35 protein-coding genes and 1 pseudogene (1 of these 36 running past the window's edge) are annotated in these 57,671 nt (G+C 41.4%); 12 read left to right on the top strand and 24 right to left on the bottom strand.

Annotation, left to right across the window (positions count from 1 at the left end; all coding sequences use genetic code 11):
* Nucleotides 1-76 precede the first annotated feature (76 nt).
* A complete protein-coding gene (locus ACL9RF_RS08900; protein WP_422800261.1) occupies nt 77-1,576 on the bottom strand; it encodes a RagB/SusD family nutrient uptake outer membrane protein in 1,500 nt (499 codons plus the stop codon).
* A 27-nt stretch (nt 1,577-1,603) separates the two neighbouring features.
* On the bottom strand, nt 1,604-4,699 hold the full coding sequence (locus tag ACL9RF_RS08895; RefSeq protein ID WP_422800260.1) for a SusC/RagA family TonB-linked outer membrane protein: 3,096 nt from the start codon (nt 4,697-4,699) through the stop codon (nt 1,604-1,606).
* A 250-nt stretch (nt 4,700-4,949) separates the two neighbouring features.
* Between ACL9RF_RS08895 and ACL9RF_RS08890 the strand changes: the two genes are divergently transcribed.
* The 4 genes from ACL9RF_RS08890 (at nt 4,950) to ACL9RF_RS08875 (ending at nt 8,830) form a co-directional block, all read left to right on the top strand.
* Nucleotides 4,950-5,966: a LacI family DNA-binding transcriptional regulator gene (locus ACL9RF_RS08890; RefSeq protein ID WP_422800259.1), complete on the top strand. Its 1,017-nt coding sequence runs from the start codon at nt 4,950-4,952 to the stop codon at nt 5,964-5,966.
* 96 nt (nt 5,967-6,062) lie between these two features.
* A complete protein-coding gene (kduI, locus tag ACL9RF_RS08885; RefSeq protein ID WP_422800258.1) occupies nt 6,063-6,908 on the top strand; it encodes a 5-dehydro-4-deoxy-D-glucuronate isomerase in 846 nt (281 codons plus the stop codon).
* A 1-nt stretch (nt 6,909) separates the two neighbouring features.
* Nucleotides 6,910-8,034: a DUF4861 family protein gene (locus tag ACL9RF_RS08880; RefSeq protein ID WP_422800257.1), complete on the top strand. Its 1,125-nt coding sequence runs from the start codon at nt 6,910-6,912 to the stop codon at nt 8,032-8,034.
* Nucleotides 8,035-8,059: 25 nt separating this feature from the next.
* A complete protein-coding gene (locus ACL9RF_RS08875) occupies nt 8,060-8,830 on the top strand; it encodes an SDR family oxidoreductase (protein WP_422800256.1) in 771 nt (256 codons plus the stop codon).
* On the opposite strand, the gene ACL9RF_RS08870 is transcribed toward ACL9RF_RS08875, so the two are convergent.
* From ACL9RF_RS08870 to ACL9RF_RS08830, 9 genes are all read right to left on the bottom strand, one after another.
* Nucleotides 8,799-9,713 (bottom strand): sugar phosphate isomerase/epimerase family protein, encoded by a 915-nt coding sequence (locus ACL9RF_RS08870; RefSeq protein ID WP_422800255.1) that lies wholly within the window; start codon nt 9,711-9,713, stop codon nt 8,799-8,801. The genes ACL9RF_RS08875 and ACL9RF_RS08870 overlap by 32 nt on opposite strands.
* A gap of 2 nt (nt 9,714-9,715) precedes the next feature.
* Nucleotides 9,716-12,001 carry a PQQ-binding-like beta-propeller repeat protein gene (locus tag ACL9RF_RS08865; RefSeq protein WP_422800254.1) on the bottom strand — a complete coding sequence of 762 codons (2,286 nt, stop codon included), beginning with the start codon at nt 11,999-12,001 and terminating at the stop codon, nt 9,716-9,718.
* 14 nt (nt 12,002-12,015) lie between these two features.
* Entirely contained in the window at nt 12,016-12,945 is a 930-nt protein-coding gene (locus ACL9RF_RS08860; RefSeq protein WP_422800253.1) for a ThuA domain-containing protein, read from the bottom strand.
* Nucleotides 12,935-14,431, bottom strand: a complete 1,497-nt coding sequence (locus tag ACL9RF_RS08855) for a RagB/SusD family nutrient uptake outer membrane protein (RefSeq protein ID WP_422800252.1) — start codon at nt 14,429-14,431, stop codon at nt 12,935-12,937. The genes ACL9RF_RS08860 and ACL9RF_RS08855 overlap by 11 nt, the downstream gene beginning before the upstream one ends.
* Nucleotides 14,432-14,463: 32 nt before the next feature.
* Nucleotides 14,464-17,829: a TonB-dependent receptor gene (locus ACL9RF_RS08850; protein WP_422800251.1), complete on the bottom strand. Its 3,366-nt coding sequence runs from the start codon at nt 17,827-17,829 to the stop codon at nt 14,464-14,466.
* A gap of 89 nt (nt 17,830-17,918) precedes the next feature.
* A complete protein-coding gene (locus ACL9RF_RS08845; protein WP_422800250.1) occupies nt 17,919-19,133 on the bottom strand; it encodes a FecR family protein in 1,215 nt (404 codons plus the stop codon).
* 23 nt (nt 19,134-19,156) lie between these two features.
* Nucleotides 19,157-19,690: a sigma-70 family RNA polymerase sigma factor gene (locus tag ACL9RF_RS08840; protein WP_422800249.1), complete on the bottom strand. Its 534-nt coding sequence runs from the start codon at nt 19,688-19,690 to the stop codon at nt 19,157-19,159.
* Between the two features lie 855 nt (nt 19,691-20,545).
* A complete protein-coding gene (fabF, locus tag ACL9RF_RS08835) occupies nt 20,546-21,790 on the bottom strand; it encodes a beta-ketoacyl-ACP synthase II (RefSeq protein WP_422800248.1) in 1,245 nt (414 codons plus the stop codon).
* A 2-nt stretch (nt 21,791-21,792) separates the two neighbouring features.
* On the bottom strand, nt 21,793-22,353 hold the full coding sequence (locus tag ACL9RF_RS08830) for a TetR/AcrR family transcriptional regulator (RefSeq protein ID WP_422800247.1): 561 nt from the start codon (nt 22,351-22,353) through the stop codon (nt 21,793-21,795).
* A gap of 612 nt (nt 22,354-22,965) precedes the next feature.
* On the opposite strand from ACL9RF_RS08830, the gene ACL9RF_RS08825 reads away from it, so the two are divergent.
* Both ACL9RF_RS08825 and ACL9RF_RS08820 read left to right on the top strand, forming a co-directional pair.
* Nucleotides 22,966-24,708 carry a hypothetical protein gene (locus tag ACL9RF_RS08825; RefSeq protein ID WP_422800246.1) on the top strand — a complete coding sequence of 581 codons (1,743 nt, stop codon included), beginning with the start codon at nt 22,966-22,968 and terminating at the stop codon, nt 24,706-24,708.
* A gap of 495 nt (nt 24,709-25,203) precedes the next feature.
* Entirely contained in the window at nt 25,204-26,991 is a 1,788-nt protein-coding gene (locus ACL9RF_RS08820) for an FISUMP domain-containing protein (RefSeq protein WP_422800245.1), read from the top strand.
* Between the two features lie 171 nt (nt 26,992-27,162).
* Here the strand turns inward: ACL9RF_RS08820 and ACL9RF_RS08815 are convergent, their stop codons facing one another.
* The 5 genes from ACL9RF_RS08815 to ACL9RF_RS08795 form a co-directional block, all read right to left on the bottom strand.
* Nucleotides 27,163-28,476: a glycosyl hydrolase gene (locus ACL9RF_RS08815; RefSeq protein ID WP_422800244.1), complete on the bottom strand. Its 1,314-nt coding sequence runs from the start codon at nt 28,474-28,476 to the stop codon at nt 27,163-27,165.
* Between the two features lie 35 nt (nt 28,477-28,511).
* On the bottom strand, nt 28,512-29,429 hold the full coding sequence (locus tag ACL9RF_RS08810) for a glycoside hydrolase family 16 protein (protein ID WP_422800243.1): 918 nt from the start codon (nt 29,427-29,429) through the stop codon (nt 28,512-28,514).
* A gap of 98 nt (nt 29,430-29,527) precedes the next feature.
* Nucleotides 29,528-30,271, bottom strand: a complete 744-nt coding sequence (locus ACL9RF_RS08805) for a hypothetical protein (protein ID WP_422800242.1) — start codon at nt 30,269-30,271, stop codon at nt 29,528-29,530.
* A 44-nt stretch (nt 30,272-30,315) separates the two neighbouring features.
* Nucleotides 30,316-31,884, bottom strand: coding sequence for a RagB/SusD family nutrient uptake outer membrane protein (locus ACL9RF_RS08800; RefSeq protein ID WP_422800241.1), 1,569 nt, complete (start codon nt 31,882-31,884; stop codon nt 30,316-30,318).
* Between the two features lie 10 nt (nt 31,885-31,894).
* A complete protein-coding gene (locus ACL9RF_RS08795) occupies nt 31,895-35,014 on the bottom strand; it encodes a SusC/RagA family TonB-linked outer membrane protein (RefSeq protein ID WP_422800240.1) in 3,120 nt (1,039 codons plus the stop codon).
* A gap of 527 nt (nt 35,015-35,541) precedes the next feature.
* Between ACL9RF_RS08795 and ACL9RF_RS08790 the strand changes: the two genes are divergently transcribed.
* Entirely contained in the window at nt 35,542-38,466 is a 2,925-nt protein-coding gene (locus ACL9RF_RS08790) for a triple tyrosine motif-containing protein (protein WP_422800239.1), read from the top strand.
* A gap of 126 nt (nt 38,467-38,592) precedes the next feature.
* Here the strand turns inward: ACL9RF_RS08790 and ACL9RF_RS08785 are convergent, their stop codons facing one another.
* The 4 genes from ACL9RF_RS08785 to ACL9RF_RS08770 form a co-directional block, all read right to left on the bottom strand.
* Nucleotides 38,593-40,074, bottom strand: coding sequence for a RagB/SusD family nutrient uptake outer membrane protein (locus tag ACL9RF_RS08785; RefSeq protein WP_422800238.1), 1,482 nt, complete (start codon nt 40,072-40,074; stop codon nt 38,593-38,595).
* A gap of 19 nt (nt 40,075-40,093) precedes the next feature.
* Nucleotides 40,094-43,045 carry a SusC/RagA family TonB-linked outer membrane protein gene (locus tag ACL9RF_RS08780; RefSeq protein ID WP_422800237.1) on the bottom strand — a complete coding sequence of 984 codons (2,952 nt, stop codon included), beginning with the start codon at nt 43,043-43,045 and terminating at the stop codon, nt 40,094-40,096.
* Nucleotides 43,046-43,829: 784 nt separating this feature from the next.
* Complete coding sequence (locus tag ACL9RF_RS08775) at nt 43,830-43,955, bottom strand: sigma factor (protein WP_422800417.1); 126 nt, start codon at nt 43,953-43,955, stop codon at nt 43,830-43,832.
* A gap of 116 nt (nt 43,956-44,071) precedes the next feature.
* On the bottom strand, nt 44,072-44,344 hold the full coding sequence (locus ACL9RF_RS08770; RefSeq protein WP_422800236.1) for a hypothetical protein: 273 nt from the start codon (nt 44,342-44,344) through the stop codon (nt 44,072-44,074).
* A gap of 294 nt (nt 44,345-44,638) precedes the next feature.
* Between ACL9RF_RS08770 and ACL9RF_RS08765 the strand changes: the two genes are divergently transcribed.
* The 5 genes from ACL9RF_RS08765 to ACL9RF_RS08745 all read left to right on the top strand — a co-directional run bounded on the left by ACL9RF_RS08765 (nt 44,639) and on the right by ACL9RF_RS08745 (nt 53,381).
* Nucleotides 44,639-44,851, top strand: coding sequence for a hypothetical protein (locus ACL9RF_RS08765; protein ID WP_422800235.1), 213 nt, complete (start codon nt 44,639-44,641; stop codon nt 44,849-44,851).
* Nucleotides 44,852-44,920: 69 nt separating this feature from the next.
* Complete coding sequence (locus tag ACL9RF_RS08760) at nt 44,921-47,599, top strand: M14 family metallopeptidase (RefSeq protein ID WP_422800234.1); 2,679 nt, start codon at nt 44,921-44,923, stop codon at nt 47,597-47,599.
* A 39-nt stretch (nt 47,600-47,638) separates the two neighbouring features.
* On the top strand, nt 47,639-48,637 hold the full coding sequence (locus ACL9RF_RS08755; protein WP_422800233.1) for a DUF4369 domain-containing protein: 999 nt from the start codon (nt 47,639-47,641) through the stop codon (nt 48,635-48,637).
* 52 nt (nt 48,638-48,689) lie between these two features.
* Nucleotides 48,690-51,851 carry a SusC/RagA family TonB-linked outer membrane protein gene (locus tag ACL9RF_RS08750; RefSeq protein WP_422800232.1) on the top strand — a complete coding sequence of 1,054 codons (3,162 nt, stop codon included), beginning with the start codon at nt 48,690-48,692 and terminating at the stop codon, nt 51,849-51,851.
* A gap of 21 nt (nt 51,852-51,872) precedes the next feature.
* On the top strand, nt 51,873-53,381 hold the full coding sequence (locus ACL9RF_RS08745; RefSeq protein ID WP_422800231.1) for a RagB/SusD family nutrient uptake outer membrane protein: 1,509 nt from the start codon (nt 51,873-51,875) through the stop codon (nt 53,379-53,381).
* Nucleotides 53,382-53,471: 90 nt separating this feature from the next.
* Here the strand turns inward: ACL9RF_RS08745 and ACL9RF_RS08740 are convergent, their stop codons facing one another.
* From ACL9RF_RS08740 to ACL9RF_RS08725, 4 genes and pseudogenes are all read right to left on the bottom strand, one after another.
* Nucleotides 53,472-53,963, bottom strand: a complete 492-nt coding sequence (locus ACL9RF_RS08740) for a hypothetical protein (protein WP_422800416.1) — start codon at nt 53,961-53,963, stop codon at nt 53,472-53,474.
* Nucleotides 53,952-54,386: pseudogene (locus tag ACL9RF_RS08735) on the bottom strand (exo-beta-N-acetylmuramidase NamZ domain-containing protein); the annotation flags it as partial. The gene ACL9RF_RS08740 and the pseudogene ACL9RF_RS08735, both read right to left, overlap by 12 nt.
* Nucleotides 54,387-55,234: 848 nt before the next feature.
* Nucleotides 55,235-56,773 (bottom strand): hypothetical protein, encoded by a 1,539-nt coding sequence (locus ACL9RF_RS08730; RefSeq protein ID WP_422800230.1) that lies wholly within the window; start codon nt 56,771-56,773, stop codon nt 55,235-55,237.
* A 24-nt stretch (nt 56,774-56,797) separates the two neighbouring features.
* A protein-coding gene (locus ACL9RF_RS08725) for a SusC/RagA family TonB-linked outer membrane protein (RefSeq protein WP_422800229.1) crosses the window boundary here: on the bottom strand, nt 56,798-57,671 show its 3' end. It continues 2,171 nt past the right edge of the window; only the last 874 of its 3,045 coding nucleotides appear in the window; its start codon lies off the right edge, out of view; the stop codon is at nt 56,798-56,800.

Genomic DNA, 57,671 nt, shown 5'->3' with positions numbered 1-57,671 from the left:
TCCTAAATGGAAAGCGCAGAAAAAAAAAGAGTAAACCACCCACTTTTGCGTAGTTTACTCCTTTATTTGCTATTTGTTAATACCCAGGGTTTTGATCAGCTTCTGTAATCATATCGTTCTGTTTAATTTCAGAATCTGGTATAGGATAACGGTTATGAAACTCCTTCAGCATTCCCGAGGCCTTAGCCCATGGGTTACGCTGGGAGACATATTTCACCAGGTTGCCTGTACGTATAAGGTCCATTCTTCGCCAGCCTTCAAAGCCCAGTTCCCGCATACGTTCGTCCATAATATAATCCCTCAACTGACTTTGGCTGTACCCCGCAAGGCTGTATGCTGCAGGGATATTATTTTTAAAAGCCCTTTTACGTACCGTACTATTTAGCAACTGTATGGCTTCATTAGTCTTGCCAAGCTCATTTAAACACTCCACTTTGGCGAGAATAATATCCGAAAGGCGCAAGTAGTAAATCAGTCCTCCAGAGTTCCAGAAGTTTTGTTTTCCTTGCGTTCTGCCATCTTCAAATTTACGGGTATGCGGCTCCAATTCATCCTGCTGCCCGGTCCAGGTAATCTTCGGTATGCGCCCGTCGGGTAGCGTAAAATCGTAACGTATACTCGCCAGCTTACGCGAATCACCAGGTTCCCAAACACCACCATTGGCAATATCATTATGGTAATAAGCCGTCGGCAAAATAAGGTCATAGCCACCGAAGGAGCAGTTTCCATCCAAGTCGGCCACCGCCCTGGAGCCCGCATGATGTTGCGCCATATTATTATCCGGATAGATATTTACAAATTGAAAGGCGTAAATCGATTCCGAAGAATTTTGATTCAAGGAGGTATTAAACAAATCTGCATAGTTGTCTAACAAGGCGTACTTCGGTATTACCTGATCAAAGTAACTGATAGCTTTTTCATAATTACGTATTTCTGTTGCCTGCGGTGCATACAGGTACACCTTTCCCAATAACGCTAAAGCCGCGCCTTTTGTAGGTATCTTTTTATCGCTTTCCTGGTCTTGTAAATGCATGCTCGCATATTCCAGATCTTGAATCACAAACTGGAAAACATCCTTTTCAGGTTGTCTGGATTCGCGCATATTATCCATATCGATAATTGGTATAGGGCCCCATAACATGGCCAGTTCAAAAGTTAAGGTTGCCCGAATAAAGCGAGCCTGTGCTTGCAAGGCCGGAGTTTTGGCATACTTTACTGCTTTAGCAGCAGCGGTAATAACAGGCCACCTTTTGCTCCATTGTTCCGACAAGGAAGTGTTTGCCGCGTTAAAGCCACTGTTGTAGCTATCCAATGCACCCTGAACGCTACTTTCCAGCACCTGCAGGCTACCCTGTTTCGCCTCATCACTACCTAAGGAAAACATAAAGCCCCCGCGATCCTGTTTGGTATTTCTCCATTGCGTATAAAGGCCAGATATCAACAATTTAATATTATTATCATCGCCATAAACCTGTTCCTCAGTCAACATTGTTTTAGGCATTTCTTCCAACGAACAACTATGTACAAGAACCAGCAAGCATAGTCCGGTTAAAGATTTAAATATTTTAGGAATCATGTCAGTCAGATTTAAAAAATTAAAATTTTATAAGTTTACATTTAAGCCAAACACAAACGTTCTTGCCGTAGGGTACCAATCCCCATTTTCAGGGTCATATCCTTTGTACTTGGTCACATTGAATAAATTATTGCCCGATAGGTTAATACGTAAACCATTCAGACCAATTTGCTTTAAAGCCGCTTTTGGAATATCGTAAGCTAGCGATAAAGTCGCTAAACGCAGGAAGCTGGCATCCTGTAAACCCCAAGACGTGTCGCCGGCAGAGAAACGTGCCGCATTATCGTAGGTAGCACGCGGAATGTTGGAGCTTTGGTTTTCCGGGGTCCATCTTTTCAGCATATCCTTATGTGCAGGGCCATACCCTGTACCATTCATTAAGCCCTCATAAAAGCCACTGATAGCCTTAGCACCATAACTATACACCAATACAGCATTTAAACTAAGCGCTTTATAACTTACATTAGTAGAAAAACCACCGTAAAATTTAGGGTCTTTTTTACCAACGATTACACGGTCATTTTGGTCAATAATACCATGCCCCGGTTGTCCAGGTGCCTGTTGGTCTTTGGGAAGAATATCTCCAGGCTCCGGCGTTTTACCCGACCAGTTCATCCCTTTAACATAGTCCAAATCCGACACCTGCATAATTCTGTCGAATTCCCACATATAAATATTATTTATCGACTGTCCGATAAAAAAATTGCCTTCGCGTTGGATCTCTGTACGCGTATACCCACCCAAATTATAAATGGCATCTACATTACCGAATAATTTGGTCACCTTATTTTTGTCGAACGACAGGTTGGTTGCTAAACTCCATTTGAAGTCTTGCTTGTTCACAATTTTCCCTTCAATTGTAAATTCCATGCCTTTATTAGTCATCTCCCCAATATTTACAATTGCCGCTCCATAACCGGTAAGTGTGCTTAAGGTACGCCTCATCAGCAAGTCAGAATTTACAATATCAAAATACTCGGCTGTAAAAGACAATCTATTGCTCCATAGTGCAACATCCAAGCCTATATTAAGTTGTTTCTGTCTTTCCCAACTAATATTTGGTGTCCCTCTGACATTGGTTGAATTAAAGTTAACACTGCCATTTGTATAAGCAGGAGAATAAAGGCTATAGAAAGCAAAGTCGGGAATACGCTGATTACCCACCTGTCCATATCCAGCTCTAAGTTTCAACAAACTTAAAAAATCAGCATCCTTTAAAAACGCCTCATTTCTAAGGTTCCAAGCCAGCGCTAGGGAAGGAAACAAACCCCAACGGTGGCCCCTAGCAAATTTTGAAGATCCATCGTATCGTCCGGTTACGGTAGCGAAGTACCTATTATCATAATTGTAGTTTGCACGCGCGACATACGACATAATCGTTGCATTATAAAAGTCGGAGCCTAACACGAAGTTCGGTTTATCGTATGCAGCACCTAAGTTATAATATCCAAAATCGTCAATAGGAAAATCACGCGCTGCCACATTCGTATAATCCCTTTTCATCCTGCTATAATTTGTAGCAAGTAAACCATCAAAACTATGCTTGTTTAAGGTTGTTGCATACGTAATGGTATTATCCCACTGGAAGTTATTACTATGGTCAAAGTTATGGGTAGCCTTGCCTTTATACGACTCGCGTTTCGCCTGTTGGATGTCGCTAGGAATATATTCGTAATACTTTGACTGGGTAAGGTCTACAGAGAAAGTAGAGCGAAAATTTAAGCCAGGAATAGGGTTTATATTAATATAGTTAGAAGATAATAGTTTATTACGGAACCTATCCTTATCTATTTTCAGGGTGTTAAAAGGGTTTTCCATGTTTACATCCCAATTATTTCCCCAGGCCAGCCGTAGCGAGTCTGTAGATAAAGGCAGTAAAGGGTTAGCGTTTTGAGCGACACCAAATACCTTCCCGTCGGTATAGTTATCAACCGTCGAGACATAAGATGTATTCGTACCAACTTTTAACCAAGGTTTAATTTCACGCTCTGCATTTAAGCGACCAGAGTAACGTTTATAGTTTGATTTTTTTACCAATCCCTCTCTGTTATTGTAACCAAAGCTCATAAAAAAACTCCCCTTGTCACTACCACCAGAAAATGCTAAAGCATGATTTTGTTCTACTGCCGTTCGCGTTACGGCATCCAGCCAATTATACGATTCTCCATTTTTATAGCTTTCCCTTTCATAGTCGGCAAACCATAATTTTCCGGGGCCAAATAACTCTTTGTCAATAAAGTCCTGGCGCGTTGAACCAGGGTTTGCATCGTAAAATTTCTTACCCACAGAATTGGAATTCTCAAGTGCATCAATCCGCAATTCATAGCTATCCTTTGCACCTAAGGTAAGATCCGTATTGGTAAATTTATGTACCCCTACCCAAGCATCATAGCTAATTTTCCCCTCACCAGCACTTCCTTTTTTCGTTGTAATTAATACCACCCCTTGGGCGCCACGAGAGCCATACAAGGCGGTGGAGGAGGCATCTTTCAAAATATTTACCGAGGTAATATCACTAAGATTTAACATATTAAAATCTTCTTCCATCACAATTCCATCGACTACATAAATAGGATTACCCCCATATTGCATGGAGTTATTTCCCCGTATTTTTATCGTTGCGTCGCCGCCGGGTTGTGGGTTAGTTTTTATAAACACACCCGCAGCTTTACCCTGTAAAGCATCGTTGATATTGGTAACAGGTCTTTCATTTAGGGTCGCCTCATTAACATTAACGACAGCACCAGTTAAGTCGCTCTTCTTCAGGGATGCCCCGACAACAATAACCTCCTCCATGGTCTTATTCTCGGCTTTTAATACCAAGGTTAGCTCCGTTTGCCCTTGCAGGGTAATACGTTGCGATTGATAACCTATACTACTAACAAGTAGCGTTGCATTGGCCGGTCTATCCAGGTTAAATCGGCCTTTTTGGTCTGTTGATGTTGATTTCTTCGTGCCAGAAATAGTAATAGTCACATTGCTGATAGGTTTATGCAGGCTATCGGTTACTACGCCCTTTAAGGTTTGCTGGCCCCATGCATGGCCATGCAGTAGAATGAATAGCAGCGCATAAAAAAACGCCTGAAGAGGGCGTATTTTACGAAAAATACGATAACGTTTCATGATTAGATGGTTTAATTTTTGGTTAGTTTTTTGAAAGGATAAATATAAAGGCTATTAAGTCGCTGATGGATAGATTATATTATTTATTGAATGGACAAAAAGGGGATAAATAATACGGTGCAAATAGTATATCGTTAAAACATTGAGTTTATAACTATGAAATTATTATCTTTATAAGAGTATAAGCCTATAACTTAACGAACAATCGCAACTAATAACCACTTTATTTTTATATTTATATTCCGCTCCAATGACACTGAAAGAACTAGCCCAAAAACTGGGATTATCTGCTTCTACTGTATCTAAAGCTCTTAACGATAGCTACGAAATTAGCAACGATACCAAACAGCGTGTCCGTGATTTGGCAGATATGTATAAGTACAAACCCAATATTCTGGCCAAAAGTCTAAAAACTGGGCGTAGCAATACCATTGGTGTTATCATTCCCTATCTATCCAACCCCTTTCAATCGCAGATTTTAGAGGGAGCACATCAAGCGGCATACGACAGTAACTATAAGCTGATATTTATGCAGAGCCGCGAAAATATCGAGCTCGAGCAAGACTCGCTACAGGCTTTATGTATGCAAAACATTGATGGTATTATTATTTCACCCTGCGCCAACAGCTGTGTAAAATACCTCAAACAAATTTCCCTGCAGGTACCTCTTGTTTTGGTAGATCGTATAGATTATGATTTGGATACACATAAAATAGGTGTTGATAATGAGAAGGGAGCGTATTTAGCCACGCAGCATCTTATTGATATGGGGCGAAAGGATATATTACTTTTAAGTGTTCAAAATATCGGCGTCACGAATAAACGTATTGTCGGATACAAAAAAGCCTTATTGGCCAACTACCTGGATTTTAAAGAAGAGTATATTATATCCGTAGAGTATGAGCAAGCTAAGGACAATCTTATAACGAATCTGACCCATCTATTAGCCAAAAAGCTAAACGAATTTAACCATCCTATAGGGCTGTTGGGCACAACAGATACCCTAACCGTGGGCTCCTTAGGTATACTATCCAATTTGGGGGTGGCCGTGCCAGAGCAGGTTGCGGTGGTGGGTTTTGCGAATACTGAGGCTGCCGATTCGATGAATCCGGCATTATCTACAGTGGTACAGCCGGCGAAACAAATGGGTTATCAGGCGGTGGAGAAGCTTGTCGAGCTTATACACCATAGAAAACGTCTACATGCAGATTTTGATACCATTGTATTGGAATCAACGTTGGTACCTCGGAAATCCACTGTATCGTAAAAGGTATTGGCGTTTTCGAAATCGATTTCGTAGTTAAAACCGAGTTACTGTTGCTTTGTTTCCTATTTTAAGCATATTGTAACATAAATTATTACTATGGAATTAACTTTTGAAAGTAGGTATGCAATCGGACCGAATGAATGTAAGCACCTGGATACTGCCGGCCTTCGGGAAAATTTTCTGATTGATCAATTATTTTGGAAAAACCGCCTGCACTTTGTCTACAGCCATTACGATCGGTATATGGTTGGTGGAGCCATGCCTGTAGATGAGGAGGTTAAATTAGAAACGATAGCGCCTTTATTGAAAGAGCCTTATTTTTTAGCACGTCGCGAACTGGGAATTATTAATGTGGGTGGCGCAGGTCAGGTTATTGTGGATGGCGAGGCCTATACCTTAGACCATAAAGAAGCCCTTTATATTGGTAAGGGTGCGGTGGAGGTATTTTTTAAGAGTAATGACCCCTATAAACCTGCCAAATTTTACCTTAACTCTACGCCAGCACACCACCATTACCCGACAAAAAAAGTGACAAATGCTGAGGCACATAAAATTGAACTCGGCTCTTATGAGACAGCAAATCATCGGGTTATAAACCAAATGTTGCTACATACAGTCATTGAAACCTGTCAGTTGCAGATGGGGATGACAGCCCTACAGACGGGATCGGTATGGAATACTATGCCGGCGCATACACATGACCGTAGAATGGAGGTTTATTTTTATTTCGATGTGCCCGAAGGGCAGGCTGTATCCCACTTTATGGGGCCTGTAAATGAGACACGCCATATTTGGCTACAAAACGAACAGGCGGTTATTTCACCACCATGGTCTATACATGCAGGAGCAGGGACAAGCAATTATACTTTTATTTGGGGCATGGCGGGCGAGAATATGGATTATGATGATATGGATAAATGCAATATATCAGCACTACGTTAATATGAGAAGATTGTTTTTAACTTTTATGTTGGGCGTATGCCTGAGCGGTCAGGGATGGTCGCAGCAGCAGCGTCAGATTATTGTGTCTAATTCAGATACGTATGATCGAAAGGAAATAGTGGTTATACCCTACGAAAATTTTGTGCAGCACTTTCAGGTGGATTCCATTTTTACAGTGCGGGATACCAAGGGTCAGGTTATAGTGCATCAATTGGAAAAATTGGGGCAGCAGAAACCGCAGCATGTATTGCTACAGGTTGCTGTACCTGCAGGCCAGCAGCAGGTACTCCATGTCGCTCCTGAAGCAGCACCCGCAGTTGCATCAAAGACGTATGCACGTTATGTGCCCGAACGTTTAGACGACTTTGCCTGGGAGAATGATGTGGTAGCGTTTCGTTTGTATGGGAAAGCATTGGAAGGCCATAAAGATGATGCCCAAGGGATGGATTACTGGGCGAAGAGAACGGATCGTTTAATTATTGATCATTGGTACAAAACGAATGATTACCATAAAGATCATGGCGAGGGCCTAGATTATTATTCGGTAGGGCAAACGTTAGGTGCAGGCGATATGGCGCTGTTCTTGGATAAGGAGGTGCAGTATACTTGGCATTACCGCGGACATCAGGTTTTGGATAATGGTCCGCTGCGTACAACATTTAGGTTAGACTATGAACCTCAGGTCATAAAAGGCCAGAGGGTGGCATTTCAAAAAACTATTTCATTGGATGCGGGATCTAACTTCAATAAAATACAAATAGACTTGAACAATAAAGATCGGCAGCGCACGCCCATTGTGGTCGGTGTCGCAAAGCGGAAGGAAGATAATCCGGCCCTTACGGTAGCAGCCGATGGATCTACATTGGCCTATTGGGAGCCCGATATGGATGGGCACGGTCGTACGGGTGTCGCTTTAATTTTGCCATTTAAAGGGGCGAAGTATCATCCTGACCGTAAAGAACAGGCATTATTGGCTACGCATATAGACAATGGCACCCCATTTATTTATTACAATGGCGCTGCCTGGGATAGAGCCGGAAAAATAACCACTGCACAGCAATGGAACGACGCTGTAGAAGCTTTTAAACACCGCGTAAAAAGCCCACTTACTGTTCACCTTAAATAATAAAGAATAATAAAGAAAAAGTATCATGTCATTACATCAATCATTTGATCTTACCGGAAAAGTAGCCCTCGTTACGGGCTGTAAACGGGGTATTGGAAAAGCTATTGCCGAAGGGTTGGCGGAAGCTGGGGCAGATATTATTGGCGTGTCGGCAACATTGCCTGTGCAGGGTTCCGATGTAGCCGAAGCCGTAAACGCTTTGGGTAGGAACTTCTATGCCTACCAGTGTGACTTTTCGAAGCGCGACAATTTATATTCCTTTATTAAACAAGTAAGGGAGGAACATCCGCAAATCGATATACTTTTTAATAATGCCGGTAATATACTGCGGAAGCCTGCAGCAGAACATCCCGATGCTTATTGGGATGAGATTATTGAAATCAATCAAAATGCGCAGTTTATCCTTACCCGAGAAATTGGTAAGGATATGCTGGCGCGTGGGTATGGAAAAATTATATTTACGGCTTCCTTATTATCATTCCAAGGCGGTATAAACGTACCCGGCTATGCTGCATCCAAGGGTGCTATCGCATCGCTTACCAAAGCTTTTGCCAACGAGTGGGCATGCCAAGGTATTAATGTAAATGCTATAGCACCCGGATATATTGCTACCGACAATACCGAAGCCCTGCGCAAGGACACTAGCCGAGCAACGGCTATCCTCGACCGTATCCCTGCCGGACGCTGGGGCGAACCGCAGGACTTTAAAGGCCCTGCTGTATTTCTTGCCTCCGATGCTGCAGCCTATGTACAGGGTACCATACTTACCGTCGATGGGGGCTGGATGGGTAGATAGCTTGTAAGCTATCTGCAATCAACGTATCGGTAAGTTTTTCAAAGTCTATCAGTTGTTCATTAGGGCTCCATTGCTCCAGGCAGTAGATACCCTTGAAGCCCAAACTTTCGGCTAGCTCGATGCATCTTTTATAGTCATAACTTAGGCTCTGGAAGGTGCTATCGACATCCTTAATTTTGGCCGATATCATATACGCATAAGGTATTATTTTCGCTAACGATTCGTACATCCCCTCTACCGGATAATTGCCAAAGTCGGGTAGCGTATAATGATTTGGCCCCGATTTTTTTAAGATCTCTATATGTTTATCCGGATCCATTTCGATACCAAAATGGTTCTCTGACAGCAATATCAACTTTTTGGAACGGGCATAAGCACTAATTTCCTGCATAGACTTTATACTTTGGTCGATGTGCCCATTTGCACGACCCGGGTTAACGCGTACCGCCCTGGAGCCCAAAAATGCTGCTGCATCGACCCAGTTTTTTACCAATGATAAGCTGCTTTTTCGGCGTGTTTCATCTGTCGAAGCCAGGTCATAGTCTACATCTACCTGCACGTTAATTAACGTACTTCCCTGCTTTTTAATTTGAGCTTTTAGTTGGTTTAAGTAATTCGGCTGTAACGATTCAAAATGCTCGCTCCAGAATTCAATTTGGTTTATTCCGAAACGGTCTTTATAATATGTAGGAATTTCCAATAAGGTTAAAGGTCCGTTTACGGGCGTAATGGTTTTAGGTTTTGTTTGTATAAACCTATCCCGGAAAATTACAGTGCCGAGACCAATTCTATCCATTTTTCGAGGATTAAAACGTATCATACTGCTCGAAAATCCTACAGTAAGTAGTAAGCCGGAGGAAAGTAGAAATTGTTTTCTATTCATAATTAACTCTTTTTTAAGGAAAACACGATATAGGCTCCTTTTGTTGTTTTAGGTTTTGTCGTGTTTTGCGATGATTTATAACTTAGAGGCTGCGTAGTCGTGGCGTTGACAACAATATAATCTTTACCATTGCGGCTGTAAAAGGAAGGAAGAGCCTCTGAAGTTAAAGGGAGCTCATGTTTCCATATTTCCTTACCATCTGCGCTATTATAGGCATAAATAAATCCATCATTGGCCGTAGCAAATAATATCCCGGACGATGTGACTAACATGCCCTTACGCTGAGCACCATTGGGTACACCGGTGTTTTTAAAACCCTTCCGTGCCGCATTAGGATCTGTTCCTAAGGGTGTTTTCCATAAGATACTACCCTTATTCAAATCGTACGCTACGATATACGACCATGGAGGCGTTAATACATGAGGTAATTCCAAGCCATAGCCCGTAACATACCTATTTATGGGAGTATCGGTTATATGAGAGGGGTAATAAACGCTACGATTTCGGTTTACAAATTCGCGTCCTGGATGTTGGTCGAAGGCCGCATTTTCTGCCACCAGCAACGGGTTTTTGCTAGGAGCATTTTCCACCGTTTTAGCTGTAGCGCCAGCCTGTTCCAAGGTATTTAAGTAAGCGTACATGGTTTTCACAGCATTTTCATCGAGGTGTTGAAATGCAGGCATCTGTCCCTGGCCTGTTTCTACTAAACCCTTAAACTTCTGGAAGGACATTTTTTTTCCTATTTGAACCAAGGCGGGGCCAATTTGTCCGCTACCACCTGCAGCATGGCAAGATTTACAATACAAATTATAAACCGATAGTCCTTGTTTTAGGGTGGCATCCTGTTGTGCTGCTGCTGGGTTGGCCTGCCTGGGTATATGAGGTATAGCTTTTTGCAATTTATAGAAAGATGCAAAATCCTGCGACATCACATATACAATACCTTTTTCGGGATTGGAGGCCGTATTTCCAAAGCTTGCTCCGCCAACAGCACCCGGCGAGCTAATTGTTTCACGATCTAATTCCAGCGGTGTATAAAACCCATTTGCTGCTGCCGCTACGCGTAACAGTACCGAGTCATATTCAGATTTGCTCAGCAGGATATCCGAAATAGCATTTTCATCGACATACTGGCGGTTAAAGGGGGGTACAACAGTAGGAAAAGGCTGTGTAGGCGCCGCCTTCTCTCCAGGTACTTTGCTCGCTGGCACACTTCTCTCCTCTATAGGCCATAGCGGTTTTCCCGTTACGCGGTCGAAAACAAATAGAAAACCCTGTTTGGAGGCCTGTGCCACAGCATCGATTGTTTTGCCTTCATGTTTTACCTGAATAAGCTGGGGTGCTGCCGCAAGGTCATAATCCCATATATCGTGGTGCACGGTTTGGAAATGCCACCGGTAAGCCCCCGTCTCGGCATCCAATGCTAATAACGAGTTGCCGTATAGGTTATTGCCCGGGCGGTCGGCACCGTAATAATCGTAGGTAGGGGCGCCCAGCGGAAAATAGGCGATTCCTCTTTTCTCATCTACAGTAATCTCGCCCCAGACATTGACACCACCGGCATACTGGTAAGCCCCCTTAGGCCAGCTATCATACCCTTTTTCTCCTGGCTGTGGAATGGTATGGAAGGTCCATGCCAGTTTTCCGGTAACGACATTAAAAGCACGTAAATGTCCCGGAGTAGAAAAAAGGCCCTCCCCAGGTGAGGACCCCAAAAGGATAAGATTTTTATAAATCCTCCCCGGTGTTGAGGGCTGTGTTCGGCCCACTTTAGTGGTATCGATACCCAAGCCTATATTTAAGGATACAATCCCCTTATCGCCAAAATCTAAAATAGATTTTCCAGTAGTGGCATCGATAGCCTGTAGGGTATTGCGAATAGTAAAGAGTAGCCTTTTGTCTTTGCCATCCGCACTTTCCCAATAATTTAATCCCCTTCTGGTGATGCCATTAAGGTTGCCATGTATCCACAATTCCCTGCCGGTATCTACATGTAAAGCAACCAAAGAATTATTATGTGCCAACACATACATGATACTATCCACGACAATAGGGTTAAATTGGTAAGATGCATTGTCTGTAAGTTCGTAAGCCCATTCTACGGATAAGTTATGGATATTATCTAAGGTAAGCTCCTGTGTTTCGACATATTTGGACTGGTCAGGCATGCCACCATATTCCCACCATTGATTTTTCCTTCGGTAATCTTTATCCGAGGAATGGCATGCCACAAAAGCCATGGCTACTGCCAGCATAGCTTGCAGTAGCCAAATATTCCGTTTAAACATTAGTATGTTGCCGTTTATTCGTTTACAGAAAAATTAGCTGGCAATGGAGCCACGATTCCTTCTTTTGGAATATCCAAGCCTGCAATCCACGCAATACCATTTAGGAGATACTTTCTATAGTCCTCAATAGCCATATTCGAATGAAAATCAATGCCACCCATCATTAAACCCCGCCCCACATCACGCTGGTAAGCCCAAGATGCCACCTGCTGTGGCAGTACGGTCTTCTCGGCTTTGGCATAAAGCAAATCTGTACGCTGTGGATCACCAGCTAATACCATATACTTACAAAATATTTCATCTTTATACTCCCAAGGTTTTACCCCATTCAATATAGGGTGTTTTTGTGCTGTTGGAGACTGCGGTAGACTAACCTTCCAGTTGTCCGTTGGGTTGGTAGAGACCCCTTCCACCCATAAGCCACCGACCCATTTCACATAATAACCCCTTGCAGTCCAGTTTTCTACATGGCTAGCGAAATGGAATACAGCCACACCTAACCCTTGCTGGGTAAGGCTGTCCAGCTGCTGCAAAAACTTTAATGTTTCAGCATCATAGGTTTTACCATCCGTAGTGGGTGCTTGAGGAAATAAAGGGTGCGTTTCATTTGGACTACGGTCGGAGCTGCTTAAAATAATTAGGGCAGCGGCATCTTTATAGATATTAATGTCGCGTGGTGCTTTGCCAACATACACCTCGGTGGTAATACCTTTAAGATTTGTCGCATTTTCTAATCCATAGGCCAGCACACGTAAATCTTTCTCATATTCATGTCGGCCCGGACGCCCATGATCCTTTGGCCCTGATAGAAAGATGATTTTCTTTTTTTTAGGGGGTTGCTGGCTGTACGCATTTGAAAGACATAGGCTACAGAGTAGACCTACTACTAGGAGTGTTCTAACACGCCATAGCAAGGTTCTGATGTTGATTGTTTTAATATCCATTGTTTTGTTTTAAATTGGTGTTATTTCTAATTTCGGCAGTTGGAATGGGGAATAGCAGCTCTCTTTCGGTTAAGCGGGGACCATAGCTAAACGTATGTCCAACAAAGTTTTCGAATTTTTTAGTTTTCACATTAAAGGCTAAGCGTAGTCGAGCCATGTCGAACCATGTTTTGTTTTCAAAACTAAGTTCATACCATCTTTCTTGTAAAATCGCTATGCGTAATTCCTCTTTTGATAGCCCTTGAAGATCCGGCAGTTCGGCTCTTTTACGCAGCAGATTAACCGCATCATATATGTCAGTCGTAGGACCGAAAACTTCATTTCCTGCTTCGGCAAATGTTAACAATACATCGGCATAACGTAGGAGAGGCCAATTCATATGGCTTCGTGCAGTACGTTCTTGTGCCTCTACATCAAAGAGTTTATAAATGTAATAATTGCCTAAATCTTTGCTATTATTTCTATTAGACGCTAAGGTATACTCTTTGTAGTAAAATTGTTTTTCTGCTCTGCGGAGGTCATTTTTTGCATAAGATTCTACAAAATCACGGTTAGCAAAAATGGCTCCTGTTTGATCTGCGTACACAGAAATTCCACCATTATAGGGTATAATAGAAGTTTGCCAGCCTGCGGGTTGATGGTTGGCTGAAAACTGTACCATAAAAATATGCTCGTCTATGTTTTTTTTAGCTGGATTGTGTAGATCCATGTAGCTTGAGAAGAGTTTTGATTTTTTAGATTCTATGACTTCCTTAGATTTGTGGAATGCTTTCTCATAATATTCTTTCCCTCCCTGTAGCGGATATCCTGCCATGGTAAGGTAAACATTTGCTAATAATGTTTTTGTTGCAAGCAGGCTTACTCTTCCCGTAAGATCTGTTATGGGCAAGCCGGCGTTTTCTGCGAATAATAAGTCCTGTTCAATGCGGGTATAAATATCTTTTAACTCCGCTTGTTGTGGATACATTTCCGATGAATTCAGATCAATAGACTTTGTTAATAAAGGTACTTTCCCAAAAATGCGCACTAGGTTGAAGTAATAATATGCACGCAAAAAATGAACCTCTCCAAGGTATCGGGCTTTTAAAAGCTCATCCATTTCAATTTCGGGGATTTTCTGTATGGCGAGGTTTGCATTAGCAATACCCCGATAACTGCTTACCCAATAACTGTTGCCATAACTATTATCTGAATTATTAATAAGATCCTTTACGAAGATACTGTTCATTGCTTGGCCAAGTTCAGTGTCTGCCAATCCGGTAGCAAATTCCAGCATCATCCATGGGGCACCACCAAAGCCGCCGCCGGTAGTGGTTTTTAAGGCATCATATGTTGCATTGGTAATACCTAATGCATGTTCAGGTTTTGTAAAATAGTTTTCTACCGTAAAGTTTGATCTATCCGATTCATCTAAAAAATTCGTGCAGCTACCCAAGGAGAGTGTTAACAGGAGGCAAAAAAATAATCTATATAACGTGCTTAACATTGCTTGTTGTTTTAAGTAATAAAATGGGTTTATTAAAGAGTTATGTTTAAACCAAACATAAATACCCGTGGTCTAGGGTAATCATATGCTACTACTCCCTGTTGTAAAGGGTTTGCTGATGTTGATGATCCGGGATCGTATCCTGGATACTTCGTTAACAAAAACCAATTTTGAATGGAAGCATACATTTTTATGCGCTCGAGGTGTAGTTTTTTACTGATGTTATTCGGCACGTTATAGGCTAACAAAAGGTTACGTCCTCGAACAAAGGAGCCGTCCTTAATTCGTTGCGAGTCTTCATTGGTATTGTAGCCCGCTGCAATAGGCCTTAGTTGGGCAATATTACTGTTTTGGTTTTGGGGTGTCCAGGCCTCTAATACAGTTTTAAAACTATTGGCTATACCTTGACGATCTTGTAACGTCCCTTCATTACGATAATTTATATCCTTGCCGTATACGAATTCTAAATCTACAGTAAGACTGATATTTTTATATTGAAATTTGTTTAAGAACGTACCAAAACCATCCGGAATACCTTTTCCAATTATTACCCTATCCAAATCATTAATAGTACCATCTTTATTCACATCGGCATACTTAACATCGCCAGGTTTTTTGAAGTATTTTGCTGCTTCAGCTTGCTCATGCTCTCCCCATGTGCCCAGGTGTTTATATCCGAAAAAAGAGCCAACAGGTTTTCCTTCACGAATTATAGTAGATCCTTGAAAAATATCACTTCCACCTGTTAGGGCTAAAACTTTATTCTTGTTACGAGAAATATTAAATGTAGTAGACCATAAAAAATGTTCGTTTTTAATGTTGGTCGTTTCTATACCAAGCTCAATACCTTTATTCTCCATACTGCCAATATTTTTCGTTACTGTAGTATATCCACTGCTCCCCGGCACTGGAGCACTTAGTAACATATCGGTAGTTTTTTTGTGGTACACATCAAACTCTAATAACACGGTATTTTGAAATAGCCCTATTTCCAAGCCGGCATCCAACTGTGCCGTTTTTTCCCATTTAAGGTTAGGGTTTGCCAATCTATTGATCCCGGTTCCGGAGGCAAGCGCATCATTAAAAATTACGCTGTAATTCGCCATTCCCGCCAAGGGTTGATAAACAGGTATTTCAGAGTTCCCTGTAACGCCATAACTTGTTCTTACTTTAAGGTTGGTTAGTTTAGTATGGTTACGTAAAAAGTCTTCTTCAGAGATTTTCCATGCCAATGCTGCCGAGGGAAAGAATGCAAATTTATTGGCGGCTCCAAATTTTGATGAGCCATCGTAACGTCCGGTAAAGGTGGCTAAGTATTTATTCTTTAAGCCATAATTTAGACGTCCGAAGTAAGAATTCAAACCATATGCGCTCGTCGCAGAAGTAGGGAGCTGTGGGTTAGATCCTGCGCCAATATTATTATAAGAAAAATAATCGTCATTAAAGTTTCTGTTTTCAGCACGGATATTAAATTGGTCTATATGTTGCCACGCCAAGCCAGCCATTGCATTTATAGCGTGTATATTGGAAATGGTACGGTTATAGGTTAGGTAGTTTTCAAACTGCCATGAGTTGTAACGCGCATTATTAATCCAGGCAACACCGCCTTGATTTTTTGAAGTGATAAGGTTTTTACTGCTGTAATAGTTTGGGTTTTGGTTTATAATATTGCTACCTAACGTCGTACGTAGGTTTAGAAACTTAGAAAATTTAATGTTAGAAAAAACATTGCCTAAAAGCGTCTGTGTCTTTATCAGATATGTTCTGTCGGTAACCAACTGTACCGGATTTGGGAAGCCCTCCATCCCTTGATAGTGTTCATTACTTGCCCATGCACCGGATGGATATTTAACAGGAATTATAGGTACAGATTCCAGTACTGTTCGCATAGCCTGCCAACCATCAAATAACAGATCCACCTGATTTTCCTTTTGGTCATTATAACTTAACGTACCCCCAACATCCAACCAATTTTTTAATTTTCCATCGAATACAAATCTTGCAGCATACCTTTTTAAGGAAGAATTAAGTGCAATTCCTTGTTCGTCTCTATGATTAAGAAAAATGCCGTAACTCAAATCTGTATTTCCTTGTGTAAAACCAAGTTGGTGATTATGGCTTGGTGCCGTACGGAACAGTTCATTTTGCCAATCCGTGTCGTAAAGAGGATTTCCATTCGCATCAAACAACAAAGGGTTTGTTCGTTTTGTTTTCGGGTTGGTATATCGACCCGCATTCCATCCAATAGGATCGAATTTCTCGGCATTTCGATAAGCAATTTCTTCAATCTCAAGAAACTCCTTTGCGTTCAACATATCAAGTTTTTTGGGCAATACACCGATGCTGAGCTCCCCATTATAACTTATAGCACCCGCGCCAGATTTACCACGTTTTGTACTTACCAATATAACACCGTTAGCACCTCGTGCGCCATAAATTGCTGTTGCAGAGGCGTCCTTCAGTATTTCTATAGATTCAATGTCGTTGGGGTTAATATAATCAATAGGCGTACTTCCATTTTCTAAGGCTGCGGTATTTAATATTACGCCGTCGATAACATAAAGGGGGTCATTGGCAACACTAACAGACGTGTTTCCCCGAATAGAGATGCTTGCCCTACCACCAGGTCGCCCTGAATTAATTGCGACATTAACCCCTGATACTCGGCCGGAGAGGCCCTGATTTAATGAAGATGCCGATCTTTCCTGCAAAGCCTCGCCTTTAATAGAACCTACAGCACCTGTTAAGTCTGATTTTTTCTGCGTGCCATACCCCACAACTACGATTTCGTCTAAATCGTTCATGCTCTCCTGTAGCTGTATATTGATAACAGCAGGACCAAGAAAAGGGACCTCCTGCTTTTCAAAACCTAATGCCGAGAATATTAAAGTTCCATTATTAAGGTCCGTAGAAATATTAAAATTACCATCGGCATCGGTAATATTACTTTTTTCAGTTCCTTTTATGCTGACGGTCACTCCGGGCATAGGTCGTTGATCTGTATGTGTCACCTTCCCTGAAATCTTTTTTTGTTGTTGTTTCTGTGATGGATTATTTTGCATCACTTTTTTGATGATAATGACCTCATTTCTTTTTATTTCATACGTTAGGCCGCTTTGTTTATCCAGGATCTCTTCTAAAATAGTAGATAGCATTTTTTCTTTAGCATCTAAGGATATTAGTGCATTTTCATTTAATATTGCATTATCATAAAAAACTGTCAACCCTGTTTCTTGACGTATTTTTAGAAATACTTGTTTTAAGGAAATTGATTTTCCAACAATTGTAATTTTTTTTTCCGCAATAGATTGCCCATGCAGCAGGGGCACTGCAAACGATGTCAATGCCAAGCTAATGGAAAAGAGACTCAATAGGAGCCGTTTAATTTTTTTAACCATGAAAGTGTATTTTAGTGTTTATAATTGTAGATCAGTGTAAACACAAGTGCATACTACTTTTGGGTGAATTGTTTTTTAAGTTTTTCTATTTAATTTTTCAAACTCCTCAAGACTAAGGTGTTGTATTTTTGCTCTGCAACTACATTTACAGACTCTCGTAGGTCGCTGAGGAAATTCTGAAGGTTACCTTTTTTCATGAAGCCAGATATTCGTATTTCGGCAACAGTAGGATCGTCGTAAGATAACTGCAAACCATACCAACGCATTACCGCTTCTTCAAGATTCTTTATCGGTAGGCCATTAAAATAATATATCCCTTTTAACCAAGCGATTTCTTCATCCAGTAAAACCTTTTCGTGGAAATAGCCCTTACGATTATGGAAGCTTACCGCTTGTCCGGGCACTAAAACTGTTCTAAAGGTTTCGTTTTCCATCGCCACAGAACCCTCAATTAAGGTGGTTTTAAAGGAACTATTGCTATAGGCATTAACGTTAAATTGAGTCCCCAAGACTTTTATACGGTGTCCTTGTACCTCCACAATAAACGGATGTTCAACATCTTTATGGATATCAAAATACGCCTCACCAAATAAACGTACCTGTCTGGTTATTTTACCATAGTCGGGTGCAATTACCAATTTAGAGGATGCATTTAACCTTATTATACTACCGTCAGATAAAACAACTTTATATTCTTTTTGGGCAGGAACAATTATGCTCAATTCATCTTTTAGAGCATATGAATGTGGCAGTAAAGACAAACTATTATCCGTTAGTTCAAATGGGAGATCACTTAAATTTCCATCTTTTTTTGATTCTAGATTGCCAAGGTGATATATTTTTTCATTTCCGATTTTAATCTGAATGGAATTCTTTTCGGCGATTTCTTTTTTTAAAGATTCTTCGGTACTCCTGGACCAATTTTCTATGGATGTGGGCATTTCTTCTTGCGTTTGCACCAGTTGTTTTTGCATGGAGTGCCGGTACTGTATAAACCAGCAAGATAGGGCTAGGATTAGTGCAGCTAAGGCAGCTATACCATAGATCATCTTAATGGGGCGTTTTTTTTCTTTACGATTGGGTGATATGCGTTGTTGTATAAGCTTGAAGTCAACTACGGGATCAATACTGCGTATATATTTGTCCATGTTTAAGCTGTTGGCTTCCTCTTGAATTTGATGCCATATCTTTTGAGTTTGCTCATCAGCAGTAATCCTATCCCATATCTTCTGTTTTTCAGAATCCGACAGATTACTGTAATGGTACTCGAGGAAAAGTTGTTGTATTTCGTTTTTACTTAGCATAATTCCATAGATAAAATAATGAACTAATAATCTTTTTTAGCCGCAACCTTTAGTGCGAGTTGGCGTAAATTTTTTAAGGCCAGTTTCAAATGGGTTTTTAAGGAGTTTACACTTATACCCATTTTTGCTGCGGCAGTTTTGTAAGGCATTTTATTTAAGTATACATAGGTTAATGCTTCCTTACGTTGGTGGGTAAGCCCCTTTAATGCAATCTCCATGGCGACCATTACGTCTTCGAGGTCGCCACTATCTTCACTTTCCCTTAATATTTCGTTGGACTGATCTTCCGTATAATCTGAAATTTTGTTGAGGTAAACTTCTTTGCGTTTTAATTCATTTAAACACCTATTGCGAACGGATTTGAATAGATATGCTTTGCGATCGCCTTGCCAACTTAAAAAACTTCGGTTTTCCCATATTTCTACATAAAAACTTTGGACAAGTTCTTTGGCTTCTTCTTCATCCTTCAAATAGAAGTTGGCATTTGCACAAAGTATTACGTAATAATCTTTGAACAGAGACGTATACAAAGCGAACGCTGTTTTATCTAGGGCCATAGTTTGACAGAGCTAGGTTAAAGGTTTTAGTAATTGGTTATCACGAATTTAATGATTTTTTTTTAAAATAGGGTATCTCCTAATAACTTCGTATACAAGTCCATATTTTAAGCCGCATACAGGATATAGGTATAGTTTCTTTTTAGCGGCTTTTAACAAAAACTTAATTTTTTGTTTATAGGAAGCACAGGAATATTTAGCAATTTTAGGATATCAACTAGCAACATCGCCAATTATGACCAGGGTTAATGGTTCAGTTGGTTAAACCCAGTCATTAGGTTTAGGTTTAGGGTTAGGTTTAGGTTTAGGGTTAGGATTTAGGCTATTTTACCGGAGAAGAACCTGAAGAAACATACAGTTGAAATTTATAGGGTATCTGGATTGGATTGTTAACGCAAATATGCCAAGGACTACCGAATCTTACCTACTCTTTTTAGCATACTATACTTGATATTTCATTCAAACAAAATCGATCTCATTCCTTCCCTTATAATTCGCTTAATTATCTGCATAAAAAGTCTTTTATGCAGATTTCTTTTTTTCCAAGCGGCAACCGGTTATTTTTTGTATAGAAATTGGGGCTGCTATGCACTATGCTAATTTAATGCTGACGCTATGTTTTGTTCAGGCACATTTTTCAAGTGGGCGAGCCTAGCGTTACATTTTATAATGCTAACACGTTGTATCAGGCTTATATAGCCAAATATTTAATTACTAGTTGTGGCTGTAGTAGAGGAGGAGGGATATGGGCATAGATCAAAGCAATAGAAATTCTTTTTCTGGAAAATATTCCTGATAAGAATCGGTAAGATGTATAACCGAACCGATTCTTATTCATAGCAGGAGCGACCCCTGTTAATCCGTAAATTTTTTAAAAATAGAACAAGCAACATGTCCGCCAAACCCAAAAGTATTACTCATGGCATACTTTATTTTTTTAGATTTTGCAGTGCCAAGCACAAAATCGAATTTACCTTTAAATTCAGGGTCAATTTCGGTGGTATTTATTGTTGGGGGAACGATATCCTCCTGTACAGCCTTTATACAAGCTATAGCTTCAATTGCACCGGCAGCTCCCAATAAATGCCCGGTCATGGATTTTGTAGCACTTACGGAAAGTTGTGGATTTGAAGCAAACATCCTTTCCACAGCCTTTAACTCGCTCCGATCACCCATTGGCGTAGAGGTGGCATGTGCATTCACATAATCAATTTCCGACGGGCTAATTTCAGCCTCCTCTAAAGCAAGGCGCATACCAAGGTAAGCACCATCACCCTCAGGATGGGTACCTGTAAGGTGGTAAGCATCGGCTGCTAATCCGCCGCCTACAATTTCGGCTAATATGTTAGCCTTTCGTTGTATCGCACTATCGTAACTTTCCAGAATCAAAGCCCCAGCACCCTCGCCCAATACAAAACCATTACGGTTTACATCAAAAGGTTTGGAGGCGCTAAGGTAATTATCATTACTGGTCGACAGTGCCTTAGAAGCATTAAATCCGCCGATTGAGCTTTCGGTAATGGACGCCTCAGAGCCTCCGGCAATAATGATATCCGCTTTACCCCAACGGATGTAGTTAAAAGCGTCGATAATAGCTGTATTACTCGCCGAGCAAGCTGCGGATGTAGTATAGTTTACACCGCGTAAGCCATACTTTATAGAGATAACACCAGAAGCGATATTGCTAATGCGTTTAGAAATAAAAAAAGGATTGAACCGCGGGATACCATTGCCCGCATTAAACGCACCAATTTGTTCTTCAAATGTCGAAACACCGCCATCTCCAGAAGCCCATATTACCCCGATGCGGTCCCTGTTTAAGCTGTCGAAATCCAATTGTGCCTGTGTTACAGCTTCCTGTACACTAGCAATGGCATACTGGGTAAAGAGGTCATATTTGCGTAATTCTGCTTTCTCAAAATACGGTGAAGGCTCAAAGCCAGTTACCTCGCAAGCGAACTTTGTTTTAAAGTTTGTCGCATCAAATTTTGTTATAGGCTTGGCACCACTTTTCCCGCTAACCAAAGCCGACCAAAAATCATTTACGGTATTTCCTAGAGGCGTAATTGCCCCAATACCTGTTATCACTACTCTTTTCATGTCTAATTTTCTTTTAAAAGTTCCTCCCGAATAGCCTGTTGTATCCGTTTAAAGTCGTCTTCCTCCGTCAGTCGCGAGAGCTGTAAGCTCGCTACCATATTGGTAATGATAAGCATAGCCTTCGTTCTAGCATCGCCCGAGAATGCAAACTGTTGTGACGTCCTTCCTTCCTCCAAGAATGCACTAACCCAGGCTATCATTTTGTCGGAAAAGGCCTTTAAGCTATCCTTAATTTTTATATCCAATGTATTGTAATCAGTGGATAAGGAGCCTACAATACATATTTTATGCTCGTCCCTAAGCTTGCTGTAGATGGCTAAAAAACGATCCAATTTTTCTAGTGCTGTTTTGTCTTTATGTTCAGCTATTATGCGTAAGATCTCTGATGTGTGGTAATCCAATACAGCAAGACATACATCAATTTTCTGTGGAAAGTGATAATGTATAGAGGCTTTTTTAATTCCTACGGCTGTAGAAATATCAAAAAAGCTAAAGGCATTGTACCCTTTATCGCGGATTAAAGCGTCGGCAATTATAATGATTTGATCTTTTGTTGTTGACATAACGCCACAAATATAACCAACCTACCTATTAGTAGGTTGGTTTATTTTTTAAATCACATAATTTTTACACGGCCTTCTGCTCCTGCTGAATGTAATTAATACCTAATACAAAGGCTATCGGTATTCTTTCTGTTAGAAAACGACTAATCCATGATACGGAAATAAGAAGGTCTAGTCTTAGATATGAAAATTTTTAACCCCAAATACGAAGAAACAGGAAGCACCGTATGGTCCCGTACCTTTAGGTAGTTTATAAATACTGTGCTACTGCATTTCATGCAGAAGATTTCTGCACGATAAAACCCCATATGGAAACATAAAAAGCCCCAACTCTCCTTCCGATGTAGCTTATTTCTAAACAGAAATCGGCAGTTTAAATTGCAAACCGTTCTTTTAGTCAGTGTATTCTAATTTCCCTTTGAATTACATTTGCAATAGTAAAAACCAAAATAATTTGCGCTTACTTTTGACCTCGTAATTAACCTAATAGTACTCTTTAATGTATTTCTTTTCAGTACTGAAAAAGCACCTAATACAAGTATTTACAGTGTGGGTATTATTGCCCAGAGGTGTAAATTATATGAAATTATAAACAATATTAAGCTAAATGTTATGAAGATTCTTTTTTCTGCTCAATGCATAATTTTGGGCCTGCTAATATTCGCGTATGGATGTAAAAAAAATGCAGCACTCCAGCTAAACGAAAATCTACCGACAGAAGAGGAAAATCCCCCGGAAAAAGAAGTCCCCGCGGCGCATCCTATAAGGGTTTTTATGCACGTTGGCGGCGTTTCTTTTGAAGAAGATAAAGTGAATAATGAGGATGTTTTTTTTCCTACGCGCCAAGCTCATAATAAGCCGGACATACAAAACGAAGCTGTAAATTTGGATGGGATTTTCACGCTGCATACGCAGCTAAATCCAGTAGCTAATAATTTCCCCGTACGGAATGCTAGTTTTGCTGCTCATGCAGAAGAGTCAGCATTTACCAAAGCAGTTGTAAATACCGGAGATCTACACAAAAAAATTAAATATAAAGTTGTTGTTTTTGACGCATTTGGAAAATTTGTAACCCAAAAAGATTACGTCTATGCTACGGAAAATAAGGGAGGAGGGATAGGACTGAAATCTGCTACAAAATATACCTTTATTGCTTTCAGTGTTAATAGCCCCGACGAACTTCCCAGTTTAGACTTTTCCGACAGGACGATGGAAACCCTAGAAAATGCGCAGCTAAATAACCTTACAGGGACTGCTGACTTTTTATATTTTAAAAAGGAAATTATCCTGTCAAAAGATTCTATTCAAAAGTTAAAAATTAACTTTAAGCACAAATTCAGCCAGCTTACATTTATTATAAACACAGCGCGAACGGGGTATATGATTAAAGATGTCCCTTCCATGGTTGCTTCAAATTGTAATGTTGCATCGGTACAACTCGCCACGGGTAAACTTGTTGCCGGTTCTGCTCAAGCGGGCATAGATGTAAAATTTAATGGCTCCCAGGCATCGACACTAACCAGCCTTCCAATTTTTATAAATCCAGATAAGGAAGGGAAAAGTAATTTAAACATAACTAGAATTTCAATCGGTCCCTATTCTTTTCGTAACATATCCATATTTAAAAACCTGACGTTTAAGCCCGGTACCAAATATACGCTACAGGTAAATATTGATAATCCGGATGATGTTATTTTAAAATATAAAAATTATCCAGCTGTACAGATTAACGGCAAAATATGGATGCAGCATAATCTCGGCGCAGATTATAATGCAGATCCTGAAATACAGCGCTTAGCCGTTCATGGTGATTATTACCAGTGGGGAAGAAACGTACCCTTTTGTAATGGAGGCTCGATTGTCGACGATTCTAAATGGTTAATTAGCTACAATCGACAGCCAAATTGCTGGAATATCGGTACGGAAGAGAGACCCGAGAAATCCGCTAAGCATGATCCCTGTCCTGCAGGATACCGGGTTCCAACGGAAACTGAAGTGAAGCATTTAGTAGAAAATACCGTTATCTCCAATATAGGGAAATTTGAAGATAAAATAAAAAATTATAGTGCCGCCAAAGTATTGACGAGCAAAAGAAATAGTAAAGTTAAAATTTATTTCCCCGTTCAAGGCAATTTTAGCTATTACGCTGCCAACACAAATATAGAGCCTTTATATAGGGCCGACGGCGTTACGAAACGTGGTGAAATGACCTTTCTATGGACGAGCACCTCAACAAAAGAAAGACCCGTATCTGATTTTGAATTTGAAGAGAATAACGCCTACTGGAGCTCAGATAATACCTCGCGTGCACCGTTTAAATGCATGGGCTTTAATATTCGCTGTATCGCGGAGTAACTCCTTAAAAAGTTTCTTAGTAGGCCGGTTTGGTGTTTATTCATCTGCAAGGGTTTTGATTAGGCATATTCTGAATATTGACGATTAAGCCTACCGCAAAAGCTGGATGTTAGAGTGCTAATTATAGATAGAGCCGCCCTACGGTGCCCCTACTTTAGGATAGTTTTTGATAGCATTTTTTACATCGTTAGATGCGGGTTACTGTAAAAATTAGCGCTGTGGGTTATGCAACAGTTTTTACATCTCCTTAATAGGATAGTTCACTATTCAAAAGCGTAAATAATAAATTCCGTTCTTTTAGTCAGGCTGTTAACTTTTTCTTTGATGTAAATTAGCGCTACGAACCAGCGTGCGTATTTGTTTGACATTTTAAGCACAAGGCAAAGAGGTATCTTTTTTCCGTTTACCTGCGAAAAAATTAAAGGATACCTAAACTATATAGCTGCTGTCTTCAAGGCCTGTAAATTAAGTAAACTATATTAATCTAAATACATTATGCATACAACTAAACAAAAAACATTGATGTTACATATCTACAGTAAAAGTATATTTGTTATTGTGCTGATTGCGCTCCTTTTTGCTTGTAAAAAAAATGTAGAAGAGCAAGACATCGAAACTCCGCCTACGGAAGAAGAGAATCCGGAGCCTAATGATCCGGAGCCTAAAAAAATGGTGCTGGTATATACGAGTGTATCAGGAGATGTTTTTGATAAGTCTGAAAATAGTCATGATAAGGTAACAACGCTTACCCGCCAATCCAATGCAGGCTCTGGTATACAAAAAGAGAGGATAACCTTAAGTGACCAACTTTCTATAAATGCAGAGCTAGCTCCATTACATGCATCCGATCAAGCGATAAATGGGGAGGCTGTTTACGCTAATTTCAACAGCTTGGTACAGCCTACAAAAGCTACTATGATTAAAGGTAATGACAATCACGCAAATAATATTAAATATAAAGTTGCAGTATTTGACGAGTCTGGAAAATACTTACTCCAGCGCGACTATGTCAAAGGAAAAGAAAATGAAGGAGATTCCATATCCCTTGAATCCAATTCAAAATATACATTTATTGCCTTTAGCGTTAACAGGGCAGATGCTCTTCCAGCGTTGCAGTTTTCGGATTATAGCAACAAAACTATTGAAACCGCCCAGCTCGATGCTATTGAAGGGACAGCAACAGATGTCTTGTATTTCAGAAAGGATGTCGACTTAACTGAGGATGCTACTCAAAAGTTAACAATTAAGTTCAATCATATATTTAGTCAGATAATAGCGACCATAAATTCCGCTAAAACGGGATACCCTATTACGGCTATAAAATGTATGTTCAACTCCTATTGCAAAACGGCATTGGTACGCCTGGCAACTGGTGATATTGTTCGTAAACCTGCGGTAAGTGCTGTAGACGTCAACTTTCCATTAATAAATAAGAATGAAATAACGAGTGCTCCTTTAGTTATTAACACCGACAAAAATGGAAGTGCCGTTTTAAAACTGACCAATATTACGATTGGAGGTCTTCCTATAAACAATACAGTGGCATTTGAAAAGTTTAAAATTAAAAATGGAGTAAAATATCTATTGAAAATTGAACTAGACCCTAGTGATATGTTTCTTACACACCAAGGGTATCCTGCTGTGCGCATTAATGGCAAAATATGGATGCAACATAATTTAGGTGCCGATTCTAAGGTCGCTTTACCGCAGAGCCCACAAACGTCTGCGGTGCATGGCAGCTTTTATCAGTGGGGAAGAAATGTAGCCTTTAGTAACGGCAAGTCCGACCTCACCGAATCAAATTGGAGTGCTAACTTCAATCGTGCCTCCAATAGCTGGAATACTGGAACCGAAGAAAAACCATTAAAAAGTAGTGAAGACCCTTGTCCGAATGGATACCGGGTTCCAACAAAAACTGAACTTCAGCATCTACTTGATAATACCATAATAGCATCAAATACAGGAGAATTTTCCAATAGTACAGGAAACTATAGCGCATCCAAAGTACTGGTCAGTAAACGCAACATTAATGTTAAGGTATATTTCCCTATACAAGGAGATTACAGCTATTTTCCATATAGCGATGGCATAACGCCACGCAGTATGGCCACAAAAGTCACCAATAGAGGCAATCTTTCTTATTTATGGACAAGCTCATATTCCGATACAAACCCGATAAGCTCATTAGCACTATTAAAGGATAAAGTATCTTGGATTTCTAAGAATGACTCCCGCAAGGAATTTCGATGTAGGGGATTTAATATACGCTGTATAGCGCAATAATATAGCATAATAAGCTCGGCATTAAGGTTCCTACACCTTTGTATTTTTTTATGCCTAACAAATTACGTCATATTGGTTTTGAAGTGAAGGCAATCCGAACGCCAAAAATTTAAGTAACAAACAAGCTGAATCGTCACTATTCAGCTTGTCTGTTTATAAGAATGCTGGCCACTAACGAAATCTAAGCCAAGAGAGGCTTGTAAAACCCTTAGTAACTTTCAAACGTATCGTTTGTTGTCCCTTCTTCAATTTTATTTTTTTGCTTACTATATTCCAATTTTTTTCAGATCCCGTATCCGGAAGATCTATACTACCTGTAAGATCGCCATCACTATAAATCGCGATAGCCGCGTCGATATAAGTTGTGTAGCGTAAATCTAAGGTGTATTCGCCATCGTTTGGCATCTCCACCTGATACTCAAGCCACAAATCCTTGGTGAAATTAAAAACCTCCAATACACCGACATTATCGGATGTTGGACGTATATTGATACTATTTGTCCAACTGGCAGTATTGGCGGTTTCAGCCATATTTAAGCTGCTGTAATGCGCTGCAGGTATGCCTGCATTCAGTTTATGGTAAACCGATCGGTCTTGCGTAGACATATGCACATACACCTTACCGAGATCCGATAATGCATAAGGTTTATTTTTTGTAAGCAGTTGCATAAAAGGATAGTTCTCTATCGCCCCTGCGGTACGAGGAATAAACCAAGCGTAACGGAAAACATCAGGGCTACTTTCCATATAATTTACCACATCGACCATATATTTCATCTGCTGTGAAACATTTTTAATGCTCGGCTCCCAAGCACAGAATTCTGTCATCCAAATAGGCTTATTATACTTTTTAAACATTTGTACATAGCTTTTAAAAGCTGAAGGTACCGCCATATAACAATGGATAGCAATTCCATCAAATTCGTCCAAGGGTACTAAAGCAAAAAATTCATCCAACCATTTTATCGGATCTTCATAACCGTTTAATGTTCCATAGTTCATGGCAGGCGATATAATTTTCATATTTAACTCCTGCGCTAAAGCCCGCACTTCGGGCCATATAGATGCCGCCTCGGCAGGAGTCATATTCGCCTGATCGGTTAAGTTAGGCTCATTATATGCCAGTAAGTACGCGCAGTTTGGATGTTTCTGTTTATACGCACGGATTTTATCCTTATTAAAATTACCATTCCAAGTCATAGGATAATAGTCCATTCCTTTGGCTGTAATAGCTTGGTCCAGTTCAGGAGATATATCATTTGCCCAGTTGTAAAACCAAGAAACAGCAGGAGCTAAAAGATCCACATCCTCGGGCATCTGGAAATTGTAAGACACACCGCGTTTTAAACTTCGCTTTTGAAGGTTATTAAGAACAATATCCGCATCCTTATCTACTTCGATATTCGACTCATTGTTAGACTTACTGCATGCGCCGAAAGTTAAACATAGGATAACCAATAAGGGGGCTATGCATATTTTTTTCATACCTGATGATTTAAATTCGAAAGGGCTGATCCGTTTTATTTACGTTGATACACTTTTACAAAATCAATATACATATGCGCAGGACCATCCTTTAATGCTGTTACATTATTAATATTATGGATATTCGGGAAGTTGCCACCCACCGCTAAATTTAAAAGAATAAAAAACTCCTTATGAAAATAATGGCCAGGCGAATTCAGGTCATTTTTATTGGTGATGCTCATCTGAAAGTAAGGCGCTGCCTCCGGGTTTTTATCTAAATCTAGATACATCTTAATAGTACTATCATCCCAGATACAAGTAAAAAGGTGAAAATCATCCTGAATACCATTTTCTACCGTCACGGCATTGGCATAATTAGGGTAGGCGCCACCATTCCAGCTCTGTCCCCAATGTAAGGCACCGTTAAAGTAACGATCTTGTGTATTATTTTTGATGCCATTAGCATGTCCCATTTCAAGGATATCAATTTCACCCGATTTAGGCCATCCAACATTCTTATAGTCATTACCCAACATCCAAAATGCCGGCCACAGTCCATCGGCAGTTTTCGGCAGTTTAATGCTCGCCTCAATCTTACCATATTTAAAAAACTTTTTACCCTGAGTTGTTAACCTACCCGAGGTAGCCTCTTTATTACCGAACTTCTCTTTCTTGGCTGTAATAATCAAACAGTTTTTACCCGATACAGGCTCTTTGCCGAGTGATATATTCTCCTCACGGTAATATTGCAGTTCATTGTTGCCCCCTCCATTGCCATCTATTTCGATATTCCAATCCTGGCGGTTTAAAGCTGTTCCAGAGAAAGTATCCTCCCAAACTAACTTATACTCATTGTTCTCACCCGAGCCATTGTTATGATCTATATTTAGGTCTGAATTATTCTTATTGCTACAGCTAAAAAATAAGGATACTGAAAAAAGAAGACCTAAGGTTTGTTTAAAGTTTATCATTCATTTAAAGGTTTGTGGTATATCGATTTAAAAATTACTGTTGAATTTTGCAACATGAGCAGAAGTAATAAATACTTCTGCCATGTAGATCCATGCAACTATTTTTTGAAGAAGAATAAGCCGTCGATGTTAAGCTCCGTACCTACTACGCCACCGCTTAAGATAGCAACAATATTAGCATTGAAAGGTTCCTCATACTTCAATCCTTTTTCTGCCAAGTAAGCATATGGGATTTCAATATGATGCCATTCGCCATCACGGGTAAAGTTTTTGTAAGGTTTTTCACCCTCCATGTCGGTATCCCCAATTACCACTTTAACATCACGTTTTCCATCATTGAATAGCAGTGTATGGGAAGCTTTGTCTTTACTCTTCATCGCAATATGGAAGGTAAAATCATTGTTGATACCCGAGAAATCAATCAGCTCCTCCTGGCCGGTACTTGCATCCTTAAAGGGTGCAAAACCACATCCAGACCAGCCTGCAGTACCAACCTTAAGACTCGCCCAACCTTCGACTTCGCCAAAGGCATTCGGTCCGCTGGAAGTGCCTTCCGTATAAGTGCCATCCCAGACATAAAGGAAATATTTGATGTCATCTACACGGTAATCCTTTTTAATTTTGGTTTTGATATGCTTCTCACTCTGTTCGTCCAACGTCAATAAGTAATAATCGCTACCTTTTAGATACGGGGAAATATTTTGATTTCCAGGCTCTTCTTTTCCAGGCTCTTCTTTACCAGGTTCTTCCGTTTTTGGGGCATCATCCTTTGAACAAGAAGTGAACGACGGTCCAGCAAATAGAAGACCTAAACATAATAGCAGTAATGATTGTTTTTTCATAAAAGTTAGTTTTAAAATGAATATTTATCTTATAAATGGTATACTTAGTTGCCTAAAGAGCTAAGGTTAACCTCCTCTTCAGGGATAGGAAACAATTCATGTTTACCTTTAATAAATTCGGCCATATGTTGGCGTGCCTCTGGGCTTTCAGATGCTTTGTAGGCGTCCATAATCTCCTTCGCAACACCCCAGCGGCAGATATCAAACCAACGGTGTCCTTCCATTGCAAGCTCAACACGGCGTTCATGGCGTATAGCTCTCCGCAGATCTTCTTTTGTATCGCTATATCCATTATAGTTTGGAAAAGATGGAAGAATGCTGTTGTTGCCGTTTCTCGCACGTTTTCTAACCTCCTCGAGAGCCCATTTTGCACGAGTAAGGTTATTATTTTCACATGCCGCCTCTGCATACAACAACAGTGCATCAGCGAAACGTATTATTTTATAATTCATAGGCCCGCGTGTTTCATGCGTTAAAGGATATATCGTCTGGTTAGGGCCATCCTCCAAAAGCGCATATTTACGGTTTAAGTATCTAGAACCTAGATAAATCTCCTGCTCAGTACTTTCCATCTCTGCATTTGTAGGGTTTAAGATGGTAGCATCCCGGCGTGGGTCGCCCAACTCGAAAGCATTAAACAAGTTCTGTGTAGGTTTATTGAAGCCCCAACCGCCACCAAGCTTAGAAGACCTGGAGCGCGTCATGATTACGGTAAACGTACCGCGAGTAAAACCAAAGCCCTGGCCATAATCGCTGTACGAATCTTCCATATACTGAACTTCGAAGATAGATTCGGCATTATTTTTTCCAGATAACTTAAAGTTATCCCTGTACTGCGGCACTAACTGATACTGGCCATCCTGTGCTTGATGCATAAGCTTTTCACCCCATTTTTCGGCTTCAACATAATTATGTATGCTGAGGTAAGCCTTCATCAACATAGCCTGTGCGGCACCTTTTGTGGCACGCCCTAAGTCTGTACCAGGGTATTCACTTTTGTTCCATAGTTTTTCTTCCGCCTGCTTTAAGTCGTCGATAATAAAAGCGTAAATGTCTGCAGCCTTTGTTTTTTGCTGCTTCCATTGGTTTGCACTCTCAATAATAAAGTCAACCTTAGGAATATCGCCAAACACACGAACCAGACGGTAGTAATAATAAGCACGCAAGAAATGCGCTTCCCCTAAGAGCCTATCTTTGAGGCGCTGATTCATCGTTTCATCGGTTTTCACGGCTGGTATTTTGGCAATAGCCAAGTTAGCCCGTGCCACACCCTGATATTGAGCCCTGTAATAATCCAGCAGTAAGCCATTATTCGGCTGTGTTTTAAAGTTTTCCAGATCATACACATCCGACATATCCGAAATCCCCTGTCCACCCTTTAAAGCATCATCGGACACCACATCACCAATAAACCATTCATTAAAATACGTTTTATTATACTCCCAAGCCAGGGGCACATAACTTGCGTTAATAGCCTGAATTGCTGTTTTTCCGGAGCTGAAGAAGTCGTCTAACTTCGTTACTCCCGGAGAAGGCTCGGTAAGCCATTTCTGACAAGAGGTAACCAGCACCATGGAGCATGCTGTAAGTACGATATATAGTTTCTTTTTCATAGTAAATCAATTAAAAAGTGATGTTAGCGCCAACCATAAACGTGCGCGATTGCGGGTAATTTCCAAAATCTACACCCGATCCAATCTCCGGGTCATATCCCGTGTAGTTGGTTAATGTAAAAACATTGTTTCCACTTACATAAATGCGGCATTTACTAATCCCTTTGATGGACTGTGGTAAGGTATAACCCAACTGTATATTTTTTAAGCGTAAATAAGCGCCACTTTCCACAAAGCGACTGGAAGCAAATCTATTTACCGTGCTATACGGATTGGGGATATCACCCGCAGGGTTCGATGCCGACCATACATTACGCATGGTTGTACTTAACGAAGACTCGGTTCCGGTACCTTCGGTGCGCATGCGCACCGCATTGAAGATTTGATTTCCATGTACCCCCTGAAAGAAAAGCTGCATATCAAAACCCTTGAAGTCGGCCGAGAAGTTTAGCCCATAAGTAAGCCAAGGAAAAGGGTTTCCAATTTTTGTTTTATCCGCATCATCAATTCTGCCATCCCCGTTCAAGTCTTTGTATTTAGCATCTCCAGCATGAAAAGGGCTGCTAGAAGCATTGTAATACTTCAAATGATCCAGCGCCTCCTGGTCCGTTTGGTAAATCCCCTCATACTGGTAGCCCCAAAGCGCAAATAGAGGAAGCCCAACATCACTCAATGTATAGGTACCAAAAACCTTCTCTCCACCATTTAAAGCCGTTAGTTTATTTTTTATTGCCGAGATATTCCCTGTAATGGCATAACTGAAGGCATTCCGGCTTTGCTGGCCAGCAGACTGATAGGTCAGCGTAAGCTCTACACCTTTATTCTGTACGGTACCCACATTGGCAATCGCATCGTAGCGGTTGCCAACATGTGCTGGTGCTTTTACGCCCAGCAACATATCTTTTGTATCGCGTTGAAAAAGATCTACAGTTCCCGTAAAGCGATTGTTGAAGAAGCCAAAGTCGATACCCGCGTTCCATTGTTCCGTGCGTTCCCACTTTCCACCGTTATTTACGTAGGTTAGGATGGTAGCGCCATTTGCCAGCTGCGGTGTTTCGCCAAATACATAATCCACAAAGGTTGGCCCTGTATTAAACATTTTTAATATGAAATTATCGGCACTGATTTTATCGTTCCCGATCTGGCCCCAGCCGGCGCGAATTTTTACAAAATCTATGGCCGTTGATAGGTTCTGAAACCATTTCTCTTCGGATATTTTCCAGGCTAGTGAAGTTGAAGGAAAGTAACCCCAAAGGTTTTCCTGGAATTTACTAGAACCATCGGCTCTAAAGTTAAAGGTCGCTAGATAGCGGTTTTTATAACTATAATTTGCTCTTCCTAACAAGGAAAACATACGGCCTCTACCCACATTGTCGCCCGCAAAAGTGCGGTCCTCAGTGGTCTGTGATAAGTACCAGTTTGTTTTTGAGGGGTTTAAGATCGATGCTCCCGACCCGCTGATACCATAATAGTTGGCCTCCTCGTAGGTTTGCCCTGCCATTAGCGAGAGGCTATGCTCCTTGATTTGCGTATGATAGTTAAGGATATTTTCAAAACGTACAGTAGAATTTCTTGCCATGCTGCTCGACAGGAAGTTTTTTAAGGATTTATCGTAGTCTGAATAGGCATAAGCATCTTTAAAGAGTTTGTTTCTGTTATTATTTAAGTCCAGGCTAACGTTGGAGCGTAATGATAGACCTCTCAGCAGACTTACCTCGGCGTAAATATCCCCAATCCAACGTTCGTTGATATCCGAAGGGTGAGCGTGCTCTACCATAGAAAATGGGTTAGTAACATTTCTGAAGTTTGATGAAGCCGCGATTCGACCACTTAAATCCTCCCCATCAAGGTTTGTAGCCCCTTGCGGATAATGTGTCGGATCCCATGGCGCCATGGCCAGTGCTGCCGATAATACCGATGCTCCCGGACTATCGCTGTTGTTCATCGCATTACGGCCCTGCGCATTTACAAAGGATAAATTCTGTCCCAATTTAAGCCAAGGTTTCACCTGATGTGCGGAATTAAAACGTAACGATAGCCTTTTAAAATTGGAACCTATTATTGTACCATCCTGATTAAAGTAACTACCACTAAAGGCATACGTGCTTTTTTCGCCACCGCCATCTACAGCTAAATGGTAGTTTTGGATTAACGCATTTTTATTAAAAACGGCATCCTGCCAATCCGTTTCTATCGCAGCATAGTCTAGGCCCTGCGGGTTGGAGGCCGACTGTACAGTAGGGTAGTAGGGCGATCGGCCCAAACGATAGGCATATAACCAGCGGTTTAAACCATAGTCTGCAAAATATTTCTTCTCGGAGGAAACATTATTTAAGTCGATTATTGTTTTTGCAAACTCATCGCGTTGCATAAGATCCAGTTTACGCCAGCGGTTTTGAATACCTGTATAAACATTCGCAGATATCGATGCCTCGCCGGCAAGACCCTTTCTGGTGGTTATTAAAATAACCCCATTGGCACCCCGAGATCCGTAGATTGCAGTTGCCGAGGCATCTTTTAATATCTCCATGGCCGTAACATCATTCGGACTTAAAAACGAGATATCACTTAAAATAACGCCGTCTACCACATATATCGGGGAGCTATCGTTTACGGTACCAATACCGCGGATACGAACAATAGCCGGGGCTCCCGGTTGCCCTGAGTTTGTATTCACGGTGACCCCGGCGGCACGCCCCTGAAGGGCTTGATCGACACCTGAAGCAGGTGTTTTTTGTAAGTCCTCGGCCTTTACTGTTGCGACAGCGCCGGTGAGGTCAGATTTCTTTACACTACCATAACCTATTAAAACCACCTCGTCTAGCACCTTGTTTATAGGCTCCAGCTCGACGCTATACGTTCCTGCGGTAGCAAACAACTTTTCCTGGGCATGGTAGCCCACATACGAGAAAAGAAGAATGTCCCCCTTTTGAATACTAATTTTAAACTGCCCCTGGCTGTCGGTTGTACTGTGCGTAGCAGATTTCCCTTTTACCGTAACACTAACGCCTGATAGCGCTTCCCCTTGTCCGGCTGCATATACATGACCTGAAATTTGAAAGCTTTGTGCAAAGCTTAATTGACAGGCAAATGCCAATAATGCACATACGAGTAAAACTGATTTTTTCATTAAATCTGAATAGTGGTTACAATTGTTAATATGATCTATAGTTGGTTGCAAATTCCGAGGTCCGGATACTGTACATCAAGTATCCTATGGCCACGAAGAATTTAGGAATGCCTGAATACTATATCAGGCAATCGATTGTGTACAAATGTATTTTAGGAAGGCTGATATGTCCTAATTTATGGCCTGCACAAAACCACAACAGGTATATATTTAGGCTACTTCAAAACCACAACATTAATTTTTTAAGTAGCTTATTGTTAAATGTTTAACGGTTAAAAAGCGTGTTTTTTAAATGCCTTACAGCACCTGCTTTATGGTAGATAAATTTGTTTTTCTGCTCCTGTAGCATGTAGAATTATAAATTGAAGCTTCGAATTTGCAGCTATGCTGTAGGCAGATAAATCATAAAATCTCGCTATATTTAACTTGGTAGACTTAAGAAAAATACCTTTCTTTATGCCTAATACCTTAAAGTAAATCTTTCGGAGTTTTATTTTAAAAACCTAACCTAATAGACCAAATTTTTGATGAATCACAATTACATTATTTTAGTATTTATAGTTCTTTTTTTTAGCCGTGCCTTTGGTCAGTATAGTATTGGTATATCGCAGATCAATACCTTTACACCCGTAGATTATAATGGCGGCACCCAAAATTGGGATATTGATCAGGACCAAAGTGGGCGGCTTTATTTTGCTAATAATGAAGGTCTCCTGGTGTTTGATGGCAAGCATTGGAAGCTATATCAATTGCCCAATAAAACCGTTGTGCGGTCAGTAAAGTTGAGTCACGATGGTAAAATTTATGTCGGTGGGCAGGATGAAATAGGTTATTTTTTCCCCGACAGCCATGGCAACCTACAGTTCCATTCTTTAAAGCACTTGATTGCCAAAACAGCGCAAAATTTTTCGGATATCTGGGATATTGTGATTGACAAGGACGACGTTTATTTTCGCTCCAGTGTGAAGGTGTTGCATTATAATGGACAGCATTTCAGGGTCTATGCAGCGGGGAGTCTATGGGAATATATGGGGACATCCGATGGTGTTTTATATGCGCAAGATTTTGGCTTAGGGTTATTACAATTTGCACAAGGTAAATGGGAGGTCGTTGCCGACGATGCTGTATTTAAACGAGAGGTGATTACCTCAATATGTGCCTATGATGGAAAGAGGCAGCTTATAACCACCTTAAAAGCAGGGCTGTATCTATGGGATCCCCACAAGCAGGAGCTTAACAAATTAACGACAGTAAATGAACAGCTATTTGTAAATAGTCGGATATATAAGGCTATAGCGTTGAGCGATAGTACTTTTGCATTGGCAACCACATCCGCGGGTTGTTTTGTTATCGACAAGCAGGGAAATATCATCCAGCAATTTTCTATGCGCGAGGGGTTGTTTAAGAATAATCTGCGAAGCATTTTTATGGATCATAATAAAGGTATCTGGCTAGGGTTGGATGAGGGTATAAATTTTATAGGGTACGATAGTGCTATAAAATATGTATTTCCAGATAAAGAAAAACAGTTGAGCACCTATGCTGCACTGTTTGCGCAAAATAGGCTTTATGTAGGCACCTCCAACGGCTTATTTGTTGCCGACATAAAGGGGCAAATAAAGGATTTTAGCTTTTCGAAAGAGGCCTTTCGGGAGGTTCCAAACAGCAGCGGACAGGTGTGGAGTTTGCAGGAGTTAAATCAGCAGGTCCTTATGGGCCATGAGTATGGAGGGTATATCCTAAAAAATGGACATGCCCATCGTATAAACAATGTGGGAACCTGGTTGTTTGAGGCCGTGGACCAGCAGCGTCCTGCCAAGAATGTTGTCGCAGGAACGTATACAGGCCTACAATCGCTGCAATTTGAGCAGGGAACATTTGCAGCACCGCAGGTCATGATGAGCTTGCGTGAGTCGCTGCGGTTTATAACCTATGACCAAGGTGATATTTGGGCTTCCCATCCCTATAGAGGTATTTATAGATTTCGCCTGTCGGCGGATAAACAGCATATCGTAGACATAAAATTGTTCACCGAGCAGGAAGGTTTGCCTTCTGCCTTGGGCAATTACATTACCAAAATAAAAGGCCGTATCGTAGTTGCCGCAAAAAATGGAATGTATGAGTTTGATAAATCTGCTGCTCGTTTTGTGCCCTCCGCCTTGTTGTCGCCAACCTTAAATGCTGCAGTATACCATTATCTAAAAGAAGATCGACAAGGGAATATATGGTTCGTTAGTAATAAACATATCGGCATGATAGATTTTAACCATGCTGCCGGAGGAAAAGAAAACTCTGTAGTTTATTTTCCGGAATTAAACGGCAAGGTGGTTGCCGGATTTGAACATATTTACCCCTACGATGCAGAGAATATTTTTATAGGCTCCAACACAGGTTTAATTCATATTAACTTTAAAAAATACTTGGAAAATATACGAGCCTTGCGCGTGTCCCTATCCTCCATACGGGTATTTGGAAAAGAAGATACCACCCTTTTTGGCGGTTACTTTGTGAAAGACGCACATATTATCGATCATCAAGATGCAACAAATAAGGTGGTGCTAGATAGACATTGGAACTCCTTACGTTTTGAATTTTCATCCAATTTATTTGAGCAGCAGAACAATGTGGAATTTAGTTATCAGCTCAGTGGTTTTGAAGACGATTGGTCAAAATGGTCGGCTTTCAGTACGAAGGAATATACCAACCTGCCGGCAGGGAATTATGTTTTTCGCGTAAAGGCGCGTAATAATTTGGGCAATGAAAGTCAGGAGGTAACCTATACCTTCAGCATAAAGCCAGCATGGTACGAAACATTTTGGATTTATATCCTCTACCTATGTACTGCTCTGGGTGCGATACTGCTACTTGTTCGCTATCAGCGTAAAAAATATACTAAAGAGCAGCGTTACCTACGGTACCAGCACCAGCTGGAGATCGAGCATAATGAGAAGAAAATTGTGCAGCTCGAGAAAGAGAAGCTGGCAAATGAGGTCGATTTTAAAAATAAGGAGCTGGCAACAACATCTATGTATCTGGTACAGAAAAATAAACTGTTGGTAAAGATCAAAGAACGCTTATCGCCCCTGTTAAAGCAAGGGTTAACATCCGAACAGACCATGGAGATGAAGAAAGTAATGCGGCTACTCCAGGAGGCCGAAAACGGGGAGTCCGACTGGGAGCAGTTTGCGATACATTTTGATCAGATACACTCCGATTTTCTCGGTCGTCTGAAAGATAAACACCCCAGTCTTAGTGCTAACGACTTGAAAATATGCGCTTACCTCAAAATGAATCTATCGTCGAAGGAGATGGCGCAGCTCTTAAATATTACCATCCGCGCTGTCGAAGTAAGCCGTTATAGACTACGTAAGAAGTTACAGGTACCTTCTGCTGTAAGTTTATTTGATTACCTGATATTAGAAACAACAGGCAGCACAGAAGTGGATCGGTAACCGCTGGTTGGATAAGGTTTTGCAGCTGTAACAGGTACCGGTTTATAAGATAAAAAACCCTCAAAGACTATTTATGGTCTTTGAGGGAAAAGGTGCGTTTTTAGGGTTGTATGGATTAAGAACGACTTACCATCCCTGGTTTTGAACTAGGTTAGGGTTAATGGTGATATCATTTTCAGGTAAGCCCCAAACGAACTTAGGGTTGTTCGCTTCAACTTTCTTAGATGAAAATTCGCTACCGTCTCTAACAAGATCAAAAGATTGTGGTTCACGTCTTTCAAACCCCTCATTCCAGCGTTTTAAATCGTCTAAACGGAAGCCCTCAAAGGCGAGCTCCCGAAAGCGTTCGTCCTTAATTTCGTCAAATAATGCAGGTCCTGTTACAGACAGCTCCGTTAAACCTCTAGACACTCGTAACAGATTAAGGTATTTTTGTGCCGTAGCGGCATCACCTTTCTTATAAGCCGATTCTGCAGCAATAAGATATAACTCGGCAATACGAAATACCTTAGGTGTAACATAATTAGAGGATTTATCATTATTCAGTCCAGTCACGGTAGAACCTGCAAACTTATTGACAACAAATCCAGTTGTTCGCTTGCCAAGCATGGTAATTGTCGTTTCTAGAAAGAATACAGACTTTCTAAAGTCGTTATCCTGATATTTGTTAATGACCCATTTTGAAGGTAAGTAATTGGGTCTATAATCTCTATTTGCGGCGCTATAGCCATAAGTCGGTGAAATGGTATTTGGTAATTCTGAAGGTCTCGAGACTTTAGGTTGAAAGATCACCTCCTGGCCGCTATCTTCAATCCAAAGCTTGCGTAGTGCTTCCTGAGAATTTACTAAAGGGTACAAACCTTTGCTGATTACACCCTCAGCAGCTGCTAATGCACCGTTCCAGTCGCCACTATAAAATTTTACCCGCGCTTCCAATGCCGAAACCGCATCTATTGTAAACCTTGTAGACGCTAATTTGCCCGGAACAGCAGCTAGATTGGTCTTGGCAATGGCAAGGTCAGCAAGTATTTGTTTATAAACAGCTTCTAATGTTGCGCGCGGTGGTTTTGCCCTAAAGTCTGGGATTAAAATCAGAGGCACGGCTAAGTCGCTAGCAGCTGTACCAGGGTTATAAGCCTTAGAAAAGCGCAAGGCTAAGTTCAAATAATAGTAAGCCCTTGCAAAGTGAGCGTCACCAATAAATTGGTTCAATTGTTTCTGCTCGGCTTCATTTTTAATAGGAACTTTGGCAAAGCCCTCTAGCGCTGTATTGATATTGTTAATACCAGCGTAATACCCTCTATAAATATCCCTTAATTCGTAATTACCCGACAAGAAATCTGTCCAGCGATGTTCTGCACCAAGGCTGTTACCATAATCTATCGTGGCATTTAATTGATCAGCTTGGATATCGGTTACAAACGTGTAAATACCATATACCCGCCCTCTAAAGTAAGCGTAAAAGCCGTTGTCCCACGATCTAGCATCATTAATCGATTCAAAGCTATGCGACAGTTCAATACTATCCTCCGGAAATTTATCAATAGTACAAGCCTGTATTAGTGTTCCTAAAAATAGTGCACCTAATATATATTTTAGTTTATTCATTGTTATACATTAAAAAGTATTAAAATAATAGTTCTATGCCAAATACCGATTGCTTGGTATTAGGGTTACGTCCATAAGTAAGGTTAGAATCCACCTCCGGATCTGGGCCTGTATATTTTGTTGCTGTAAACAAATTCCTTCCTGTGTAGTACACCTTGGCACCCGTAAAAAACTTCTGTTTGGCGAGTAAATATTTAGGCAGGTTATATCCCACACTTAAGCCCTTCAGTCTTAAGAACGATGCATTTTCAAGAATACCTGTGTCAAATTGGTTCACCTGCCCATACTTAGGATATTTAGTAACATCACCTGGTTTTTTCCAATAATCCAAAATCTCTCTCATCTGGTTGTTGCCCGCAAATTGGTAAGGGTTAGCAAAGAAATATTTGTCATTATTTATTAAGTATTTTCCATTAGAGAATGTAAAATCAGCATTGACGAAAAAGCCTTTATAACCCGAAGAGAATCCAAAACCACCATTAAAAGGAGGGTATCTTTTTATGCCCGTACTCTGTTGTAAAGCTGTAGAGCTAAATTCCGACGTCACATTATTAGGATCCTTATTTGTTTTTGAAATATCCGACCCCGGCACGTACCATTGCATCAAGCCATTTTCAGGGTTAACACCCGCTTGAATCGGTGCGAAAAATTCTACAGGACGACCAACCACATAACTTACACTCGTGTTGGGTACAACCCAATAATTTTTATTATCGAAAAGTTCCGTTACCTTTTGGTTTACGACACCTAATTTAACGTAAGGCGTAAAATAATAATCCTTACCTTTTAATACATCCACGCTAAAATCAATGTTCACCCCCCTGTTTGTTAAGCCGCCAATGTTTTCTGTAATCTGGTTGTAACCAGTTGAATAGGGGTATGGAACCGACAACAGCATGTTTTTAGTAACGCGATAGAAATATTCTACATCCAAGTTTATGCGTTTAAAAAGGGTTGTCGATAAACCTACAGTAGTTTTATACTGCTTTTCCCAAGCTAAATAGGGGTTTCCAGGGCTTGATATGGCCCAAGCTGAAGCGTTATCATATATCGACGGACTAACGGTAGATAAGGATTCATAATTATCAATTGCCGAGTTTCCTTGTGTACCCGTGCTGGCTCTTAAATTAAGGTCATTGATCCAGGTGACGTCTTTAAAAAAATTCTCTTTAGTTACATTCCATTTTCCACCTATTGACCAGAAGTTTGCTTTCTTATTATTTTTTCCGAAACGTGAAGATTCATCCTGACGCAGTGTTGCATCGAAGAAATAGCGTGTGTCGTAGTTGTACGTAGCGCGCCCAAAGAAAGAGTTATAAGCATATGCATATTTGCTTTGCGAGACATTTCGATCTAAGGTAGTAGACGATAAAAGTATTAATTTATCAACCGTAAGGCCACCTCCAGATGCGCCAAAGTCTTTGTAGTTATAATCGCTATACTCATGACCGGCTAAGGCGACAAAATTATGTAAATTTTGAATATCCCACTTGTACTCAATGGTGTTTGTAATAGTCCTTGAAACACCGAGCTGGTAGGTTTCTGAGGTCGTACCTTTGCCTAAGTTAGGAATAAAAGAAGGAAGCCGGTTGCTGGTTATATTATAGTTAAAATAATCCATACCCGCTTGCGACCTTAAAGTTAAGCCTTGGAATGGCTGCACCTGAATAAAGGCATTCGGGTTAAATTGTTGGTTTTTCCCCTTTGAAGGCTGTTTGTCGGCAAGGTACCTAGGGTTATAGCGCCCTAAACCAGGAATGGTCTCGTCGTAATATTCTTCGCCATCCTCATTATAAGGGCTATAAAACGGAGGAGCAAACAAAGACAGTCCGCCGTTACTATTATTAGACCCCCATCCATTCGTCTCCCTGCGATCGTAGCCGCCACCTAAATTTAAGCCTACGGATATCCATTTATTAAGTTTAGAGTTAATATTGGCGCGTAAGGTTATACGGTCGAAGCCTGATCGAAACATGACGCCCTCTTGGTCCAGGTAACCCACAGAAAGATAATACTGTGTTTTTTCTGATCCACCCGAGATATTTAAATCAGCCTGTTTCATAGGCACATTCTTACGGTAGTAGAATTCATCCCATTTTGTGTCATGAGGAAACCGTTGACGGATTGAATCTGCCTGCGCTTGGGTTCTGTAACCAGTTTCGACCCAAAAGTTTAATAGCTCCGAACTATTCATAAAACTACGTGCAGGTTTTCGAGATGCTAAATCGTTCCAACCATACTGCACCCTTGTGGTGATAATAGCACGTTCACCTATACGACCTTTTTTTGTGGTAAAATAAATAACGCCATTTGCAGCGCGGGATCCATAAATAGAAGTAGAGGAAGCATCTTTTAATACAGTGATATTTTCAAAATCTTCCGGATTCATCGATACTATAGAGCCAATACCTACAGGAATACCATCTAACACCAATAAGGGTGTAGAGCTAGCCCCCAAGGAACCCACGCCATCTAAACGTATAGATTGCGTTGCAGAAGGTTCCCCGGAAGAGGTGAACACCTGTAAACCGGGTACTTTTCCGGATAAAGCTTCCAATGCATTGGCCGTAGGTTTACCCTTAATATCCTCACTGCCTACACGCACTGCCGAACCTACCGTTGTACCCAATGTACTTCCTGTTCCGTATCCAATAATGACCACTTCGTCTACGTTTGAGTTTAACGTATTCAGTGTAATGTTATAGGATAAATTTTCACCTATTGTCAATATTTTTTCTTCAAAGCCAATAGATCGGATAATTAATTTTCCTTCCGAGGGCGCTGAAATGGAATAGTAGCCATTTTTATCGCTTATTGTGGCTGTTTTTGAACCCTGTACGATTACCGTAGCATTCGCTACAGCTTCTCCTGTTGCAGAGATAATACGTCCTGTGATTTTTTTTTCTTGTGCAAAGGCCACTGATGTAACAATGGCACTGCCCACGAGAAAGGTGAGTAGTTTGTGTTTCATATAAGTTGTTTAGTTGTGTTAGTTTCTTTTTATTTTGGATCAGGACAAGCGTATTCACCCCCACATTTTTATGTAGTATTTAAACTTTTCTTTTGTAGAAGATTGGTTAAAGCATGGTTTGATGCCTTTTTAATTCCTTTTTTCCAGAACCGTAAACAAATGTAGAACATTATTTTTTAAATGCAAATAAAATCTATAGAATTAGTAGTAATTATTTTTTGTTGTTATTTTAACTAGAATGTAGGGGAGGTTTAACAGGGTTTATATGGCACTAGCGTTGCGAATTAATATACAACAGCATGGATAAGTGTTGCTGCATATGGTCATGTAGAGGTCATTGGGAATCTGAAGAATTAACGAATATGTTAATAGAGAATTATCTAAGTTTGGAACATTATCTCATGGCCACAAGGATAAAATATAGGAATCCACAAACAAAGTTACTGGAGCAGTGTTAATGGATAATTGAGTAAATAACAACTTTCTTATTAGTAAATAGTTCTTACGAATTTTTGCAGCATCTTTAAAATTTCTAAACATACAAAAGCTGCGAATCATTGATTTGTAGCTTATCTATGTTTCTGATAAGATTCATCGTAGCCGCATTGGGGAATATCTCCTTTGAGGTTTTAGTCTTCTTATCAGTTGGTTGTAAGTATTGTTTTTTCGAACACACCGAGTCCCAATATTCCTATAATTAACTTATCATGAAAAAATTTAAAAACCATAATGTGAATTCCTGATGATAGGAATATGCAAAAAAACAATGAGGTAAATAAAAGAACTAGCTTTTTTGATTTAATCTGTTTATTAATATAATGCATATTTCCTGAAAGATGTCTTTCGCATCATCATGATTTCCTACATAGTTTAAACAGGTCGCGTAAATCCGATTTTTAAAATCGTTTATTAACCCCGTTATAGTATCTTTTTTTCCATTTTAGGTTTAGAGGCTAAATCATATGCTTTATTACATAAAATGTAAACTTTTTCTTTATAGCCCGTATTAAGAATATACCCACGAGGTCAGCATATTCTCCTTCGTCTTTGGCACTGCTTTTTTACAAAAACAACCGGCAGCTCCAATAAATAACCCAACATAATAGCTGGAGCCATACTGCTAACCTCCACCGTTACGATTTTATTAATTGGTAAATGACCAAAACAACGTACAAACTTAACACCTATGGATTTCATTAAAATCGGATCCATCTGGTGGTTGATAAAGCTATCGACGTTTGATAATTCACCTGCAAAGCTTTTGCCACCCTTTAAGATACAGTCTTTTAATAATTTCATGTCAAAAAAAGATGAGCGCAAACATACGGGAGGTCTTACAAAATGATGGCTATTGTGTGGTCTTTTCTTCGTTGTCACCTGTTGAGAACTAGAGGATGTCGTGTCAATTTTTGAAACGAAATGCGCAATGAATTATTTTACATAGGGCACAAAACGAGTCTGTTAGCGACAATTAAGTCATGGGAGTAGGCTATTTTCTTGACTAATAAATAGGATGTAGACGCCGTTAATGCCCCAATAAGAAGGGTAGTTTAAAAAAATCATAAAAAGACTACTAATTCTGTAGTAATTGTAGTGATATGTTTTATATTTGCATTCGAATCGTTTATCCATTGGCGTTGGCAACGAATTAATCTAACAAAATACAGCTACTATGAAATCAGTAAGATCAACCCTAACCGCACCATTTTTAACACAAGGAATACGACCTATCTCCATGTCGTGTCGAATGCGCTGCTGCGCTTAAGTCTATCCTCCATGCTTAAGGAGCAATCAGCAATCGCTTAGCATGCTGCATTGCCAATCATGAAGCAAGTCAAGTACTTGCCCGTATTCATTTATTTAAAAATCATCCGCATGAAAAAATACACGGTATTTTTACAATACTTGGTGTTGCCTGTTTTTCTATGGAGCAGCACCCTTATTGCCCAAGCTCAAGTAAATGCAACGCCCGCAGAATTGCAGACAGGGGCCGCTGCCTTAAACCTAGAGCGAGACTATTACTTTCCGGCAAACAGCCGTTTTTCGGCTGCGGTTCCTACGCCTAGTCAATTTTTCAACCGTCAAATAGGACATAGCCACACGCGCTATGATCAAATATTAAACTATTTTAAAGCCCTCGAAAAGAGCTCTAACCGGGTAAAGCTGGACAGCTTGGGGTATACTTGGGAAGGTAGACCATTGATTGTGTTGAAGGTGTCCTCCCCAGAGAATATCAGCAAAGCAGAGCAAATTCGCCAGAAACATATTGAAACGATAAATAGGGCTAAAAATAACCAGTCGGCAGCTGCTAGCGATCAGCAGGCCTTGGTATTTCTAGGCTTTAGTGTACATGGTAATGAAAGCTCGGCTGCTGAAGCCTCTATCTTAACCGCTTACTATTTGGCGGCCTCGGAAGATCCTAAGGTGAAAGAAGAGCTGGATAAGGCGATTTTCTTCGTTGATCCTGTGCGTAATCCCGACGGTTATGATCGCTACATCACATGGGTAAATGCTAATAGCGCTTTTCCGCCCAATGGTAGTGCGCTAGACCGCGAGCATAATGAGGTCTGGCCCGGTGGACGAACAAACCATTATTGGTTTGATTTGAACCGTGACTGGGTCAATCAAGTACATCCAGAAAGTAAAGCTCGCGTGCGCTATTTTCAGTCCTGGCTTCCTCACTTCCAAGGTGATTTTCACGAGATGGGCGCTGCCTCTTCCTTCTTCTTTGAGCCGACGAAGCCTGGAGCACAAGAGTCGCCTTTGGTGCCGAAGAGTACCTTTCAACTTAATGAGCTTTTCGCGACATACTATGCGCAAGCGTTGAATGATATTGGTTCCTTTTATTTCACCAAAGAACAGTTCGATAACATTAACCCAACATACGGATCAACCTACCCTGACCATGTGGGAAGCTTGGGCATTCTCTTTGAACAAGCAAGCCCGCGTGGCTTATTTCAAACCACCAGCAATGGCGATTTAACCTATCCTTTAGCTATTCGTAACCATTTTAGAATTGCCTTAGCCAGCATCACCGCTTCGGTAGATCACCGTGAAAAATTGCAAGAAAATCAGTTGAAGTTCTTCCGCTCGGCTTTTGACTTAGCGGCTAAAGATCCGGTAAAAGGATATGTCGTCGACTTAAAGTATAGAGATCGCACCGCAGTGCATTTTAAAGAGTTACTTAATCAGCATCAAATTCAGTATGCCGAAAATACACGTGACCGTAAGGTAGATGGGAAAGATTTTGAGAAAGGGTCATCCATTATTATCCCGACAGCGCAAGCCAACTACCGCTTGGTGAAGGTGATCTTTGACGAAACGAAAGAATATGTAGACAGCGTTTTTTACGATGGCTCTGGTAACTCTATCGCGTACCTCTATGGTTTTCCTTATGCTGGTATTAAGCAAGACTTGGATAAAGGAGAAAGCAATCAGCCGTCGGCGGCTCATGCTATCGTTCCTGTGGTAAGTAAAAGTAACTATGCTTATCTCGTGGACTGGCGTCAAGAGGGAGCTCCTTGGTTTTTGTCGCAATTGCTTCAAAAAGGCATTATCGTTAAATCATCCAGCAGTCCGTTTGAGGTTATTGATCAGGGGAAACCTGTAGCCTTTGATTATGGAACGCTGCTGATTCCGGTGAGTGGACAGTCAATTTCTGCGGATGCTCTATTCGCCGTTTTGCAAGACCTTAACAAGCGTGGTGCTATCGCCATCACATCGGCGACGACGGGTTATAGCAGCAAAGGTATAGACCTTGGTAGCAGTGGCTTTAAAGCATTAAAACCACAAAATGCGTTGTTGTTGACAGGAAGTGGTGTGAGTGCCTATGAAGCAGGTGAGGTGTGGTATGCATTCGAGCGTCAGCTGGAGCAATCGTTGCTACGTGTCAATGTCGATCAGTTTAATCGTGTCAATCTTGATGATTATCAGGTGTTGGTATTGGTGAGTGGCGAATATTCAGCTTTGGCGAAGCCTGCTGTAGATCGTATTCAAGCATGGGTGCGCAAAGGAGGAACTTTAATCGCTGTAGGGCGTACAGGAGAGTGGCTTGCCGATCAAAAGATAGCGTCATTCAAGTTCCAAAGTACACGCGCAGATCGTGGTGAAGCAAAGGATGCAAAAGAAGGTAAAGAAACGAAGTTGAAAGCTCGTTACGAATATGCTTCTGCGCAAGGAAGGGAAGGTACCAAACGTATCGGAGGCACCTATTTCAATACCGAAATTGACCGTACGCACCCCATAGGATATGGTTTCACACAAAAAAATAAACCCGTTTACCGCAGTCACAACCTCTTTGTAGAGCTCGGCGACCAACCCTACAATAATGTAGCGGTCTATACCAAAGCCCCTTTGTTAAACGGCTATGCGTCGACAGAAAATCAAAAAAAATTAGAAGGTACGGCTAGTATTTTGGTGGAAAGTAATGGTGGGGGTAGCATTGTCTACTTCGTTGAAGATCCTTTATTCCGAGGTATTTCCTTCGGTAATGCGCGCAGTTTCTTTAATGCGGTTTTTTTAGGTCAAACGATTCAATCCGGCGGAAGACGATAAATTAAAATTTAGTTGTAAACAGTTATAAGTAAGTATAATATGAAAAACAAACAAGCTTTATTCGCTGCCTTGATGCTACTATTGGTGGTACAGGTATCGGCACAAAATGTAGCTCCTTTACGCTTAAAAGGAACGGTAACTGGCGTGAAAGATGGTACAATTTACCTGCAACAATATGATAATAAAATATTCAAAACCGTAGACTCCACGGTCGTGAAAAATGGTCACTTTAGCTTTGCGACAAAGGTGCAGCTGCCTGAGCTGTATGGACTTAAATTGCCTGGTGATAGCTACCCGGTACAAGTATTCTTAGAGGATGCGCCGATAGAAGTGGCTATCCAATGGGGTGAAAAAGCTGGACGCGCAGAAGTTAAAGGGTCAAAGGCACAAGCCTACTTTGAAAGCGCTAGCAAGGAGCAGCGTAAACAAACGGCGAAAGAGTTTATCGAGACAGATCCTAAATCTATCGTGGCTGCTTACACCTTGTTCCGTAATTATTCGTACAACTTATCCCCAGATGAGTTGGAAGCACACATCAAGTTGTTAGATCCTTCCTTACAACAAACACAGTATGTGAACATTTTGAAAGATTTGATTCAAAAGCAAAGAGCTGTATTGCCTGGTAAGAAGGCGTTGGACTTCGTGTCTAAAGACCCGAATGGAAATACCGTTCGTTTCAGTGAACATTTAGGCAAAGGCTATGTGTTATTGGATTTCTGGGCCGCTTGGTGTGGACCATGTCGCCGAGAAAACCCGAATGTCGTAGCAGCTTTTCATAAGTATAAAAACAAAGGTTTTACCGTGTTTGGTGTCTCCTTAGATAAAGATAAAGCAAGCTGGGTGAAAGCGATTAAAGATGATGGCCTAGATTGGGCGCAAGTGTCTGACTTAGCTTTCTGGGATACGGAAGCAGCTGCACTTTATGGTGTCCGTTTTATTCCGAGCAACTTGTTGATTGATGAGGATGGCGTTATTGTGGCTCGCAATATTAAAGGAGAGGAGCTACAAGAGAAACTAAAAGAAATATATGGCGAATAAGCGTGCTTCTAGTACTGCTTATGCCTTACATACATCAAAAATAGTAAAGACGATGAAAAAAACAAGTTTGTTTTACTTTCTGCTGCTGCTCTCGGGAGGCGTAGTGATTACACCAACCTATGCGCAAGAGCAAACGAAGCCTATCATAAATGCGGTGCTCAGTGGGGTGGTGCAGGACGCCGCAACAGGGCGTCCTATTTCGGGAGCAACCTTAAACTTGAAAGATGTAACCCATCAGGTGACCACCGATAAGTTCGGTAAATTTCAATTTGTAACCGGACAAAAGTTACCTTTCACGGTGACCATTTCCTACGTAGGCTATGAAAGTAAGACCTTAGCCATTAATAATTCGCCCGTTGTGATTCAACTGGAGCCGATAGAAAATGCACTCGAAGAGACCGTGGTCGTAGGCTATACCACGGCTAAAAAATCCAGCTATACCGGTTCGGTATCTACCGTAAGTGGTAAAGAACTCGATAATTTGCAGATAACCACTCTTGGCAAAGCCTTACAAGGAACGGTGCCCGGTTTACAGTCTATTGCCTCGGCAGGACAGCCCGGCAGCGATGCAGATCTTTTTGTGCGTGGAGTGGGCTCTGTGAATGCTTCCACAGCGCCATTGTATGTGGTCGATGGTATTCCGGGGGCTAATCCGAATAATTTGAATCCGAAGGATATCCTTTCCATTTCGGTTTTAAAAGATGCGACGGCAAGTGCATTATATGGCTCGCGTGGTGCCAACGGCGTTATTGTCGTGACCACCAAATCGGGAGAGCTTAATAGTAAAACTTCCGTGAACTTCTCGGCCAATTATGGCTTTACGGGCCGCGCCGTGAAGGATTATGCGTACCTCTCTCAGCAAGAATACTATGAGTTGCAATGGGAGGCTATCCGTAATACCCAGGTCGACCAAGGTAAATCGGCCGCGGTGGCGGCACAGTATGCAACAGATTACCTCGTGGATGGTGCGCTGAAAGTAAATGTTTTTGGTCCAAACTTCCCGAAGCCTGTCGGTTTAGATGGAAAGTTGGTGGCTGGCGCAACACCACTATGGAATGACGACTGGGGGAAAGCAATTTCTCGTACTGGCGTGCGTCAGCAATACGACCTAAGTTTAAGTGGCGGTAGCGCCAATACGCGTTACTTTATCTCTGGCGGCTACCTCAATGAGCAAGGTTGGATACGTACGGCTGATTTCAATCGCTATAACTTCCGTACCAATGTGCAGTCAAAGGTGAATTCGTGGTTTGAAGCCGGTGGAAACATCGCTTTATCATCGGGCTTCCAGCGTTCGCCTACGCAAAGCGATAGCAATACAGGCAACTTTGCCAACTTCCAGCGTTTAGTATCCGATTTATATCCTGTTTACCAGCGCAACCCCGATGGAACATTAATCTTAGATGAGCAAGGCAATAAAATATGGGACTACGGATTATGGCGCCCAACGACAGCGGCTAGCGGTTCCAATATTTTGGGAAGTGCCGAGAATGCGATCTCGGGCACCAACAATGAATCTGTCCTGTTGGGAACAAATATCAAAATTTCATTCTCCGATAAGTTATCATTACGAACAACGGCTAATGTAGATTACCGGACGACAAGCGGACATAGCTATTCGCACTCTTACTACAGTACAGGGGTCTTGACCGAAGGTGCTGGATCTGCCAGCCGTAGCTCCAGTCGTGCATTGAACTATACCGTAAACAGTTTTTTAAACTATGACGCTACTTTTGGCAGTCAGCATCATATTTCTGCGTTAGCAGGACCAGAGGTGTATGTTCAAGGAGGTTCATCCCTTTCGGGGAGCCGCACTGGATTTCAGGTGTTAGGCAAAACTGAACCTTCGGCAGGAACGGTTAGCGGTGTCTTCAATGGTACGTCGTCCGACTATAAGCTTTCCAGCTGGTTGGGACAGGTGAACTACGATTATCTCGATCGTTATCACTTTTCTACAAGTTACCGTAGGGATGGTTCCTCACGTTTCAGTAAGCAGTCGCGTTGGGGTAACTTTTGGTCGGTAGGTGCTGCCTGGAATATTAAGAAAGAGTCTTTCTTGCGTGATATGAGCACCATTAACAACTTGAACCTACGCGCCAGTTATGGAGCACAAGGAAATGATAGAGTAGGGAATTACGCCTACGGCGGATTCTATTCGATCTACAACAGTTTAGACCAGCTAGGGCTACTGCCGTCGGATTTGCCAACACCAGAACTAAAATGGGAAACCAACTTAAACTTAAATATTGGAGCAGATATCGCCTTGTTTAATAACCGATTGATTGCGCAGATTGATGTGTATGACCGTCAGTCTAAAGATTTACTTTTCCAAAAGCCCCTTTCTCCCTCAACGGGATATAGTGGTATTGACGCTAATATTGGATCCTTGAGTAACCGCGGTATTGATGGGCAGATAACGGCTGTGCCGATTCGTAACAAAGACTTTAGATGGTCATTAACGGCAAACTTTGGCCATTACAGAAATAAAATAACCAAGCTCCCGCAGAAAGAGATCCTGACAGGGTCTATTGGGCAGTATGGTAATACCAAAAAGATGGTAGAAGGAGGTTCTATCTACGACTTCTTTATCAAAGAATGGGCAGGTGTAGATCCAGAATCGGGAAAAGCAACCTGGTTTAAAGATGTGCGTGATGCACAAGGTAATGTCACCGGGCGTACCACCACCAGTAATCAGAATGACGCTTCGTTGTATTTTGAAGGGAGTTCACTACCTGATTTATATGGCGGGATCAGCAACAACTTTAGCTACAAAGGCTTTGATCTTTCTTTCTTGTTCTCGTATAGCCTAGGCGGTAAAATATTTGATGGCGACCAGCCTATGATTATGCATGTGGGGTCGGCACCAGGTAGAAGCTGGTCGAAGGAAGCTTTAAATCGATGGACTCCCGAAAATAGAGATACCGATTTTCCGCGCCTGTCTTATGTGACAGACTCTTGGAATACGATACCGTCGACACGTTTCTTGCGTAGTGCAAGCTATGGACGTTTGAAGAACCTCAGTGTCAGCTACACCATTCCACGCAATTTGGTGTCTAAATGGTCTTTGTCGGATGTGCGCATCCGCTTCGTGGGCGAAAATTTGCTGACTTTCTATGGTACACAGGGTTTGGATCCAGAGCAGACGGTGAGTGGTGTTACTTACTACCGCTATCCAGCACAGAAATCCTATGCCTTGGTTCTTAATGTTTCTTTCTAATCCTGTTAATGTGTTTCAATCATGAAATTAAAATTTAAATATATAGCAGCTTTCTTACCCCTACTGGCGTTTTCGTCGTGTAAAGATAGCTTCTTTGATACCGCGCCAGCGACGCAGATTACTACACCTGAGGTGTTCTCTTCAGAGAGTAATATCGATGCTTTTATCAACGGGTCAATACGCTTCCTGATGGAGAACAGCACCTCGCAAGATAACCCTGGACTGCCGACCATCTTTTTGACACATGAAGTGATGGGAGAGGATGCTATTGCACGCGACGGTCGTTACGGCTTTAGGGACTCCTATCCCTATAAAGATCCCTTTGACAATGGTACGCGCCGTGCCCTCTTCTTTTGGACCTTGCAGTACAAGTCTATCGACCATGCAAACAACCTTATTGCCAATATTAAAATTGATGATAGCAGCAAGGAGAGTTTAAAGCATCTCAAAGGGCAAGCTTATGCCTTGCGTGGGGTGAACTATCTCAACTTAGTACGTCAATATCAGTTTACCTATGTGAAAGACCCGAATGCAAAGGCGCTGCCAATTTATACCGATCCGACTACGCCTACGACGGAGCCTAAGCCTCTTTCTACCGTGAAACAGGTATATGACCAGATTATTGCCGACCTTAAGGAGGCCGAAAGGCTATTGCCAGGCTTTAAACGTAAAGTGAAAAATAGATTAGATCTCAACGTGGTGTATGGTTTATTGGCTAGAACCTACTTAACGCAGGAAAATTGGGAGCAAGCGCGTGACTATGCGAACAAAGCGCGCGTGGGGTACCCCTTGATGTCGGCTACGCAATATACCGAAGGCTTTAATGATGTCGGCAATCCGGAATGGATTTGGGGACATCCGCAGACACAAACACAAAACCTAGGTGGCGCTTCTTTCTTGGCTTATATCGAGACTACGCCCTACGCGACAGATGCTAAGGGTGTCAATTTATACTTCGGATACAACAGCATAATTCCTGATCCTAACTTTATCACGTTGTTCGCCAACGGGGATGTGCGTAAGTCTTTGTTTGATATCGCTAAGCAACCTGCAGAAGCGATTTATAGATCCTACCGTTACCGTAAGTTTAGAAATAAACACCCCAATCGCGATGGCCATATCGTGTTGATGCGTGCCTCCGAGCAATTGCTTATTGAAGCAGAAAGTAAAGCGCGCTTGGACGATGTGAAGGGCGCTATTGACTTGTTGAATGAGTTAAGACGTAAACGTAATGTGCCTGATTTAGTAGCTACAGACTTCGATAAATTGAAAGCAGTACAAGAAATCTTGTTGGAACGCCGTAAAGAACTATGGGGTGAAGGTTTCCGTTTGTATGATATCTTACGTACACAAACAGCGCCTGTTCGTCGTGAAACAAATGAAACGTTTGTCGATGATGCCGGAAAAACGGTATCGGTGATGGGGCATTATATTTTGAAGTTTCCTGATGGAACAAACATAACTCCGAATAGTAAATATTTTTTATTCCCTATTCCCCTAAACGAACTGAATAACAATCCTAACCTCTAAAAAGGTATAGTAGTTCTCCTGACCGCGGAAGAACTATTTATCGTTTTTTGTTTATGCCGTTGTATCCGGAAGGGTATGGCGGCTATCTTTTTAAGGATATAATACGTATTGCTGACGCATCTCTTTGTACTTCTTTAAACCTGGTTGCCAACTTTTACGAATATCTTCCGCCGTTAAGCCAGCTACAATTTGCGCCTCTAACGTGGTGCCTCCAGCCAATTTCTCAAAAGCGACAATCTCTTTACTCCGCTTCTTGTCAAAGAAAATTTCCTTTTTAGGATACGTGTTGTATGTTTCGATAAGCCAAGAGAGGTCGACTTTTTTCTCCGCTCTTAGCTTTTGCAAATCCACCTTTCTAAGGTCAAGCCCATAGCAAACTTGATCTTTGTAAATCGGTTTTCCACTCATCTCTTTAATGCTGAATGGCGTGAAGGAGAAGCTGTACATACCTTTCAGTGCAGGGCTGCCGATGACCGTAAATGGATATTGCGTACCTCGGCCTTCATTTAAAATAGTTCCTTCAAATAGACAGGTGGAAGGATATAACAAAATGGCCTGTTGGTTATTGATATTTGGCGACATCTTTACGGGGGGTAAGTAAGGCATTTCATGGGTGTAATATAGCATCTTAATCACCTTTTTTTTACACTGAACGCCATTTGCTAGCCAACCTTCACCATTAATCATTTGTGCATATTCACCTACCGTCATACCACGGGTGATGGGAACAGGATGCATGCCGATGTCTGCTTGGTAATTCGTATCCAAGATGGGACCGTCAACAAACTAGCCGTTAGGATTTGGTCGGTCTAGAATGAGGAGTTCTTTGTCTTGTTCGGCACAGGCTTCCATGACACGGTGCATCGTCGCGATATAGGTAAAATATCGAACGCCAATATCTTGTATGTCGTAGATGAGTAGGTCTACATCTACGAGCATCTCTTTGGTCGGCTTTTTGGTCTTTCCATATAATGAAACGATTTTTACGCCTGTCTTTGGATCTGTATCATGGGAAACCTAAACGCCAGCACCTACATCAGCACGAAAGCCGTGCTCTGGGCCAAACACTTTGACAATATTAACGCCTAGCGAAATAAGGCTGTCCACTGTGCATACTTTCCCAATTTTGGAAGAATTGTTGACCAGCATCCCGACACGCTTCCCTTGCAGGTAACCCACATAAGCAGCAGTCTGCTCTGCGCCTGTGCGAAACTGGGCAACAGCTGAGTGCGCAAGAAAAAACCAGGCCTAAACAATGAAAATAAATTTCATCTCTTTCATAATTATTCTTTTAAAATGCATCAATACCTGTCGTGATGTAATGGTTTATGAGGCAGGCTAACGTCATTTTTACCTAAGCCACAAGCAAAAGATATACTTGGTTATTTATATGCAGTAATTTTACTGTTTAAAATTAAATACGTAAGAAGGTGCATTTTTATAAACGCATAAAAAAGAAGTTAGCTCTTTGCTACTGGTGGTGATCTACTTTGTTATGCTTTTTTGAGCGCTGAAAAATCGACAAAAATTGGTTTTGAATTTGTTGTGCGTATGTTTACGGCATAATATTTTTTTACTAGCTAGAAGTACTAAAGCTGTGCTAACATTGACTTTTCTTGCATATTATTAGGTACGTTTATTACTCTTTGTTGCACAGGATGCCCTTTTTGATGGCGTTACCCAAGCAAATTACATACGAAGTATATCCAATAAGCAGAGTAGGAAGAAATAGGTTTAATAAAAAAGGGCCTTTGTTTTCCAGCGTCGATTAAGGCGTGCACGTAATCTTTGCAAAGAAAACAAAAGGCCACTATATAATGGAGGGTTAGTCTTGTTTTTTGGTGAAGTCTATGCTATAAAGACGGTTTCCAACCGTTATCTCTAGCGGTGCCCAGCTCACCATATTTTCCTTTTTCACCTGCTGCCTCCTTACCACCGAAGCTGTAAGCCGGTTCGCCGATAAGCTCTAGTTGAACTTGTGGAATTGGAAACTGCGTTGGGGTGCCTCCCTGTAGTAAGTCATTACGACGCATAAAGGTGAAAGGAACAAAAGTACCACCAGCGCCATCAATCTCGATCGCATACTCATAGTGAAGCGCATCGCGCAGCACAGCAGCAGAGGCCGCGATATCCGGCAAGCCCCCTTTAAGTTTACGTGCTGCGGTAGGGTTGTTTAGTTCAGCTGCGGCACCCTGATAGTCTTTCAGCCAGTATTTCGCCTCGGCACGTAGTAAACGTGTCTCCTCGGCTAAGAAATACGGATTTATAGCTCCAGCGACGTTCAGTGTCGATTGCTTCGGATACATCCAGCGAGAGCGTAGGTAGTTGCTAAACAGACCTCTGCCGCGGGCCTCAAGTAAAATTCCGAAGTTGCTGGTATAGGTAAAATACTCGTAAAAACGTTTATCATCCGATGCAATCGGCGCTAAGATCACCGAGTTGTCCAGCGGATAGATGTTCGGCGTTTTTTTTGTTTTGTCGGCCAGATACGCAATTTTTATATCTACCGGCACATAGGATGCTGTACCATAGGGTCTTTCTAAAACATCCACCAAGGCATTGTAGTAGCCACCCACGGTGGTGGTGATGGTGTAGTCTTTGGTGAATCCCTTGTTGGCATAGTCGAGTACTTTTATCCAATGCTGCTCGCCTAAAGCTGCTGCTTCTGCTTGCTCGCGCGCTACCGACGACAGGATGCGCGCCGATAATGAATTGATTATTAGGACAAAGTCGGCTTTTGAAATGGTAACCCCTTTCAGAAAGTCAAAATTCAGATTCGGCGACGCCTCGATGAGCTGTAAAGTTTTGTCCAGATGTTTGATCCCGTTTGCGATCAGGTCCTTGTAGGAATGTGGAAACTCCCGCAATTTCAGGTTGGCATCATCGACAATAATGCCGCGGTCAAAGATAACGCCTAGATAACCCTGGGAGACGCCTTTCGCGTAGTAAGCGCCTATTAAACAGTCCTGCGTACGGTCGGCTCCTTTATCATCGTAGATGGTTATTTTTTGATTTTCAATCATATCAATCACCTTGGTCGCATCTAAGTTTGATTGATAGAAGTTTGCGTAGATCTCCCGCACGGCAGCATACCCCCGGTAGGCCGCATTGTTGTTTAGGCGAATACGTGGTTCATTGGCAAAATCCCACCACGATTGACTACCATTGGTGTTTGTCGATTGATCTGCCCATAGGCTGAAGTGCGAACCTCCGGCATTGCTGGTCGTGGTGTTGAAAGCCGTTTGTATGCTACTCGTCGTGAGAACATAGCCTAAGCTTTTTATTTTATCTATGGCAGCTTCATTGGTTAAGGTCGACGGGTCGTCAAAACCTATAGACTCACAACTCGTAAGTGATGCCGCAATTGCTATACTCAAAAATATCTTTTTCATAGTCATGTGCTTAAACGCTTTACGTTAAAAATTAAAGGTTAATTTACCCGAAATAATTCTGTAGGTAGGGTAGTTAAAACCGTCCTGTCCGATGCCATCGACGTTTGTGCCTTCAAACTTTGTCCAGATAAACAGGTTGCGGCCGATAAGGGATAGATTCGCGTTTTTCAAAATTTTGCCTAAGCCTAGCTTTTGTGTCGGTAGCTTGTAGGATAACGACAATTCGCGAAGTGCTAGATAGGTCGTTTTCTCAATCCAGTAATCTGTCACTTGCGAGGCGTTGAATACTTGGGTCGTGAAGTTTAGTGGTTTTCCGGCTGCTGCCGTAGCATCGGAGAAAGCCGAGCGGTATACATAAGTTAAGTACTGTGCGGTTTCATTAAATTTCTGTCCCCCTTGTTGCCAGTCTAACACCGTATATAAAGAGAAAGGTCCGTAGCTGATGGTGTTGCTAAAGCCGACAAGGAAATCCGGATTTGCATCGCCTAAGATTTTAGCATTACCCGTTGCCGCGTTTACATAAAATACAGGCGCTTCGTTGGCTTTTCCTAAAGCTGCTTTCTCTACAACCACACCAAATTCGTTAACCACATAGTCGTCGATACGTTTCGTACCATCGCCAGCATTCGTCACAAAACCCTGTGCATTGGTTTGCAGTTGGCCAAGGTCGGAGTGTATGCTATAGCCATAGATTGCAGTGGTGCTTGCGCCCACAGCCTTTCTATAGCCGTTGGATGTAAATTCAGGAACATCGCCCAAGGAGGTTATGCGGCTGCGCACTCTACTGAAGGTAAGGCCTGACGTCCAGGAGAATTTCTGCTGCTCGATTATTTTTCCATTTACTTCCAGCTCTAAGGAGTTCGACTTCACGGCACCTAGGTTGTCATAAATATTTGCA

Origin of the sequence: Sphingobacterium sp. Mn56C, assembly GCF_049319645.1 — a bacterium.
GTDB lineage: Bacteria > Bacteroidota > Bacteroidia > Sphingobacteriales > Sphingobacteriaceae > Sphingobacterium.
Note: the sequence above shows the minus strand (reverse complement) of the source record. Positions and strands in the feature narration are given on the sequence as shown.

What these genes read in the sequence shown, in the direction of transcription:
- ACL9RF_RS08900 (WP_422800261.1), bottom strand. Translation starts at nt 1,576, where the DNA reads ATGATTCCTAAAATATTTAAATCTTTAACCGGACTATGCTTGCTGGTT.
- ACL9RF_RS08895 (WP_422800260.1), bottom strand. Translation starts at nt 4,699, where the DNA reads ATGAAACGTTATCGTATTTTTCGTAAAATACGCCCTCTTCAGGCGTTT.
- ACL9RF_RS08890 (WP_422800259.1), top strand. Translation starts at nt 4,950, where the DNA reads ATGACACTGAAAGAACTAGCCCAAAAACTGGGATTATCTGCTTCTACT.
- kduI (WP_422800258.1), top strand. Translation starts at nt 6,063, where the DNA reads ATGGAATTAACTTTTGAAAGTAGGTATGCAATCGGACCGAATGAATGT.
- ACL9RF_RS08880 (WP_422800257.1), top strand. Translation starts at nt 6,910, where the DNA reads ATGAGAAGATTGTTTTTAACTTTTATGTTGGGCGTATGCCTGAGCGGT.
- ACL9RF_RS08875 (WP_422800256.1), top strand. Translation starts at nt 8,060, where the DNA reads ATGTCATTACATCAATCATTTGATCTTACCGGAAAAGTAGCCCTCGTT.
- ACL9RF_RS08870 (WP_422800255.1), bottom strand. Translation starts at nt 9,713, where the DNA reads ATGAATAGAAAACAATTTCTACTTTCCTCCGGCTTACTACTTACTGTA.
- ACL9RF_RS08865 (WP_422800254.1), bottom strand. Translation starts at nt 12,001, where the DNA reads ATGTTTAAACGGAATATTTGGCTACTGCAAGCTATGCTGGCAGTAGCC.
- ACL9RF_RS08860 (WP_422800253.1), bottom strand. Translation starts at nt 12,945, where the DNA reads ATGGATATTAAAACAATCAACATCAGAACCTTGCTATGGCGTGTTAGA.
- ACL9RF_RS08855 (WP_422800252.1), bottom strand. Translation starts at nt 14,431, where the DNA reads ATGTTAAGCACGTTATATAGATTATTTTTTTGCCTCCTGTTAACACTC.
- ACL9RF_RS08850 (WP_422800251.1), bottom strand. Translation starts at nt 17,829, where the DNA reads ATGGTTAAAAAAATTAAACGGCTCCTATTGAGTCTCTTTTCCATTAGC.
- ACL9RF_RS08845 (WP_422800250.1), bottom strand. Translation starts at nt 19,133, where the DNA reads ATGCTAAGTAAAAACGAAATACAACAACTTTTCCTCGAGTACCATTAC.
- ACL9RF_RS08840 (WP_422800249.1), bottom strand. Translation starts at nt 19,690, where the DNA reads ATGGCCCTAGATAAAACAGCGTTCGCTTTGTATACGTCTCTGTTCAAA.
- fabF (WP_422800248.1), bottom strand. Translation starts at nt 21,790, where the DNA reads ATGAAAAGAGTAGTGATAACAGGTATTGGGGCAATTACGCCTCTAGGA.
- ACL9RF_RS08830 (WP_422800247.1), bottom strand. Translation starts at nt 22,353, where the DNA reads ATGTCAACAACAAAAGATCAAATCATTATAATTGCCGACGCTTTAATC.
- ACL9RF_RS08825 (WP_422800246.1), top strand. Translation starts at nt 22,966, where the DNA reads ATGAAGATTCTTTTTTCTGCTCAATGCATAATTTTGGGCCTGCTAATA.
- ACL9RF_RS08820 (WP_422800245.1), top strand. Translation starts at nt 25,204, where the DNA reads ATGCATACAACTAAACAAAAAACATTGATGTTACATATCTACAGTAAA.
- ACL9RF_RS08815 (WP_422800244.1), bottom strand. Translation starts at nt 28,476, where the DNA reads ATGAAAAAAATATGCATAGCCCCCTTATTGGTTATCCTATGTTTAACT.
- ACL9RF_RS08810 (WP_422800243.1), bottom strand. Translation starts at nt 29,429, where the DNA reads ATGATAAACTTTAAACAAACCTTAGGTCTTCTTTTTTCAGTATCCTTA.
- ACL9RF_RS08805 (WP_422800242.1), bottom strand. Translation starts at nt 30,271, where the DNA reads ATGAAAAAACAATCATTACTGCTATTATGTTTAGGTCTTCTATTTGCT.
- ACL9RF_RS08800 (WP_422800241.1), bottom strand. Translation starts at nt 31,884, where the DNA reads ATGAAAAAGAAACTATATATCGTACTTACAGCATGCTCCATGGTGCTG.
- ACL9RF_RS08795 (WP_422800240.1), bottom strand. Translation starts at nt 35,014, where the DNA reads ATGAAAAAATCAGTTTTACTCGTATGTGCATTATTGGCATTTGCCTGT.
- ACL9RF_RS08790 (WP_422800239.1), top strand. Translation starts at nt 35,542, where the DNA reads ATGAATCACAATTACATTATTTTAGTATTTATAGTTCTTTTTTTTAGC.
- ACL9RF_RS08785 (WP_422800238.1), bottom strand. Translation starts at nt 40,074, where the DNA reads ATGAATAAACTAAAATATATATTAGGTGCACTATTTTTAGGAACACTA.
- ACL9RF_RS08780 (WP_422800237.1), bottom strand. Translation starts at nt 43,045, where the DNA reads ATGAAACACAAACTACTCACCTTTCTCGTGGGCAGTGCCATTGTTACA.
- ACL9RF_RS08770 (WP_422800236.1), bottom strand. Translation starts at nt 44,344, where the DNA reads ATGAAATTATTAAAAGACTGTATCTTAAAGGGTGGCAAAAGCTTTGCA.
- ACL9RF_RS08760 (WP_422800234.1), top strand. Translation starts at nt 44,921, where the DNA reads ATGAAAAAATACACGGTATTTTTACAATACTTGGTGTTGCCTGTTTTT.
- ACL9RF_RS08755 (WP_422800233.1), top strand. Translation starts at nt 47,639, where the DNA reads ATGAAAAACAAACAAGCTTTATTCGCTGCCTTGATGCTACTATTGGTG.
- ACL9RF_RS08750 (WP_422800232.1), top strand. Translation starts at nt 48,690, where the DNA reads ATGAAAAAAACAAGTTTGTTTTACTTTCTGCTGCTGCTCTCGGGAGGC.
- ACL9RF_RS08745 (WP_422800231.1), top strand. Translation starts at nt 51,873, where the DNA reads ATGAAATTAAAATTTAAATATATAGCAGCTTTCTTACCCCTACTGGCG.
- ACL9RF_RS08740 (WP_422800416.1), bottom strand. Translation starts at nt 53,963, where the DNA reads ATGTCGCCAAATATCAATAACCAACAGGCCATTTTGTTATATCCTTCC.
- ACL9RF_RS08730 (WP_422800230.1), bottom strand. Translation starts at nt 56,773, where the DNA reads ATGAAAAAGATATTTTTGAGTATAGCAATTGCGGCATCACTTACGAGT.